Source organism: Campylobacter sp. MIT 12-5580, from assembly GCF_005406235.1.
Classification (GTDB): domain Bacteria; phylum Campylobacterota; class Campylobacteria; order Campylobacterales; family Campylobacteraceae; genus Campylobacter_D.
Genome location: NZ_NXLK01000003.1, coordinates 230,090 through 287,760, shown reverse-complemented (window position 1 = coordinate 287,760; position 57,671 = coordinate 230,090). Strand labels below are relative to the sequence as shown.

Annotated in this window: 55 protein-coding genes, 1 tRNA gene and 1 pseudogene (2 of these 57 running past the window's edge); 16 read left to right on the top strand and 41 right to left on the bottom strand. The window is 35.3% G+C overall.

Annotated features, from left to right (window positions below):
* Positions 1-63: the 3' portion of a hypothetical protein gene (locus CQA38_RS04980; protein ID WP_137632883.1), read on the top strand. The gene continues 144 nt to the left of window position 1, outside the view; the window shows 63 of its 207 coding nt (coding positions 145-207); its start codon lies off the left edge, out of view; it ends in the stop codon at positions 61-63.
* Between the two features lie 59 nt (positions 64-122).
* Here the strand turns inward: CQA38_RS04980 and CQA38_RS04975 are convergent, their stop codons facing one another.
* From CQA38_RS04975 to CQA38_RS04915, 13 genes are all read right to left on the bottom strand, one after another.
* Positions 123-2,147, bottom strand: a complete 2,025-nt coding sequence (locus CQA38_RS04975) for a conjugal transfer protein TraG N-terminal domain-containing protein (RefSeq protein ID WP_283202093.1) — start codon at positions 2,145-2,147, stop codon at positions 123-125.
* Positions 2,130-2,206, bottom strand: a tRNA-Arg gene (locus tag CQA38_RS04970). Before CQA38_RS04970 ends, CQA38_RS04975 begins: the two co-directional genes overlap by 18 nt.
* A gap of 77 nt (positions 2,207-2,283) precedes the next feature.
* Positions 2,284-4,359, bottom strand: a complete 2,076-nt coding sequence (fusA, locus tag CQA38_RS04965) for an elongation factor G (protein WP_137632881.1) — start codon at positions 4,357-4,359, stop codon at positions 2,284-2,286.
* Positions 4,360-4,372: 13 nt separating this feature from the next.
* Positions 4,373-4,843, bottom strand: coding sequence for a 30S ribosomal protein S7 (gene rpsG / locus CQA38_RS04960; RefSeq protein ID WP_137632880.1), 471 nt, complete (start codon positions 4,841-4,843; stop codon positions 4,373-4,375).
* Positions 4,844-4,925: 82 nt separating this feature from the next.
* Complete coding sequence (gene rpsL / locus CQA38_RS04955) at positions 4,926-5,315, bottom strand: 30S ribosomal protein S12 (RefSeq protein WP_137632879.1); 390 nt, start codon at positions 5,313-5,315, stop codon at positions 4,926-4,928.
* A gap of 97 nt (positions 5,316-5,412) precedes the next feature.
* A complete protein-coding gene (gene aldA, locus CQA38_RS04950) occupies positions 5,413-6,852 on the bottom strand; it encodes an aldehyde dehydrogenase (protein WP_137632878.1) in 1,440 nt (479 codons plus the stop codon).
* A 20-nt stretch (positions 6,853-6,872) separates the two neighbouring features.
* Positions 6,873-7,190 (bottom strand): L-rhamnose mutarotase, encoded by a 318-nt coding sequence (locus CQA38_RS04945; RefSeq protein ID WP_137632877.1) that lies wholly within the window; start codon positions 7,188-7,190, stop codon positions 6,873-6,875.
* Position 7,191: 1 nt separating this feature from the next.
* Positions 7,192-7,962: an amidohydrolase family protein gene (locus CQA38_RS04940; protein WP_137632876.1), complete on the bottom strand. Its 771-nt coding sequence runs from the start codon at positions 7,960-7,962 to the stop codon at positions 7,192-7,194.
* Between the two features lies 1 nt (position 7,963).
* Positions 7,964-9,208 carry an L-fucose:H+ symporter permease gene (gene fucP, locus CQA38_RS04935; protein ID WP_137632875.1) on the bottom strand — a complete coding sequence of 415 codons (1,245 nt, stop codon included), beginning with the start codon at positions 9,206-9,208 and terminating at the stop codon, positions 7,964-7,966.
* A gap of 11 nt (positions 9,209-9,219) precedes the next feature.
* Positions 9,220-10,005, bottom strand: a complete 786-nt coding sequence (locus CQA38_RS04930) for an SDR family oxidoreductase (protein WP_137632874.1) — start codon at positions 10,003-10,005, stop codon at positions 9,220-9,222.
* Positions 10,006-10,018: 13 nt separating this feature from the next.
* Positions 10,019-11,185, bottom strand: coding sequence for a UxaA family hydrolase (locus tag CQA38_RS04925; protein ID WP_137632873.1), 1,167 nt, complete (start codon positions 11,183-11,185; stop codon positions 10,019-10,021).
* A complete protein-coding gene (locus CQA38_RS04920) occupies positions 11,185-11,451 on the bottom strand; it encodes a UxaA family hydrolase (RefSeq protein ID WP_137632872.1) in 267 nt (88 codons plus the stop codon). Before CQA38_RS04920 ends, CQA38_RS04925 begins: the two co-directional genes overlap by 1 nt.
* Positions 11,448-12,356 (bottom strand): dihydrodipicolinate synthase family protein, encoded by a 909-nt coding sequence (locus CQA38_RS04915; RefSeq protein ID WP_137632871.1) that lies wholly within the window; start codon positions 12,354-12,356, stop codon positions 11,448-11,450. The genes CQA38_RS04920 and CQA38_RS04915 overlap by 4 nt, the downstream gene beginning before the upstream one ends.
* A gap of 240 nt (positions 12,357-12,596) precedes the next feature.
* Here CQA38_RS04915 and CQA38_RS04910 point away from each other — a divergent pair, with 240 nt between their 5' ends.
* Positions 12,597-13,361, top strand: coding sequence for an IclR family transcriptional regulator (locus tag CQA38_RS04910; protein WP_137632908.1), 765 nt, complete (start codon positions 12,597-12,599; stop codon positions 13,359-13,361).
* Between the two features lie 8 nt (positions 13,362-13,369).
* Here CQA38_RS04910 and hypF read toward each other — a convergent pair whose 3' ends face one another.
* From hypF to CQA38_RS04870, 8 genes are all read right to left on the bottom strand, one after another.
* Positions 13,370-15,574, bottom strand: coding sequence for a carbamoyltransferase HypF (gene hypF, locus CQA38_RS04905; protein ID WP_137632870.1), 2,205 nt, complete (start codon positions 15,572-15,574; stop codon positions 13,370-13,372).
* Positions 15,555-17,087, bottom strand: coding sequence for a hypothetical protein (locus CQA38_RS04900; RefSeq protein ID WP_137632869.1), 1,533 nt, complete (start codon positions 17,085-17,087; stop codon positions 15,555-15,557). The genes hypF and CQA38_RS04900 overlap by 20 nt, the downstream gene beginning before the upstream one ends.
* 68 nt (positions 17,088-17,155) lie before the next feature.
* Positions 17,156-17,839, bottom strand: coding sequence for a SprT family zinc-dependent metalloprotease (locus tag CQA38_RS04895; protein WP_170999472.1), 684 nt, complete (start codon positions 17,837-17,839; stop codon positions 17,156-17,158).
* Positions 17,836-19,152 carry an MATE family efflux transporter gene (locus CQA38_RS04890; RefSeq protein WP_137632867.1) on the bottom strand — a complete coding sequence of 439 codons (1,317 nt, stop codon included), beginning with the start codon at positions 19,150-19,152 and terminating at the stop codon, positions 17,836-17,838. Before CQA38_RS04890 ends, CQA38_RS04895 begins: the two co-directional genes overlap by 4 nt.
* Complete coding sequence (locus tag CQA38_RS04885; protein ID WP_137632866.1) at positions 19,152-20,405, bottom strand: RNA polymerase factor sigma-54; 1,254 nt, start codon at positions 20,403-20,405, stop codon at positions 19,152-19,154. Before CQA38_RS04885 ends, CQA38_RS04890 begins: the two co-directional genes overlap by 1 nt.
* Positions 20,405-21,133: an LPS export ABC transporter ATP-binding protein gene (lptB, locus tag CQA38_RS04880; RefSeq protein ID WP_137632865.1), complete on the bottom strand. Its 729-nt coding sequence runs from the start codon at positions 21,131-21,133 to the stop codon at positions 20,405-20,407. Before lptB ends, CQA38_RS04885 begins: the two co-directional genes overlap by 1 nt.
* Complete coding sequence (gene tsaE, locus CQA38_RS04875) at positions 21,126-21,533, bottom strand: tRNA (adenosine(37)-N6)-threonylcarbamoyltransferase complex ATPase subunit type 1 TsaE (protein WP_137632864.1); 408 nt, start codon at positions 21,531-21,533, stop codon at positions 21,126-21,128. Before tsaE ends, lptB begins: the two co-directional genes overlap by 8 nt.
* On the bottom strand, positions 21,530-21,775 hold the full coding sequence (locus tag CQA38_RS04870) for an RNA-binding S4 domain-containing protein (RefSeq protein ID WP_137632863.1): 246 nt from the start codon (positions 21,773-21,775) through the stop codon (positions 21,530-21,532). Before CQA38_RS04870 ends, tsaE begins: the two co-directional genes overlap by 4 nt.
* A gap of 284 nt (positions 21,776-22,059) precedes the next feature.
* On the opposite strand from CQA38_RS04870, the gene CQA38_RS09425 reads away from it, so the two are divergent.
* The 3 genes from CQA38_RS09425 to CQA38_RS04855 all read left to right on the top strand — a co-directional run bounded on the left by CQA38_RS09425 (position 22,060) and on the right by CQA38_RS04855 (position 27,813).
* Positions 22,060-24,159, top strand: coding sequence for a methyl-accepting chemotaxis protein (locus CQA38_RS09425; RefSeq protein ID WP_137632862.1), 2,100 nt, complete (start codon positions 22,060-22,062; stop codon positions 24,157-24,159).
* Positions 24,160-24,384: 225 nt separating this feature from the next.
* Entirely contained in the window at positions 24,385-26,502 is a 2,118-nt protein-coding gene (locus CQA38_RS04860) for a methyl-accepting chemotaxis protein (protein ID WP_137632861.1), read from the top strand.
* Positions 26,503-26,592: 90 nt separating this feature from the next.
* Positions 26,593-27,813, top strand: a complete 1,221-nt coding sequence (locus tag CQA38_RS04855) for an argininosuccinate synthase (RefSeq protein WP_137632860.1) — start codon at positions 26,593-26,595, stop codon at positions 27,811-27,813.
* 62 nt (positions 27,814-27,875) lie between these two features.
* Here CQA38_RS04855 and CQA38_RS04850 read toward each other — a convergent pair whose 3' ends face one another.
* Both CQA38_RS04850 and CQA38_RS04845 read right to left on the bottom strand, forming a co-directional pair.
* Positions 27,876-28,403, bottom strand: coding sequence for a hypothetical protein (locus tag CQA38_RS04850; protein WP_137632859.1), 528 nt, complete (start codon positions 28,401-28,403; stop codon positions 27,876-27,878).
* Positions 28,404-28,454: 51 nt separating this feature from the next.
* Positions 28,455-28,703 (bottom strand): hypothetical protein, encoded by a 249-nt coding sequence (locus tag CQA38_RS04845; protein ID WP_137632858.1) that lies wholly within the window; start codon positions 28,701-28,703, stop codon positions 28,455-28,457.
* A gap of 217 nt (positions 28,704-28,920) precedes the next feature.
* Between CQA38_RS04845 and rplI the strand changes: the two genes are divergently transcribed.
* From rplI to hslU, 3 genes are read left to right on the top strand one after another with little or no spacing between them, the layout of a single operon-like run.
* Positions 28,921-29,364, top strand: a complete 444-nt coding sequence (gene rplI / locus CQA38_RS04840) for a 50S ribosomal protein L9 (RefSeq protein ID WP_137632857.1) — start codon at positions 28,921-28,923, stop codon at positions 29,362-29,364.
* Complete coding sequence (hslV, locus tag CQA38_RS04835; RefSeq protein WP_137632856.1) at positions 29,364-29,909, top strand: ATP-dependent protease subunit HslV; 546 nt, start codon at positions 29,364-29,366, stop codon at positions 29,907-29,909. The genes rplI and hslV overlap by 1 nt, the downstream gene beginning before the upstream one ends.
* Positions 29,906-31,225, top strand: a complete 1,320-nt coding sequence (gene hslU / locus CQA38_RS04830; protein WP_137632855.1) for an ATP-dependent protease ATPase subunit HslU — start codon at positions 29,906-29,908, stop codon at positions 31,223-31,225. The genes hslV and hslU overlap by 4 nt, the downstream gene beginning before the upstream one ends.
* A gap of 89 nt (positions 31,226-31,314) precedes the next feature.
* Here the strand turns inward: hslU and CQA38_RS04825 are convergent, their stop codons facing one another.
* Positions 31,315-32,652, bottom strand: a complete 1,338-nt coding sequence (locus tag CQA38_RS04825; protein ID WP_137632854.1) for a hypothetical protein — start codon at positions 32,650-32,652, stop codon at positions 31,315-31,317.
* A gap of 203 nt (positions 32,653-32,855) precedes the next feature.
* On the opposite strand from CQA38_RS04825, the gene era reads away from it, so the two are divergent.
* Genes era through CQA38_RS04810 form a run of 3 tightly spaced genes read left to right on the top strand, consistent with a single transcriptional unit; the run spans position 32,856 to position 35,383 of the window.
* Positions 32,856-33,728, top strand: coding sequence for a GTPase Era (gene era / locus CQA38_RS04820; protein ID WP_137632853.1), 873 nt, complete (start codon positions 32,856-32,858; stop codon positions 33,726-33,728).
* On the top strand, positions 33,694-34,860 hold the full coding sequence (locus CQA38_RS04815; RefSeq protein ID WP_137632852.1) for a threonine/serine exporter family protein: 1,167 nt from the start codon (positions 33,694-33,696) through the stop codon (positions 34,858-34,860). The genes era and CQA38_RS04815 overlap by 35 nt, the downstream gene beginning before the upstream one ends.
* Positions 34,853-35,383, top strand: coding sequence for a hypothetical protein (locus CQA38_RS04810; RefSeq protein WP_137632851.1), 531 nt, complete (start codon positions 34,853-34,855; stop codon positions 35,381-35,383). The genes CQA38_RS04815 and CQA38_RS04810 overlap by 8 nt, the downstream gene beginning before the upstream one ends.
* On the opposite strand, the gene CQA38_RS04805 is transcribed toward CQA38_RS04810, so the two are convergent.
* The 5 genes and pseudogenes from CQA38_RS04805 to CQA38_RS04785 form a co-directional block, all read right to left on the bottom strand.
* Complete coding sequence (locus tag CQA38_RS04805) at positions 35,377-35,784, bottom strand: META domain-containing protein (protein ID WP_137632850.1); 408 nt, start codon at positions 35,782-35,784, stop codon at positions 35,377-35,379. The two genes, CQA38_RS04810 and CQA38_RS04805, sit on opposite strands and share 7 nt — an antisense overlap.
* A gap of 64 nt (positions 35,785-35,848) precedes the next feature.
* Positions 35,849-37,441, bottom strand: coding sequence for a methyl-accepting chemotaxis protein (locus CQA38_RS04800; RefSeq protein WP_137632849.1), 1,593 nt, complete (start codon positions 37,439-37,441; stop codon positions 35,849-35,851).
* 200 nt (positions 37,442-37,641) lie between these two features.
* Positions 37,642-38,298, bottom strand: a pseudogene (locus CQA38_RS04795) (methionine ABC transporter permease); the annotation flags it as partial.
* Positions 38,283-39,245 (bottom strand): methionine ABC transporter ATP-binding protein, encoded by a 963-nt coding sequence (locus tag CQA38_RS04790; RefSeq protein WP_137632847.1) that lies wholly within the window; start codon positions 39,243-39,245, stop codon positions 38,283-38,285. The gene CQA38_RS04790 and the pseudogene CQA38_RS04795, both read right to left, overlap by 16 nt.
* Positions 39,232-41,853, bottom strand: coding sequence for a valine--tRNA ligase (locus CQA38_RS04785; protein WP_137632846.1), 2,622 nt, complete (start codon positions 41,851-41,853; stop codon positions 39,232-39,234). Before CQA38_RS04785 ends, CQA38_RS04790 begins: the two co-directional genes overlap by 14 nt.
* A gap of 281 nt (positions 41,854-42,134) precedes the next feature.
* Between CQA38_RS04785 and CQA38_RS04780 the strand changes: the two genes are divergently transcribed.
* Positions 42,135-42,626 (top strand): PAS domain-containing protein, encoded by a 492-nt coding sequence (locus CQA38_RS04780; RefSeq protein ID WP_137632845.1) that lies wholly within the window; start codon positions 42,135-42,137, stop codon positions 42,624-42,626.
* 1 nt (position 42,627) lies between these two features.
* Positions 42,628-43,962 carry a methyl-accepting chemotaxis protein gene (locus tag CQA38_RS09420; RefSeq protein ID WP_137632844.1) on the top strand — a complete coding sequence of 445 codons (1,335 nt, stop codon included), beginning with the start codon at positions 42,628-42,630 and terminating at the stop codon, positions 43,960-43,962.
* 14 nt (positions 43,963-43,976) lie between these two features.
* Here CQA38_RS09420 and CQA38_RS04770 read toward each other — a convergent pair whose 3' ends face one another.
* The 10 genes from CQA38_RS04770 to rpmH form a co-directional block, all read right to left on the bottom strand.
* Positions 43,977-44,855 (bottom strand): OmpA family protein, encoded by an 879-nt coding sequence (locus CQA38_RS04770; RefSeq protein ID WP_170999471.1) that lies wholly within the window; start codon positions 44,853-44,855, stop codon positions 43,977-43,979.
* 214 nt (positions 44,856-45,069) lie between these two features.
* Complete coding sequence (purH, locus tag CQA38_RS04765; RefSeq protein ID WP_137632842.1) at positions 45,070-46,599, bottom strand: bifunctional phosphoribosylaminoimidazolecarboxamide formyltransferase/IMP cyclohydrolase; 1,530 nt, start codon at positions 46,597-46,599, stop codon at positions 45,070-45,072.
* A gap of 48 nt (positions 46,600-46,647) precedes the next feature.
* On the bottom strand, positions 46,648-47,424 hold the full coding sequence (locus tag CQA38_RS04760; RefSeq protein ID WP_137632841.1) for a DnaJ domain-containing protein: 777 nt from the start codon (positions 47,422-47,424) through the stop codon (positions 46,648-46,650).
* Positions 47,424-49,619 (bottom strand): phosphoribosylformylglycinamidine synthase subunit PurL, encoded by a 2,196-nt coding sequence (gene purL / locus CQA38_RS04755; protein WP_137632840.1) that lies wholly within the window; start codon positions 49,617-49,619, stop codon positions 47,424-47,426. The genes CQA38_RS04760 and purL overlap by 1 nt, the downstream gene beginning before the upstream one ends.
* Before the next feature lie 18 nt (positions 49,620-49,637).
* Positions 49,638-50,981 carry a tRNA uridine-5-carboxymethylaminomethyl(34) synthesis GTPase MnmE gene (gene mnmE, locus CQA38_RS04750; protein ID WP_137632907.1) on the bottom strand — a complete coding sequence of 448 codons (1,344 nt, stop codon included), beginning with the start codon at positions 50,979-50,981 and terminating at the stop codon, positions 49,638-49,640.
* The gene (locus CQA38_RS04745; RefSeq protein WP_137632839.1) at positions 50,974-51,879 is read right to left on the bottom strand and encodes a Jag N-terminal domain-containing protein; all 906 of its coding nucleotides are present in this window, start codon (positions 51,877-51,879) and stop codon (positions 50,974-50,976) included. The genes mnmE and CQA38_RS04745 overlap by 8 nt, the downstream gene beginning before the upstream one ends.
* Complete coding sequence (yidC, locus tag CQA38_RS04740) at positions 51,876-53,486, bottom strand: membrane protein insertase YidC (RefSeq protein WP_137632838.1); 1,611 nt, start codon at positions 53,484-53,486, stop codon at positions 51,876-51,878. Before yidC ends, CQA38_RS04745 begins: the two co-directional genes overlap by 4 nt.
* A gap of 6 nt (positions 53,487-53,492) precedes the next feature.
* Positions 53,493-53,813 carry a membrane protein insertion efficiency factor YidD gene (gene yidD / locus CQA38_RS04735; RefSeq protein ID WP_137632837.1) on the bottom strand — a complete coding sequence of 107 codons (321 nt, stop codon included), beginning with the start codon at positions 53,811-53,813 and terminating at the stop codon, positions 53,493-53,495.
* Entirely contained in the window at positions 53,801-54,124 is a 324-nt protein-coding gene (gene rnpA, locus CQA38_RS04730; RefSeq protein ID WP_170999470.1) for a ribonuclease P protein component, read from the bottom strand. The genes yidD and rnpA overlap by 13 nt, the downstream gene beginning before the upstream one ends.
* A complete protein-coding gene (gene rpmH / locus CQA38_RS04725; RefSeq protein ID WP_004277342.1) occupies positions 54,124-54,258 on the bottom strand; it encodes a 50S ribosomal protein L34 in 135 nt (44 codons plus the stop codon). The genes rnpA and rpmH overlap by 1 nt, the downstream gene beginning before the upstream one ends.
* A gap of 145 nt (positions 54,259-54,403) precedes the next feature.
* Here rpmH and CQA38_RS04720 point away from each other — a divergent pair, with 145 nt between their 5' ends.
* The 3 genes from CQA38_RS04720 to CQA38_RS04710 are packed head-to-tail and all read left to right on the top strand — an operon-like array spanning position 54,404 to position 56,569.
* Complete coding sequence (locus tag CQA38_RS04720) at positions 54,404-54,877, top strand: GNAT family N-acetyltransferase (RefSeq protein ID WP_137632836.1); 474 nt, start codon at positions 54,404-54,406, stop codon at positions 54,875-54,877.
* A 1-nt stretch (position 54,878) separates the two neighbouring features.
* Positions 54,879-55,493 carry a uracil-DNA glycosylase family protein gene (locus CQA38_RS04715; protein ID WP_137632835.1) on the top strand — a complete coding sequence of 205 codons (615 nt, stop codon included), beginning with the start codon at positions 54,879-54,881 and terminating at the stop codon, positions 55,491-55,493.
* 32 nt (positions 55,494-55,525) lie between these two features.
* Positions 55,526-56,569, top strand: a complete 1,044-nt coding sequence (locus CQA38_RS04710; RefSeq protein ID WP_137632834.1) for a hypothetical protein — start codon at positions 55,526-55,528, stop codon at positions 56,567-56,569.
* On the opposite strand, the gene CQA38_RS04705 is transcribed toward CQA38_RS04710, so the two are convergent.
* Positions 56,550-56,939, bottom strand: a complete 390-nt coding sequence (locus CQA38_RS04705) for a YbgC/FadM family acyl-CoA thioesterase (protein ID WP_137632833.1) — start codon at positions 56,937-56,939, stop codon at positions 56,550-56,552. The genes CQA38_RS04710 and CQA38_RS04705 overlap by 20 nt on opposite strands.
* 27 nt (positions 56,940-56,966) lie before the next feature.
* On the bottom strand, positions 56,967-57,671 hold the 3' portion of the coding sequence (locus CQA38_RS04700) for a 1-aminocyclopropane-1-carboxylate deaminase/D-cysteine desulfhydrase (protein ID WP_137632832.1). It continues 174 nt past the right edge of the window; only the last 705 of its 879 coding nucleotides appear in the window; its start codon lies off the right edge, out of view; its stop codon occupies positions 56,967-56,969.

Below are 57,671 nucleotides of genomic sequence, written 5' to 3'. Positions count from 1 at the left end.
GATGAATTTATATATGACCCAGCCTACAAAAGTCTTCCTTGCAATATTTATCACGAATTATAATACAATACAAACATAAAATTTCATATTGCCTTTGTTTTTAAGTGCAATATGAAGTCTTTTTACCTTTTGCCTAAATTTTTATACACGTCCGATATTTTTTCATCTCTTTCCTCAATAGCAGTGCCAGCCTTATGTTTAGTAGCTCCAGCAGCTCTTTGAGCTTCTCCAGCTATTCCATTACTACCCCAAGATGTTGGAGCAGTTCTTGAATTAGTCTTACTGTCAAAAGCTCCTAACATACTATCCATACCTTTATTAAATCCTACTTTGTGTTCCAAAGGACTATAGAAATCTTTTTTGCTTTGTTGTGTCAAATCTCCTTGATTGACATTGCTATCTACTTCAGCATATTTAGCCAAACCTTGTAAGTCTTTATTAGCTGCCATTTGTTCTAGCTTAGTCATTGCAGTAGCTACATTTTCTTTTGTCATAGCCCCACCAAGCTCTTCATTGATATAGTTTTTTACCATAGAAGCTCCACCATTGCCACTTATTGAATTGTTAATACTTGTAGCTTCTGTATAGCTGTTCATAGAATTTTGTATTTCAGCTGAGTTTTGGACAGCTCCTGTTTTAAATAGATTGTTAAAAGAGGTTGATACAGAACTATCTTTAGTAATTTGATTAGCCAAGCTTTCATTATAGGTTTTTTGAAATTCTTCTTTTTGAGCTGATGATAAACCTTGACTCCAGCTTTCAGATTCATTAGAACTAGTAGAAACAGAACCACTTACCGTGCCACCCATACCAAAAACCTTTAAACCACCACTAGCTTCAGCACTAAGTTTCATATTATCTATGTATGACTGATCTACCTTAACTCCTGTTGTTTTTTCATAAGCTTCAGCTAAAGCTGTTTGATGGGCTCTTGCAATATTACTACTATCGCTTTCTGAAATACCAAAACTATTTCCTTGTCCATTTGAGACTTCGTGTGCTCTCGTTGCCAAATTAGAATTTTGAATTGAGTGTGACAATGATTCTAAACTCGTTTTTACATTATTTGCTCCAAAACTTGAATTAAGTCCGTTGATATTTGTATAACCAATACTACCATCTGCATTTAAAGTAGCACTATTACCTGACATATTATCTTTAATGGTGCTTGTTCCTGTATTTAAATCTTTCATATCATTAAAGCTTCTTCCATCAGCTCCAAAAGTGCTTTGTGAAGTTGAAAATCCAGCACTTAAAGCATATACTTCCTCCCCTCTAGGAGTAGAAATTTCTGTCTTAGTAGAAAGTCCTTGCTGAGTAGAAAAGCTACTTGCTGATCTTGCACTACCTGCTAGTTGTTGGCTTAAGCCTGAAGCTAAGGACACAAAACCCATTTCAGAGCCTTTTGCTAGAGAAAAAGCTAATAAAGGAGTTAGCATTACAAGGTATTTAAGGTAACTTGAATGTGAAGTTACAGCTTGAAATACTTCTTGGTAATTTGCATAAGTAATAGCCCCTACTCCAGCATTGACAAAGGCGAAAGTATGTTGTAAGGTTAAGTCATTAAGATAGTTAATAATGCTTAATATTGGTGTCCAAAGCACTAAAGATAAACATAAAACAAAAAACATTTTTATATATTGATATGAGCCAAACATTATAGATAAAATCGCCATAAGCCAAGAAAGTCCTACAATAATAGCTGTAAGATAAGCTTTAGCTATAGGCAGATAGGTTTGAGCAAGTTTGCCTTGAGCTTGCATACCTGTAACATAACTTTGTTCTGCAACAGCTGCATTAGCCGCTAATGAATTTGGATCAATTCCTAAAACACTTGCTGTATTATTAATGCCATCATCAAGGGCATTAATAAGCATCATTTGTTGAATTTGCTCCCTTGCACCTTTTGCTTGTCCAAAATAAATTTGTGATACACCATTGAATTTATTTCTCCACTCAGTTACTGTGCCTACATTAGCAATATGAGCCTCAACTGCTTCTCTAGCTCCAGCAACTTGAGCTATGTCTCTTTTTAAATTTTGAGCTGATTCTCCACAAGAAATAAGACTATCATTCATTTGTCCATTATTGTTTTCATAATAAACTGTGAGTTTAGAATTTGTAGTAAGTGGTGTCCTCGGCGAGATTCGAACTCACGACCTCAAAATTAGGAATTTTGCGCTCTATCCTGCTGAGCTACGGGGACTTTTTAGATTTAAGGGATTGGAATTTGGATTTTGGATATCCTAGCTTGAAAAAACAAGCTAGGATTTAAAGGCTTATTTAGCCATTTCTTTTTTTGATAATCTCTTCAGAGACATTTTTTGGCACTTCATCATAATGATCAAATTCCATGCTATAAGTCGCACGTCCTTGGGTTTGAGAACGCAAGTCGGTTGAGTAGCCAAACATTTCAGCTAAAGGACAAAAGGCTGTGATGATTTTATTGCCACCTCTTTCATCCATTGAATTTACTTGTCCGCGTCTTTTGTTAAGATCGCCTATGACATCGCCCATATACTCTTCTGGAGTTTCCACTTCAACCTTCATCATAGGTTCAAGTATAACAGCACCTGCTTTTCTTGCCCCTTCTTTAAAGCCCATAGAGGCTGCAAGTTTAAATGCCATTTCTGAAGAATCCACTTCATGATAGCTTCCATCATACACAGTCACTTTAACATCTTCAACCGGATAGCCAGCTAAAACACCATTTTGTAAGGCTTCTTGTATGCCCTTATCAACAGCTGGGATATATTCTTTTGGTATCACACCACCTTTGATGTCATTGACAAATTCATATCCACTGCCAGGCTCCATTGGCTCAAGTCTTAAGAATACATGTCCGTATTGTCCGCGTCCGCCTGATTGCTTGGCGTATTTGTATTCTTGTTCTACGCTTTTTCTTATGGTTTCTCTGTAGGCAACTTGAGGTTGTCCTACTTCAGCTTCTACTTTAAATTCGCGTAGCATTCTATCTACGATGATTTCAAGGTGAAGTTCGCCCATACCTGAAATGATGGTTTGTCCGCTTTCTTCATCAGTATTTACCCTAAAGCTTGGATCTTCTTGGGCAAGTTTGCTAAGAGCTATAGACATTTTTTCTTGATCAGCCTTAGTTTTTGGCTCAACAGCTACTGAAATAACTGGATCTGGAAAGTCCATTCTCTCTAAGATAACCTTGTCTTTTTCACTAGCTAAAGTATCTCCTGTTAGGGTATCTTTAAGCCCTACTACAGCACCGATCTCGCCTGCGTAAAGCACTTTAATTTCTTCTCTTTTGTTTGAGTGCATTTTAAGCAAACGCCCTATTCTTTCTTTTTTATCCTTAGTGGAATTATACGCATAAGAGCCACTTTCTAGGCTTCCTCTATACACACGCACAAAGGTAAGCTGTCCCACAAAAGGATCAGTCATAATCTTAAAGGCAAGCCCTGCAAATTCGCCATCATCTGTGCTTTTTACTGAGGTTTCACTGCCATCTTCATACTCGCCCTTGATATTTGCGACTTCATCAGGAGCTGGCAAATAAGCCACTACAGCATCAAGTAAGGGTTGCACGCCTTTATTTTTAAAGGCTGTTCCACAAAGCATAGGCACAAGGCTAAGGCTTAAGCAACCTGCTTTGATACCAGCTTTAATTTCTTCTTCGCTTAATTCCTCTCCGCCTAAGTATTTTTCCATAAGCTCATCACTTGTTTCGCTGACTGCTTCTATCATCTTAGTGCGGTATTCTTCAGCCTTTTCTTTAAGCTCAGCTGGAATTTCTTTTTCTACATAATCAGTTGGCTTAGTATCATCTTCCCAAACTAAAGCTTTCATGGTAACTAAGTCAATAACGCCTTTGAAATCATCTTCAGCACCAATTGGAATTTGAATAGGCACAGGATTGGCTTTTAAGCGGTTTTTTACTTGATCTTCTACATTGTAAAAATTTGCCCCTATTCTGTCCATTTTATTGACAAAGATTATCCTTGGAACGCCATATTTGTTAGCTTGTCTCCAAACAGTTTCGCTTTGGGGTTGCACTCCACCTACTGAGCAAAATACTGCCACAGCACCATCTAAAACACGCATAGAACGTTCCACTTCTATGGTAAAATCAACGTGTCCTGGAGTGTCTATGAGATTGATTTGATAGCCGTCCCAAAAACAAGTCGTAGCCGCTGAAGTGATAGTAATACCTCTTTCTTTTTCCTGCTCCATCCAGTCCATAGTTGCAGCACCATCATGCACCTCGCCTATTTTATGGCTCATTCCAGTAAAGAAAAGTATCCTTTCACTTGTAGTGGTTTTACCTGCGTCTATATGAGCGGCTATTCCTATGTTTCGCACCTTTTTAAGTGGTGTAGATCGCGACATTTTTTATCCTTTCTTACCAGCGGTAGTGAGCAAATGCTTTATTTGCTTCAGCCATTTTATAAGTGTCTTCTTTTTTCTTAAATGAAGCACCCTTTGAGTTTGCAGCGTCAAGCAACTCACCTGCTAGCTTATCTATCATGGTTCTTTCACTTCTTTTTCTTGCAAAAGAAATGATCCAGCGTATAGCTAGGGCTTGTTGTCTAGCAGGGCGAACCTCAACAGGCACTTGATAAGTTGCCCCTCCAACACGACGTGATTTTACTTCTAAAATAGGCTTGATATTTTCAATAGCCTCATTAAAAATTTCAATGCCTTTTTTTTCTTGGTTTTTTTTATCAATGGCATCAATAGCACCATACATTATACTTGTAGCAGTGCTTTTTTTGCCATCATACATTAAAGAGTTAATGAATTTTGTAATTACTTTGTTTCCATAAATCGGATCAGGTAAGACTTCCCTTACCGGAGCTTTTCTTCTTCTCATTATTTTTCCTTCAAATATAAAATTTTACTCAAACAAAAGCAAAACAAGGCTTTGTCTGTGTTAGCTACTTTGTCTTTGGGTTTTAAGACTTTGCAGCACCAGCTTTAGGTTTTTTAGCCCCATATTTAGAACGAGAAACTGTTCTTTTAGCAACCCCTGCAGTATCAAGAGCACCACGTACTATGTGATACTTCACACCCGGTAAGTCCTTAACCCTACCACCACGCACTAGCACAATGCTGTGTTCTTGGAGATTGTGTCCTTCTCCACCGATGTAAGAGATGACTTCAAAACCACTTGTAAGCCTAACTTTGGCAACTTTTCTTAAAGCTGAGTTTGGTTTTTTAGGTGTTGTTGTATATACCCTAGTGCAAACTCCTCTTCTTTGCGGACAATTCTTTAACGCTGGAGATTTGGACTTTTCCAAAACTTTTTTGCGTTCTTTACGAACCAATTGATTTATGGTTGGCACTTGTAATTCCTTTCATTAAACTAAAATAAACTTTGGATAATAGCGAAGTTTTGCTTAGAATTAGGTTAAAGCCAAGTTTTTTCTTGGCTTTTTTGTGTTATTCTTTAGCTGTGTTGTATTCAAGATAGACTACATGAGTAGCGAGGTATTCTTCAAGTCCATGTTTGCCATCAGCCCCACCTATACCGCTTTTTCTAAAACCTGCGTGAAAGCCTTGCATGGCTTCAAAATTTTCTCTATTGATATAGGTTTCACCAAATTTAAGCTCCCTACTTGCCCTCATAGCATAGTCTAAATTTTGAGTATATATAGAGCTTGTAAGTCCATATTCACAATCATTTGCCATGTCTATAGCCTCGCTTAAACTATCAAATTTCACTATAGGTAAGATAGGAGCAAAAATTTCTTTTTGCATAATCTCATCTTCATGTTTTACCCCTGTTAAAACTGTAGCTGGGAAGAAATATCCGCTTGTATCAGTGATCTTGCCTCCACATTCTATACTTGCACCTTTTTTAACAGCTCTATCAAGCATAGCTAGAGCATTATCTACTCCTGCTTGATTGACAAGAGGTCCCATGTCAAAATCTCCCTTCATAGTATCGCCAACACTTACTTCACTCATGGCTTTTGTAAATTTATCCACAAACTCATCATATACATTTTTATGGATATAAGCTCTTTCAGCACAATTGCATACCTGTCCGTTATTGCAAATCCTACTTGCTTTTATGGCTTTTACAGCTAGATCAATATCAGCGTCTTTACATACTATAGCAGGGGCTTTTCCTCCAAGTTCTAAAGAAACTTTGATGATATTAGAAGCTGCAGCTTGCATGACTTTTACCCCAGCTTCAACGCTTCCTGTAAGGCTTACTAAACCTATGTTTTCATTACTTGAAAGCTCTGTGCCTACTATATTAGCCTTACCTGCTACAAGATTAAACACTCCCTTTGGTAAAGAACTTTGCGCTACTAGTTTGGCAAATTCAAAAGCATTATTTGGGGTTTGACTGCTGGGCTTAATGATGATGGTATTTCCTGTAAGTAAGGCTGGAGCCATTTTTCTTGCGATTAGAAAGAAAGGGAAATTCCAAGGTAAAATCCCACTTACTACCCCAATAGCACTTTTATAAAGATAGATATGCTCATTTGCCCTATCACTTTGTATGATCTCGCCCTCATAACGTCTTGCCCACTCAGCCATATAATCCATATAATCAGCCGTAAAATCAATCTCAATCCTTGCTAAAGCCCTAGTCTTTCCTTGCTCTTGCATTAATGCTTCACTTAAAAAGGCAGCATTTTTCCTAATAAGCCCTGCAATTTCTCTAAGATAGCCAGCCCTTTGTATAGCTGGCTTTGCTTCCCAAGATTTTTGAGCCTTTTTAGCTACCTCTATAGCTCTTTTTGTATCCTCAAGGCTGGCACTTGCTACTTCTGAGATAAGCTCTTTTGTAGCTGGGTTAAAAACCTTGATAAACTCGCCCTTATGAGGGATAAACTCCCCATCAATGAAATTTAAATACTGCTTCATATTTTCTCCTTTTAAAGTATTTAGTCCAAATGAAAAACTTCTTCCATATCAAGCCATTTTTCCCCAGCTTTGCCTAGAGAAATTTGACAAGGATCAGTAAGTTTCCACCATTGTTGTGTGTTGCTATCATTTGCCATTTTTTGCATATCAGCCTTAAAATCTTTACCCACATACTCAAAATACGCAAATAAAAACTCCCCAAAAAGATAAATAGAATAATTTTGTATATTACACGCCTTAATCATCTCACAAACTCCCTCACTAGGCTTTTCATGCAAGGCTTTATACAAGGCTATTTTGTCTTTTTTGATCTTAATGATTTGTCCATATCTTTGCATATCATTTTCCTTTATATATTCTTAAAGCATTTTTATAAAATAAGGCGTCTAAGTCCTTAAAAACCTTGCTTTGCTTAATCAAAGCTATCCATTCTTTAGGGCTTAACTTAGCCACTGGATAATTACTGCCATATATAAGCCTTTGCTCGCCAAAATACTTTTTTGCAAGATGAAAGAGCGTAAAGATAAAATCCTTTGGCGTATCTTGACAAAACCCATCTAGGGCTGAAATTTTTACATATACCTTAGAAAAGCTTGCTAGGGCTTTTAAATTTTCTTCATAGACTTTAAGATCGCTTAGTCCTAAGCTTCCTAGATGATTTAACACCACTTTAAGTTTAGGATTTTGCTTTAAAAACTCTACAAGCAAAGACAAATGCTCACTTTTTACACAGGCTTCAAAGGCTAAATCATGCTCAATAAGCTTTAAAGCTATGATCTTAAAATCCTCATCAAAAAGCCTTTTAGCCCCATTTTTGCTCGTATGCATAACCTCTCTAAAAGCACAAATTTGTTCTTTATGAAGCAAATCAGCCAAACAAAGCTCAAGCTTATAAAGTCTTTGAAGTTCAAGGGCAAATAAAGCTTCCTTAGCCTTATCATCGCTATTTACCTCAACATACAAGCCACCTAAAAAATCAAAATCCTGATACTGCTTTTGCAAGTCTTTAAATTCATAATCTTGCTTTAAGCTTTCATCATTTTCAAGCCAAGAAATATCAACTTTATTTAAATTCCAAAGATGAATATGAGCATCAAATATAGCTTGCATATCAAGCCCTTATCCTAGAGCCAAAAAAGCCATACCAAGCCACATATAAAAACAAAGGTGCAAGACTTAAAAAGCCAAGTCCTGTGCCAAAATGATCATTAATCAAGCCCACTATAATAGGCATAATCGCTCCTCCTACTATACTCATGACAAGCAAAGAGCCTCCAAGTTTGACTTGATTAAAAGGTAGGTTTTTAGTCGCCACTGCAAAGATGGTTGGAAAAGATATAGACATAAAGAAAAATAAAGCGATTAAAAGTACTATGCTAATAAAGCCAGAGCTTAAATACAAGGCTATACAAATAAATACATTGATTAAAGAATAAAGCCCTAATATACTCTCGCCTTTAAATTTTTTCATCAAAGGTGTAGTCAGTATCCTGCCAAGCATGAAAGCTACTAAGGCTATAGAGAAAAAATACGCTCCTTGTTCATCTTTTAAGCCTTGATTGTGTTCGCTAACATAGTTGATGAAAAAAGCTCCTGCTGTAACTTGACTTGCTATATATAAAAATTGAGCCAAAAGTCCTAGATTAAAATGTCTATGCCTAAACACTCCTATAGGCTTAGAATCATCTTTTTGCTCATAGTCCTTACTTACAGCTGATCCTTCTGGGAGCTTATTAAGCCAAAAAGCGATAAAAATCAAAATAACTATGCTGGCAATGCCAACATATACAAGCTGGACATTACCCATATTTGCAAGCAAGGCTGCTTCAATCTGTGCAGCACTTGCTCCCTCATCTTGCTTAGTGATAGACAAAAACAAAGCCCCACCTATAATAGGTCCTAAAAACTGCCCCAAGCCATTAAAACTTTGAGCAGCATTAATCCTAAAACTTGCATTTTTTTCATCTCCAAGCTTTGTCATATAAGGATTTGCACTTGTTTCTAAAGAACCTATACCACAAGCTAAAACAAAAAAGGCAAACAAAAACAAAGCAAAGCTTGCTGAATTTGTTGCTGGTATGATGAGTAAGCAACCTATGGCATAAAGAGCTAAGCCAAACATTATGCCTATCTTATAAGAAAAGCGACTGGCTATATATCCAGCTGGCAAAGCGATGATAAAATACGCTCCAAAATAAGCAAGCTGTAAAAAACCGCTTTCATGCTGAGTGATATGAAGGTGGTTTTGGAAATTTTTATTCATCACATCAACAAGTCCATAACTTACGCCCCATAAGAAAAATAGCGAAGTGACTAAGATGATGGCGATTTTGATATTTTTTGCATTTGTATTCATTTGTTCTCCTTTTAATCCCAATTTAAAGCCCTATCTAAATGCACATAACCTCCATCTACATTTAAAATTTGTCCTGTGGTATGTGAAGCAAGCGGGCTGAGTGTAAATACTGCTGTATAAGCAATTTCTTCTATAGTCGTAAAGCGATGTCCTAGTGGTATGAAGCTGGCTATTTTTTCATACTGAGCCTTTGGATCTTTGAAATTTTGTAGCCATTTTTCATATAAGGGCGTCATAACCTCAGCTGGACACAAAGCATTCACACGCACATTATCTTTAGCAAAGGCACAAGCCCATTCTCTAGTAAAGCCCATTTGTGCAGCCTTTGCTGAGGCATAAGCTGAGGTTCTGCCCTGCCCTGTAATGCCTGTTTTGCTGACTATGTTTAAGATAGAGCCTTGTTCTTTTTTGAGATAAGGCAAGGCTTCTTTACTCATAGCATAATAATGAAAAAGATTGTTTTCATAAGAGTTGATAAGCTCTTTAACGCTGGTGTTTTCAATGTGAAGATTGTCATTTGCCCCAGCATTATTAACTAGAGCATAAATAGAGCCAAATTTTGCAATGATTTTTTCTATCAAAGCAGGGATTTTTTCATATTCTTTCAAATCACACTCATAAAAAGCATAATTTTGAGATAAAGCCTTCATTTGCTCTTGTTTTTCTTTTTCTAGTTGTGATCTTGAGATAATCACGCTAATACCTCCCTCACTCGCCCAAAGCCTAGCTATACCATAACCTATGCCCTTAGCTCCTCCTGTGATGATACATACCTTATCTTTGATCTTTAAGTCCATTTTCCCCTCCTTTTTAGCAAGTTACAGCAAGCCTATATATAGAAAAGTCATTTTGCTCATTAAGCTCAGCCTTAACAAGCTCGCCTTGTGAAATTCTAATGATAAGCTCGATTAACTCATCTCTTAATTCTTCTTTGCTTTTAGCCTCATCTATCATCTTACCTGCGTTAATATCTATAACATCATTCATATTTTCAAAACAAAAAGTATTTGAACTCATCTTTATAGTTGGCACTATGGCTGAACCTGTTGGCGTGCCTCTACCTGTGGTAAAAACGCAGATATTTGCCCCACCAGCAACCATACCAGAAAGCTGTTCTATGTCATTGCCCGGTGTATCCATAAAAGTAAGCCCCTTAGAAAGCACAGGCATAGCATAATCAATCACTTCCATCAAAACTCTTGTGCCAGCCTTATACACACAGCCTAAGGATTTTTCCTCTATGGAGCTTAAACCTCCTGCTATATTGCCAGGGCTTGGATTTGCCCCTCTTATATCTGCGTTAAAAGACTTTACCTTTTCTTCATAACCTAAAATCTTTTCATATACTTTTTGAGCGACTTTTTCATCTTTTGCCCTCTTAGCTAAAAGGGCTTCACAGCCTATAAGTTCAGTAGTTTCAGCTAAAATCACGCTTCCGCCTTCATCGATGATAAAATCGCTTAAAGCACCCAAAGCCACATTAGCACTCAAACCACTATAACTATCACTGCCTCCACATTCTGTGCCAAGTATAAGATCTGAAAAATCCCCCTCACTCTTTGGCATTTTTAAGGCTTCATCAAGCATGGCTGAAACGATTTTTACGCCCTTTTCAACGCTTTTTTGCATACCCCCACTTTCTTGTATATTAAAATACTCCACTTCTTTATAAGGACATTCTTCTTTGATCTTATTTGCAACAGCCTTTGCTTGCACTACCTCACAGCCTAGTCCTACGATTAAAGCTGCAAAAACATTAGCATTTGTGCCATGCCCAATAAGCACTCTTGCGGTTTGCAAAGCGTCAAATTCAAGCTGAGAACAGCCATGCTGGTGGTTAATATACACAGCCCCAGGACATTTTTTAGCAATAAGCTCGCAAACCTTGTTCGCACAATGCACGCTTGGTATGATAATGACTTTATTTCTTAAGCCAAAACGTTTATCAGCCCTTCTATAACCTTGTATTTTTATCATCAATCCTCCTTTTGCACTCTTGCTCTAGTGCCTGTGGTATTGTGAATATGCACCCATGCCCCAGCCTTAATATCACAACTTGCCCTAGCAATAACTTCAGCATATTTCACAACAAACTCGCCTTCTTTAATGTCTTTAAGTGCAAATTTATGTCCGCTTTGAATATCATCTTGCAAAAGCACTCCTGCTAGGCTTTGTCCTTTTTTAAAATCATGCAAGGCTGTGGCGACATTGTCTTTTTCACTCACTATAATAAAGCTTTTCATAAGCTTATCCCACTTTCTTTTTCAAGGCTTTTTATCAAGCTTTTAGCCTCATCTAAGCCTTGTTCTAGGGCTTTTAAGCTTGAGGGTGAAAGAGGATGTAAGCTTTTATTTGCAAAGTTAAATCCTCTTGCTTTTAAAAGCAAGGCAAAACCCATAGGAAAAGTAAAGCTCATAGCAAAACGTATGCATTTTAAAATGCTTTTTTGAAGCTTCATCGCCTCTTTAAAATTTTCTTGCTTTGAAAGCTTGTAAATTGCACTCATAAGCTCAGGGAAAACACCAGCTATAGCTGTCATAGAGCCTTTTGCTCCAGCCATTAAAGCCCCAGCATAAAACTCCTCCCTACCTACAAAAATATCAAAATCCTGAGGCACAAGATCAAGCAAATGCGATAAATGTAAAGCATCTCCACTACTATCTTTTAAACCGACAACATTGTCAAGTTCAGCAAGCCTTTGAGTAAGTTTTAAACTTAGAGGCGGTGCAAAAAGAGGGATATTGTAAAGATACAAAGGAAGCTTAACTTTTGAGGCTATATTTTTAACATACTCAAAAAGCGTATCCTCATCAAATTTATAATAATAAGGCATGGCAAGTAAAAGAGCGTCAAGCCCTAGTTTATGAGCCTCATTAGCCAAAATAAATGTGTTTTCATAAATGGTTGAGCTAATGCCTGTAATCACTGGGGCATGATTTTTACTCACGCTTTTACAAAGCTTCATAAGTGTAATTTGCTCTTTAAGCCCTAAAGCTTGAGAATCCCCTGCAGAACCGTTGCAAAAAAGTCCATCTAAGCCCTTAGTAAGCCCAAATTCACAATAACGCATAAATTCTTTTTCATTGATACTTAAGTCCTCATTATAAGGCGTAAGCAAAGCTGGAAAAGTGCCTTTTAAAATACCCATGTTTGTCCTTTTGTAAAATTATTTTTTGTATATACAAAAATATTTTTATATACGAAACACTATAGCATAAAAAGTCTAATCTTCAAAATACCAATACAGCTCAAAACACCTATAAATTCACAAGCAAACACTTTAAAATAAGCTTTTAAAACAAAATAAGTTAAAAAACACATTTTTAAAATCTTGTTACAAAAGGTAAAAAATATGCTAAAATTTCAAAGCAAAAAAGGAGAAAATATGTTGCACCAGCCTACTCTTAGGGTGATTAAGGTATTAAATTTGCTTGCAAACTCGCCAGAAAAACTAAGCCTTAGTCTCATCTCTAAACAGCTTAATATCCCACCAAGCACGCTTTTTCCTATACTGCAAACCCTGCAAAATGAGCATTTTATACTTTGTGATAATGCAAATAAAAGCTATGATTTAGACTATAAAGTCTTAGAACTTGCTCAAAAGATAAAAAATGAAAATACAGCCTTAGAGCTTATCAAAAAATATATGAAAAACATTAGGGATTTAACGCAGCAAACCTGCCAACTTGGGATTTTAAAGGGTGGTGAGGTATTGTATCTTGAAAAATTTGATGCCTCAAGTGATGTGCAAATTAAATCCTTTGTAGGGGCTTCTTATCCAGCTTATGCAACAGCACTAGGCAAAGCCTTGCTTGAAAAAAAGAGCAAAAAAGAACTAGCACAAATTTATACTCAACCCTTTATCACAATGACGCAAAATACAACAAAAAACATAGATGATCTTTATACAAAAATCACTCAAATCAAAAAAGATAAAATCGCTATAGAAAGCGGTGAGCTCAATCCTCAAATAGAATGCATGGCTATAGGCATAGAATACAAAAAAGAAATTCTTGCTGCTATTAGCATAGCTTACCCTCTTTTTTACTCAAGTAAAGAATTTAAAGAAAAAAACAAAGCCATTTTACTCCAAGCAAAAGATCATATACAAAAAGCTCTTAAGCTTTATTTCCCAGAGCTTAAAGGTATTTAAAAGTGGAATTATTTTTTTAAATAATGCACCATTTGTCCAAGTGCTATAGAGCTGTCATTTACTGGAAATTTTAAGCCTGTTTTAAAATTTAAGCCCCTATTTTTAAGCAAAGTTAACAAAGTTGTATTTTGAAAAACGCCCCCACAAAGCAAAACTGGCAGTTTCTCATCTAAGTGTAGCTTTTTTTTATACAGCGTTGAAAGCTTGATAATGCAAGTTGCAAGCGCATTTAAAAAGCCTGTGCAAGCGTGTTTTTGATCATCTTTTAGGGCTTGTAAAAAGGCATTTTTAACACAAATTTGATTATTTTTAAGCTTAAAATTATAGCTATAATTTAAGCTAAAATCATAATATTTTTCCATTAAAAGCCCAATTTGTGCTTCATAATCAAGTCTTTCTTTATCAAAAATCACACTCCCAAAAGCATCAATAATCCTGCCTAAAGAGCTTGTATAAAGCTTGCTTTGGGTATAAATTTTTTTAAGATTTGTCCATTTTTTAGCGTCCATAGTAGCTAAAAAATCACAAGCTTCTTGCTCTAAATCATATTTTAAAATAAGACTTAAGGCTAAGTTTTGAATCTGTGTAATATCTGCATTGATAAGCTTAAACTCATCAAAATGAGCCACTCTTTCATACTCTTTTAAGCTCGCTTGAAAGACTTCTCCTCCCCAAATATAACCATCATCGCCATACCCAGTGCCATCAAAGGCAAAAACAAGCAATTTTTGCGTATAAAAACCATGCTCAAAAAGCACAGCACAAGCATGAGCGTAATGGTGCTGGAGCTTAAAAGCTTTTTTATAGTCTTGATTGAGGCTAAAATGTGGGTGCTTATCACTAATAACTTGCGTAAAATTTAAATCATAACTTTTGCGAAAAAAATCCAAAAGTGTTTCAAAACGTTCTTTAGTATCTAAGCTTTTTAAATCCCCTATATAAGGAGAAATCAAAAGCTTGTTATCAAAAGCGATCACGAATTGATTTTTAAGCTCAGCCCCTAAAGCAAGGGCGGTTTCATTTTTAAAATTCTCATCAAGCTCTATGTAAGTTGGATTTATCCCTCTTGAAGTGCGCAAAAACATACACTCATCATTTACTACACAAGCTATGCTATCATCACTTGCATTAACAATCTCTCTTTCATAATCAAGATAATAATCAAACACCCCATTAAGCTTTTCTAGCAAGGCTTTTTCTTTATAAATAATGCTTTCAGAGCTTATATTGGCACTTGTAGCCACTATTGGGTTTGAAAAATACTCAAAAAGCAAGAGATGAAAGGGTGTGTAAGCTAGCATAATACCTATTTTATCAGTATCAAAAGCAATTTGTGCTGGCATTTTTTTAGCCTTTAAAAGCACGATGGGCTTTAAGATAGAATTTAAAAGCTCTTCTTCTTTTGGCGTGATAAAGGCTAATTGTAAAGCCATTTGCATATCCTTACACATTAAGGCTAAAGGCTTAAAAGGGCGGTGTTTTCGCTCTCTTAAAAGCTTTACCGCCTTTTCGTTTAAGGCATCACACACCAAATGAAAACCACCCATTCCCTTAATAGCAAGCACTTTGCCTTGCTTTAAAAGCCTTGCACTTTCTTTAAAGGCTTTTTCATCACTTGCAAGAACCCTGCCCGCACTATCTTTTAAATGCACTTTGATGGCACACTCAGGGCAGCTTATAGGCTGGGCGTGAAAGCGTCGATTTTTTGGATCTTTAAATTCGCTTTGACAAAACTCACACATCTTAAACTCAGCCATGCTGGTATTTTGTCTATCATAAGGAAGCTTTTTGATGATAGAAAAACGCACCCCACAATGCGTGCAAGTAATGAAAGGATAATGATAGCGAGGATTTTTTGGATCATAAAATTCATTTTTACATGCCTCACAAAGTGCAAAATCACTTAATATAGCACTTGTTTTAAGGCTTTGTTTGGACTTTGTGATACTAAAATCAATATAAACTTGCCTTGCTTTTTGTGTGCTTATATGAATGTGAGCTATACGAGCAAGGGCTGGTAAATTTGCTTTTAAAGACTGCAAAAAAAGCTCAAGCTTAGCCTCATCACAGCTTAAAAAAATCACCACGCCCTTTGTATCATTAAAAACCTCGCCTTTAAGCTTTAATTCTTGAGCTAAATTAAACACCAAAGGACGAAAGCCTACCCCTTGCACAAGTCCTGAAATTTCAAGCTTATATATAAAGGGGTGCATGAGCTATCTTGCAGTTTTTAAGGTGTTTTAAGGCATTTTTAAGTAAGCTTTTATGCTCAAACAAAGAGCCTGAAAGGATAACAATTTGAGCTTGATTTTTCTCTCTTAGCTCATCATAAAAATCCCTTAAGAAAAATGCCAAGCTTTCAACTGCTCCATAAGCTATATTAGAAGCTTGAACACCAGCTAATAAAAAGCTCATTACTGAACGCAAAGTGCGTGTATAATCAAATTCTTTTGAGTGTTCTTTAAAGCGGTAATCAATCTTTACTCCACGAGGAATTTTACTCTCATCACTAAGCTCTAAAAGCTTTACAGCTGCTTTTTGAGGGCTATCATCAAGCTTTAAAATAAGCCCAACTAAGCCAAGCAGTGAAAAAAAGCTTTTCTCAAGCTCAAACTCACCTTGCAAAAGCTCAAATTGAAGGGCAAAATTATCATACAAACGTTTTCCAATAGCATCAGCACAAATATCCTCATACATTTGTTTTGCTGAGCTTGGCATTGTTAGTTCTAAAAGCCTAAGTTCCTTATTTAAAAGCACAATATCATCTTGAGTCTTACTCAAATCAAGCAATAAAGACTCTTGCTTAAAATCGCTCAGTATATAAGAAATACGTGCATAGTTTTTATCTTCTTTACTTAAAATCAGCTCTTTTGCTCTTTGGTTGATAAAATCAAGCCCACGCACGATCACAAGCTGGTTTTCAAACTCAAAAAGCTCAAGCTCGTCTTCAAAATGCTCAAGCTTAAAAAAGCTTAAAAACTTAAAACCTTCCTCAAAAAGCTTTAAACCCAGTGCAAATAAAAATAAATTATACGCCATTTTTACCTTAAATTCATGCTGTGGCGTGGAGTGATTTTTACGAAATATCGAGCTAAAACGAAGCTTCATTATAGGCTTTTCAAGACTTGCAAGAAGCTTTAAGTTTTCATTGCTACATACAAAGGCTGAGTTTAAAGCCTTTAAATCAGTAGGCATTAAAAAACTTGCCTTAAAATCATCATCAAAAAGCTTGATTTTATACACGCCAAAAGCATTTTTAAGCACTAAATGCTTGGCGTTTTTAAGCACATTTACGCTTTTATCAAGCAAGACATTAAAATTTTCTTGAGTGATAGGCTCAAATTCTTTTTCATCAAAACTTAGCATATCATCTACAAAACACGACCATTCATTTGTTTCAAGCTCGTTTTTCTCAATATAAGCATTTAAATTTTTTGAACTTAAAAAATCCCTTTTTGTAAAATCAGCCAAATTTTTTGGTTCTTCTTGTATAAAATACTCATCTTCTAAGGCTTTAACCTCAAAATGACGCAAAAAAACTGAATTAGCGATAAAATTCAAATGATTGCAAAAGTCAGTAAGTCCAGCCTCATCAGACTTCACATCAAAGATGATATGATCTTGAGTTTTACGCAAAGCAAAGGCAAAATCCCTTGCATAATAGCACAACAAAAACTCCAAAAAATCATTATCACTTATATAAGTAAAGTCAAATCTTAAAAACACTTATTATCCTTTTTAAAAAGCTATACTATAGCATTTTTTTAACAAAAGCTCGCTTAAATAAACATACTCTAAATTTGTTGTGTGAAATTTAAGCCTTTAAGCAACCTCTGTCTTTTCCTAAAATCTGGCATGATTTGCTCTATAAAATCATAAAATTCTTTTTGATGATGAGGGAATTTTAAGTGTGTTAATTCATGCAAAATCACATATTCAATAGCCTTTAAAGGCTTGTGAATGAGCCTTAAGTTTAAATTTATACGCGCAAAGCGATGATTGCAAGAACCCCATAAAGTCTTAGTTTTTTTAATGCTTATTTTACTTACTTTTCTTTCAAAATAAGGCTGATATTTTTGTATGTAAAAGTTAAAAATTCGCAAGGCGTGCTGTGTGAAAAAAAGCTCTAAATCTTTTTTATTTTTTGCTAAAAGTTCATTTTTGCAAAGTCTTGTTTTTGCAAAATTTTCATCAAAACGTAGTATATAAACCCTGCCAAGAAAGCTGATTGTATCTTTTTGCAAACTTGCCTTTGCATTTAAAAATCGCTTTAAATGCTTATCAATCCAAGCCTGATTTTTTTGCAAAAACATAAAGACTTCACTTTCGGTGCAAGAAAGTGGAATGCTAAGCTTGAATTCCCCATCATTATTTGCTTTAAGACGAAGGTATTTGATTTTTTTGTATTCAAATTTCAATTCAAGATTTTCAAAATGAAGCACGCCTTTTTTAAAAGCCTTTTTTATGCCATATTTCATACTACAGCTTTTCCCTGCCATTTTTTACTTTTCCAACGCCAAGCATTGCTTAAGCCCCTTAAAAACTCATCGCACAAAAAGCCTATCCAAACACCTAAAATTCCAAGCTGTGCATAAAAACAAAGTCCGTATGCCACCGGCAAAGAAACACCAAGCATAAAAATGCACGCCATGATAAAAGGAAAACGAGCGTCCCCGCTTGCACGCAAGGAATTAACCATAACGATATTAAAGGTTCTTGAAGGCTCTAAAAAAAGCGAAAGCAAGAAAAGTGGTTGCATTAAAGCTTTAAGCTCATCATTTAAACCAAGCTTTTGCATGATAAATCCTTGCAAAAAATAAAAAACCAACACCACACTTAAAGTCGCAATAATGCTGATATAAAAAGCTTTCCAAGTGTGTTTATATGCCACATTTAAAAAGTTTGCACCCACAAGCTTGCCGATGATAATCTCATTTGCCACACTTATAGCCTGTCCTGTTAGCATAACAAACATAGAAATTTGAAAATAAATCGTCTGCACGCTTAAATTTGATGCGCCTAAACTTGCCACAAAAGAAAAAGCAATGGTGTATTGCACGATCCAGATAAGATTTTCACCAGCACTAAAAAGCCCTATTTTTAAGATCTTTTTCAAAACACTAAAATCTAAAAAAATCATCGTTTTTATATTAAATTTAAAATTAATCTTAGAAAAAAACACAAAAGCAAGGATTATAATGACGAGCAAACGCCCAATTATCGTTGAAATCCCTACACCAAAAAGCTCTAAATTTGTATAATAAAGCACATAATAATTAATCCCTATAGTGCATACATTCATAATCAAAGTTGCATACATCACCCAATACGCTAGATTATACACACGGATAATAGCAGCTAAAACCGCAGCCAAAGCGTCAAAAAACAAGCAAATTCCAAGCAAATGCAAATAAATCCTACTTGGCGTTAAAAGCTCTTGTGGCACATTCATCAAATCAAGCAAAAAATCACCCTGCAAGAGTATAAAACTCGCACACACCACACCTAAAAGCGAGTTTAAAAACAAACTTTGATGAATGCTTTTGCTGACTAATTCATAATCTTTTGCCCCCAAAGCCTGAGCGATAACGACGCTACAACCTACACTTAAAAAGCTAAAGATAGTGATAAAAATGCTTAAAATTTGATTGCCAGCTCCAAGCGCGCCGATGAGATAGTTTGAATACTGCGTTACCATATAGGTATTGATAATGATCGTTAAATAACGCAAGAACATTTCAAGAAAAATCGGCACGGAAAGTTGTTTCAAAGAAAGTTGTTTTTTAGGCATTAGCTTAACTCATAAATTTTCTTTCTATCGCTTGAGCTAGCTATACCAAGCTGTTTACGGTATTTAGTAATTGCTCTGCGTCCTATTTGTATGCCTGAAAACTCATTTTGAGTAAGCTGGAGTATCTTTTCATCGCTGAGTGGTTTTTGTTGATTTTCATTTTTAATAAGCTCTTGAATATACTCTTTTATCGTTGTATTTGAGGTTTCGCCATCTTCATCAAGGGCTGTTGTGAAGAAGTATTTTAAAGGCACAAGTCCTCGCTCGCAGCCTAAGTATTTGTTTGCTATGGCTCTTGATATGGTTGAGGCATTGCGTTCTAAATCATCAGCTAAGTCTTTTAACTTCATCGGTTTAATCTCTTTGCCGATAAAAAAATCATACTGATGTTCGATAATCATCAAGCCCACCTTATAAAGCGTGGCTTTTCTCATAGCTAAAGCATCAACTAAATTTTTTGCGTCTTTGATGTATGAGCTTAAAAACTCATGCGTCATTCCATCAGTTTCAAGCGAAATTTCAGGATAATACTCATCATTGATCTTGACTTTTATCTCGCCATTTTCGCGGTAGATAAAGATATCTGGCACGATTTGCTGGCTATCCTCAAAATACTCTAAAAAAGGCGGAGTAGAGATATTTTTAAGCACTTTTAAGGCTTCTTTATAAAGTTTATCCTTGGCATAATCTTTGATATTTTCAAAATCCTTTATCAAAAAAATGCAAAATTCATACAACTCATCATCAAGTTCCAAACCATCAAGTGCAAATTGCAAAGCCTCTTTAAAATCCACAGCCCCAACCCCAGTCGGCTCAAGATACTTAAACCTCTGCCTTACTCGCTCAACCTCATCTTTACTATAATCTTTTAAATTTTCTGTATCATACTCAAAATAACCTTCGTTGTTAAGGCATTCTACTATTTTTAGGGCGATTTCTTGGCTTTTTTGAGTAGGAAAAAGTGGGGGCTGAATTTGCTCGTTTAAAAGCTCATAAACGCTTTTTTTAGCTATACTTAAAGCCTCAAGCGTATCGCTAACTGAGTTTTTATGCAAGCTTTCATAATAAGTTCTTTTAGAACCTTTATCATTTAAAGTAGGATTTTCTTTAACGCTGATGAAAGGATTTTCTTTTGCAAATTCATCTAAGCTTTCTTTTAAATCCTCGATATTAGCTTGCAAGATAGGAAGCCACGAGCGAAGTGTATTTGAAAGTTTAGTTTTTTGACTTTGGCTTTGTTTTTGTTTTAGCATTATTCAAGGAGTTTAAACTCCGCTCCTAAGTAGTATTTTCTTACATCTTTATTGTGTGAAATTTCATTTGCACTTCCACTTGCTAAAAGACTGCCTGAACGTATCACATAAGCTCTATCGCAAATGGCTAAAGTTTCACGCACATTATGATCTGTGATTAAAACCCCTATTCCTAAAGCTTTAAGTTCATTAATGAGCTTTTGAATTTCAGCTACAGCGATAGGATCAACCCCAGCAAAAGGCTCATCAAGAAGCAAAAATTTAGGCTCTATCATCAGCGATCTTGCGATCTCACAACGTCTTCTTTCCCCACCGCTTAAACTTAAACCTTTTCTTAAGCGGATAGGCTCAATGCTGAGTAAATCAAGCATTTTTTCAACTTTTTCTTGCAAAATTTGTTTATCTTTATAAATGATTTGCGCGGCTAAAAGTAAATTATCCTCTACGCTTAAATCCTTAAAAATACTACTTTCTTGAGGTAAATAGCCAATACCTTCTTTAGCGCGTTTGTTTAAAGGCTCTTGAGTGATATCCTTACCATCAAGCAACACCTTGCCAGCACTTGGCTTAATAAGCCCACAAATCATATAAAAAGTCGTTGTCTTGCCTGCTCCATTTGGTCCTAAAAGTCCTATAACTTCACCACTATTGACTTCTAAAGAAATGCCATGGATAATCTTTGTTTTTTTGATGATTTTTTCTAAATTTTCAACGCTTAACTTACTCATAAATCACATACTTTCTTTTTTCATCTATACTTGAAATTTTGATATTAAGCACCTTTAAACCCTGCTTTTTTAAAGCTTTTTCAAGGCTATCATCGCCCCACTCTACCAAATGCAAGCCCTCTTCAAAAAAATTCTCAAAAAGCCCGTTTTGCAAAATACCTTCAAAGCCTATTTGATAAAGATCATAATGAAAAATTTCTAAGTTTTTAAATTTATAATGTTGCATAAAAGAAAAAGTTGGCGAATTGACGCTTTCTTCATAGCCTTTAAATTTTAAAAAATGCTGCACTAAAGTTGTTTTTCCACTTGCTAAATCTCCCCTTAAAAGCACCACGCCCTGGGCTGGAAAAAGCGAGCAAATCATTTCAAGTTCATCTTCAGCAAGGACAAGTTCTTTCATAGCTTTTGCACAAACTCACTTTGCATAGTTTTTGGGATATTTTTAAGCACAGGCAAGGCTAAAACCTTGTAAGTATCGATCCTATCATTAAATTTCAAGCTGATTATATCTGCAACCTTAACATCTTTACTAGGCTTTACAACAATCCCATTGATACTGACTATACCGCTTTTACACATATCCTCAGCGATAGCCCTTCTTTTAGTGATATTGACTACATTTAAAAATTTATCTATTCTCATAAATAAAAGTTTAGCAGATTTTTTTGAATTTAGGGTTAAAATTTTAAAAGTTTGGAACAAAAAATGCTTACAAAACAACTTTCTTGATAAATACCTCATTTTTAAAATTTTGCACTTTTTTACACAATGCTTTCAAAACACTTAAAATAAGGCTTTCAAAGCTTTTATTTTTGAAAAAAACCAGCCCAAAAAATTCAAAAAAAAAAAAAAACGCTCAAAGCACTTGATTATTTATTTAAATTTTGATACTATCTATCGTTTAAACTTTTAAATGGAGTATAAAAATGAATTTATTTGATCGGCTTGGCTTAGGCTCAAAAGTAGTAGTGGCGCTTTCAGTGGTGCTTATCATATGTATGCTCGTTGTAACCATTTTGGTTGTTAATATAACGAGCAAAGTTCAAGGCGAGGAAGCAGACAAGCTACTGCAAAATGCAGCCGCACGCGAAGCAAATCTGGTAAAAGGCATTTTTGATGAAGTATATATAGATGTTGTAAGCTCTCACGAAGCTATAGAAGCACTCGTTCAAAATAGGAGTGAAAATTCTCAAAACCTCATCGAGAGAGACTTAATCAATATGCTTGATGTTACGATTTGGGCGCAATTTGCGTATGTATATATTAAAGATTCTTATTATTTTGGTGATAATATCATTAAAGCTAAACACAAGCTCAATAATGGCGAATTTATGGTGTTTGTTGATGATGACGATGTTAATGCAAGTGGTGGTGTAAAAGTCTTGCAAGCTGAAGAATCAATTGCCAATTTTAAAAGCGTGCAGCAAGCCTTGCAAAGTGGCAAACAAACCATAGGAAGCCCTTCTTGGCAAACGATAAATGGCAAAGAGTATTTTGGTGTAGGCATTAACCATCCTCTTTTAGACTCAAGAGGTAATGTTGTAGGCGTTTTGGGTATGTTTATCGACTTAGCTACCATTACTACTATGCTACAAGATCCAAATAAAGAGATTTTTAAAGGCGATTTTAAAGGTGTTTATGCGACTGATTCTACTATAGCAGCGCACGCAAGGAAAGAATTTCTAGGCAAATACTTAAGAGAAGTAAATACCAGCCCAACGATGAATGAGCTCAAACACGCCATAGAAAACCAAATCGAAGGCTTTTATGAATACACAAATTCTTTGGGCGAAGTCAGCCGCACCGCAGTGGCAAATATTGATATAGGACATGGCTTAACAACTTGGACTTTGATCGTTTCTGCACCGACAAGCTCGGTTTATGAATCTGTAGTTAAACTACGTTTTATTATGATTGCTGCAAACATCATCGTTATAATTGTCGTATGTCTTATTATGTTCTTTTTTGTTAGAAATCAAATTTCAAAACGACTTGGCAATGTATCTCATTTGCTTTTTGATTTTTTTGCTTACCTTAACCATGAAAGCAAAGCTCCACCAAAAATGGTGCAACCAAGATCAAAAGATGAGCTAGGACAAGTTGTCGCTGCTATCAACGAAAACATCAAACGAACAGGCAACAACATAGAAAAAGACGCTAAACTCGTTGAAGAAGCCCTAGTCGTTATCAATCACGCTAAAGATGGACGAGCTACAAAAAGAATCACACTTGAAGGTAGCAATCCTCAGCTTAACACACTGAAAAACTCAGTCAATGAACTTTTAAATTTACTCTCTACAGCTATAGGTAATGATTTAAAAGAACTCAATAGAGTTTTTGATTCATTTACCAAGCTTGATTTTAGCACTAAGGTAGCTAATGCTTCAGGTAGAGTTGAGGTTGTAACAAACACACTAGGCGATGAAATCGTAAAAATGCTTAAAACCTCATCTGACTTTGCTAACTCTTTAAGTGAAGAAAGTGGCAAACTTCAAGAAGCAGTAAATGCTCTTACTCAAAGTTCAAACTCACAAGCTCACTCTTTAGAAGAAACAGCAGCAGCTTTAGAACAAATCACTTCTTCTATGCAAAATGTCTCTACAAAAACAAGTGATGTCATCACTCAAAGTGAAGAGATTAAAAATGTCACAGGTATCATAGGAGATATAGCTGATCAAATCAATCTTTTAGCACTCAATGCAGCTATAGAAGCAGCAAGGGCTGGAGAACACGGAAGAGGTTTTGCTGTTGTGGCTGATGAAGTAAGAAAGTTAGCTGAGCGAACACAAAAGTCTTTAAGTGAGATAGAAGCAAATACTAACTTACTTGTGCAATCCATCAATGATATGGCTGAATCTATCAAAGAACAAACTGCAGGCATTACTCAAATCAATGAAAGTGTAGCTCATATAGAAAGTGTAACTCAAGATAATGTGAAGATTGCTAATGATAGTTCTGTGATTTCTGATACTGTTAATAGTATTGCAAAAAATATTCTTGAAGATGCTCGGAAGAAGAAGTTTTAATACTAAAGCATAAGTAATTTTTAAACTTTTAAATCAAACCTTAAACTTGAATTTGAGTTTAAGGTTTGGGTGTTTATTCTTCAGTCATTGCAAGCTTTTGTAAAAACAAAGCTCTATTAGCTTAAAGCTTTAATGTATAAAATACTGATTTTTCTTAAATAATTTAAGCTTTGATTTGCTACAATCTAAAAAAAACAAAAACTACAAATTTTAAAAAGGAACTTGATGTTTAAATCCCTTAACATAGCAATGAAGCTTGTCTTATCCGTTGCTTTAATCGTGATTATAGGAATGGCTTTACTGATCTTTATCATCTCAAATCAAGTTTCTTCTAGCATAGAATACGAAGCAAAATCAACCATCTCTCAAGCCTCACAAAGCTATGCAAACTATATGCAAGGCGTGCTTAATGAATCTGTAGCGCTAACCAAAGCGACTGCACATTCTATCAATCAAACTTTAAAAGAAAAAGATAAAGTGAATGTTTATGTGCTTGAAGCTTTGTTTAAAAACATTTTTGACTCAAATTCACACTCTTCTTATGCTTTTTTATACCTTGAGGATACTTCTATTTTGCTTGATGATTTAGAATTTATTGACAAGCGATATAAAAGTGCGGACAATAGCTTTGGTATAGTATATTTTGATGATGATCTTACTCAAGTTGGACATGTAAAATCCATGCAATTTAGCGAACGTTTTAAAAATCTTCCTGTTGTAGATAAGATCAAAAAAAGCGTCAAAGAAGCTAACCGCAATACTATTTATTTTGATATGCCAATGAAGCTGGATTTTGGAAGGGGTGAATTTTTAGGCATTAATATGGCTATGGCACTTTTTGACAAAAAAGGGAAATTTATAGGTGTTTTGGCTTATACTTTTGATTTTGCGGACTTTTCAAAGCTTTTGCTTGATCCTAAACTTGATCTTTATGAAGGAAATTTAAGGGTTTTATTTACTCAAGATGGAACCATAGCTATACACAAAAATGAGGATTTAATCCTGAAAAAATTCCTAGAAGTCAATACCTCACCACAAGCTGAAACGATCGCAAAGATAATCCAAGCAAATGAAAATGCCACTTTTGATAATTACCTAGCCACGACTTCAGAACTTAGCTATATCAGCGTCGCTTCTTTTTTTACCACTGAAAACTCAAGTCAATGGAGCTTGGTTGTTACAGCGCCTAAAAATGCTGTTTTAGCACCTTTGAAAAAATTAGAACTGACTATTTTTGCACTTTCTGCTTTATTTACTCTTATTATTTTGCTCATCGTGTATTATTCAGTCAATAAAATCATAGGCTCAAAAATTCCTCTAGTTGTCAAAGCCTTGCATAGCTTCTTTCGTTTTTTAAATCATGAAAAAGTAGAATTTCAAAAAATCAAAATCGATACAAATGACGAGCTTGGCAATATGGCAAAAATGCTTAATGAAAGCATTATCACCATTCAGCATAATCTCAAAGAAGATCAAGACGCTGTAAAACAATCTGTGCAAACCGTCCATGTGGTAGAAAATGGGGATTTAACCGCAAGGATTATGGCTAGCCCTAAAAACCCTCAACTTATCGAGCTTAAAAATATACTTAACAATCTTCTTAATGTGCTTGAAGAAAAAATAGGCTCTGATATGAATGAAATTCAAAGAGTGTTTAATAGCTACAAGGCTTTGGATTTCACAACTAATGTGGCAAATGCTAAAGGAAATGTTGAAATCACAATAAACGCACTTGGCTTAGAAATCATCAAAATGCTTAAACAAAGCTCAGAATTTGCAAATACTCTTAGCAATGAAAGCTCAAAACTTCGCCTTGCCGTGCAGTCTTTAGAGCAAAGCTCAAATTCTCAAGCACGAGCCCTTGAAGAAACAGCAAAGTCTTTAGAGCAAATCACTTCTTCTATGCAAAATGTCTCTAGCAAATCAAATGAAGTTCTTACTCAAAGCGAAGAGATCAAAAATATAAGCGCTATCATTAGAGATATATCCGATCAAATCAATCTCTTAGCCCTTAATGCAAACATAGAAGCAGCAAGAGCTGGCGAGCATGGAAGAGGTTTTGCAGTCGTTGCTGAAGAAGTAAAAGCACTTGCTGAAAAAACACAAAAATCTTTAGGCGAGATAGAAGCAAATGCAAATTTACTTACACAAAATATAAACGAAATGGCTGAGAGTATCAAAGAGCAAACCGATGATATCACGCAAATCAATGAAAGCGTAACCATGATCGAAAATATGACTCAAGAAAATGTAAAAATCGCTAATGATTCTTCAGTAATCTCTAAAAGCGTAGATGATATAGCAAGTAGCATACTCAAAGATGTGGAAGAGAAGAAATTTTAAGCATTAAATTTGACTTTTGTTTAATTTTCATATAAACATTTTTTCGTTAGAATACTTGCTTAAATACCACAAAAACCTTAAGGAAAAACGATGAAAAATGAGATCAAAAAAGTCGTTCTAGCTTACTCAGGCGGGCTAGATACGAGCATTATCTTAAAATGGCTTCAAGATGAGTATAAATGCGAGGTTGTAACCTTTACAGCTGACATAGGACAAGGCGAAGAACTAGAACCAGCTCGTCAAAAAGCCCTAGCTTTAGGCATAAAACCAGAAAATATCTTTATTAAAGACTTAAAAGATGAATTTGTGAAAGATTATGTTTTTCCTATGTTTAGGGCAAATGCCATTTATGAAGGCGAGTATTTGCTTGGCACAAGTATAGCGCGTCCTTTAATAGCTAAAACTCAAGCCTTAATAGCAGCTCAAACAGGAGCTGATGCGGTAAGTCATGGTGCTACAGGCAAGGGTAATGATCAGGTGCGTTTTGAGTTAGGATACTTAGCTATAAACTCAAATTTAAAAATCATCGCCCCTTGGAGAGAATGGGATTTAAACAGCCGCGAAAAACTCTTAGCCTATGCTCAAAAACATGGCATTGATATAAGCAAGAAAAAAGGCAAGTCTCCCTACTCAATGGACGCAAATTTACTTCATATCTCTTATGAGGGCTTAGAGCTTGAAAATCCAGCCATAGCTCCAAATGAAGATATGTGGCGATGGACAAAAAGTCCAAAAGATGCTCCAAATGAAAGCCAGATCATAGAGCTTGAGTTTGCAAAGGGTGATTTAGTGGCTATTGACGGACAGAAAATGAACCCTGCCGCACTTTTAGCAAAGCTTAATGAACTTGGGGCAAAACATGGGATAGGACGTCTTGATATCGTTGAAAACCGCTTTGTAGGTATGAAATCACGCGGTTGTTATGAAACGCCGGGCGGAACAATACTACTTAAAGCACACAGAGCTATTGAGAGCATTACTCTTGATAGAGAAGCAGCTCATCTTAAAGATGAACTTATGCCAAAATACGCTCATTTGATCTATAATGGCTTTTGGTTTAGCCCTGAAAGACTTATGCTTCAAGCTCTCATTGATGAAAGTCAAAAACACGCCAATGGACTTGTGCGCCTTGAGCTTTACAAAGGTAGTGTAATGGTAGTAGGTAGAGAAAGTGCAAATGATAGCCTCTTTAATGCAGCATACTGCACCTTTGAAGAAGATGAAGTGTATAACCAAAAAGATGCTGAAGGCTTCATCAAACTTAACGCTTTGCGTTTTATCATCGCTGGCAAAGCTGGAAGGAAATTTTAGTCTTACTTTGATCTAAACTCAAGCCTTAAAATGCGGGCTTGAGTTTAGATTTGATTACAAATTTACCAATCCACACTCCATTGATATATCACCTCAATATATTCTTTTTCTTGTTTATAAATACTAATGCTTCCGCTATCATAACCCATAGCAATCACCCAAAACCTTCCCTCTTTATCAAAGATATAATACAAGCCAACTTCATCTTCTTTATTGCTTTTGTCTTCTCCATAATCATATAAATTTATCTTTGGTAAAGTTTCAAGTTCATTAAAATCTCTAAAAAGAACAAAAGCTTCAGCTATGCTTTTTGTTTTAATGAAGTATTTTCTAATACCTACTTTTTCATCGTTTATCTCCCCGCAAGGAAATTCATATCCCTTTGTCTTGTATTTGCATAAGTCTATAAATTCAAGCTTTTTATCAAAATCTAACTCTATTTTAGCCTTATCATAAGGCACAGCTAAGCTTGGAGTAAAAAATCCTTGCCTTTGTTCTATAAGCTTATTTGCCTCATCTTCGCTTAACTCCACTATACCACTATAAAGACTGCTACACAATATACTGATAAAAATAATTAGTTTTTTCATATATTAATCCTTAAAGCCAAATCAGCAAATTCTTTTATACTATCTTTTATTTTAATTTTTATACAAAGCATTATTTTTATATATTTTTATTGCTATAAGCTCTTTTTTCTTTTCTTTAAATTCACCCAATTCTTTATACTCTACAAGGACTTTATCTCCTATGTTAAATTCTAAAGCCTCGCCTTTTAAATTTTTGTCGTATGAAATGATTTCAAAGACTTTATCAAAGAGTTTTCGCGCGTTAACTGGAACAAAGACTTCAATATCCTCATCTAACAATCTTACATAAATAGTTTGCATGCTTTACTATATTTTAAGTTTTTATCTAAAAATGCTCTTTTAATATCATTTAACTTTTAAACAAAGCTCTTTGTCTTGTGTGACAACAAGCAAAATCTTAAAAAATTAAAGTCAAATTTACAAAAAAAATATACGCAACTTTATTTAAATTTCAGCTTGTAAAACTAAGATTAAACATAAAATGTTACAATTGTCTTTTTTACAAAAAGGATAAAAAATGAAAGTATTATTAATCAAAGATGTTAAAGCTCTTGGCAAGGCTGGAGAGATCAAAGAAGTAAAAGATGGCTACGGACAAAATTTTTTAATCGCTAAAGGTTTAGCTAAGGCTGCTACAAATGAAGTTTTAAAGCAATTTGAAGCCGAGCAGAGAAAAAAGGCTGAGAATTTGCGTTTTGAGCTTGCAAATTTAGAAAAGCTTAAAGATGAATTAGCCAAAGTAAGTTTAGAGATCAAAAAGCCAGTAGGTGCTAATGGCTCGCTTTTTGGCGGGGTGACAAAAGATGAGATTGCTACAGCTTTAAAAGAGCAATGTGGCTTTGAGCTTGATAAAAAAAGCTTAGAATGTGATACTATAAAAACGCTTGGTTTGCATGAGATTAGCGTAAAGCTTGGACATGCTATACATGCAAGTTTTAAACTTAGTGTAAAGGCTGAGTAATGTTTCACGCAACGACAATTTTAGCTTATAAGGGCAAAAACAAATCCGTCATAGGTGGAGACGGACAGGTAAGCTTTGGTAACACTGTGCTTAAAGGCAATGCTGTAAAAATTCGCAAACTCAATAACGGCAAAGTTTTAGCCGGCTTTGCAGGAAGCACAGCTGATGCTTTTAACCTTTTTGATATGTTTGAAAATTTGCTTAGTGCTTCAAAGGGTGATTTGCTTAAGGCTGCGATTGATTTTAGCAAAGAATGGCGGAAAGATAAATACCTCAGAAAGCTTGAAGCTATGATGCTTGTGCTTGATAGAGAACATATCTTTTTGCTTTCTGGCACAGGTGATGTGGTTGAGCCAGAAGATGGACAAATCGCAGCCATAGGAAGTGGCGGAAATTTCGCCCTTAGCGCAGCTAGAGCCTTAGCCAAACACACCAAGCTAGATGAAGAAGTGCTGGTAAAAGATAGCTTGCAAATCGCAGGCGAGCTTTGCATATATACAAATACAAACATAAAAACTTATGTCATAGAGGATACAAAACAATGAATTTAACCCCAAAAGAAATAGTTGAGTTTTTAGATGATTATGTTATAGGACAAAAAAATGCCAAAAAAATCATAGCCATAGCCCTAAGAAATCGTTACCGCAGAATGCAGCTTTCTAAAGAGCTTCAAGATGATATTACCCCTAAAAATATCTTGATGATAGGCTCAACTGGGGTTGGAAAAACTGAAATTGCAAGAAGATTGGCTAAGATGATGGGCTTTCCTTTTGTCAAGGTTGAAGCAAGTAAGTACACTGAAGTTGGCTTTGTAGGACGCGATGTAGAAAGCATGGTAAGAGACTTAGCAAATGCTGCTTTAACTTTAGTAAAAAACGAACAAAGAGAGAAAAATCAAGAAAAAATCGATGAATTCATAGAAAATAAAATCCTTGAAAAACTCCTACCACCCCTACCAAAAGGCATAAGCGAGGAAAAGCAAAACGAATACGCAAACAGCCTTGAAAAAATGCGCGCAAAGCTTAAAGATGGCAAGCTTGATGAAAGCGTGATCGAGGTAGAAATTTCACAAAGTATGTTTGATACCAATCCAAATTTACCGCCTGAAATGGGAGCTATGCAAGATATAGTAAAAGTTATAGGCGTTGGAAGCAAAAAAGTCAAAAAAGAAATGAAAATAAAAGATGCCAAAAATGCCCTTCAAAGCGAGGCAAGTGAGAAAATTTTAGATATGGAAAGCATTAAAAGCGAGGCTTTAAAAAGGGCTGAAAATGAAGGCATTATCTTTATCGATGAGATTGATAAAGTCGCTGTTTCAAGTTCTAACTCAAGCAGGCAAGATCCAAGCAAAGAAGGCGTGCAAAGGGATTTACTGCCTATAGTAGAAGGCTCAAGCGTGCAAACTAAAATTGGCACCTTAAAAACCGATCATATACTTTTCATCGCAGCTGGAGCTTTTCATTTAAGTAAGCCAAGTGATTTAATCCCAGAGCTTCAAGGACGTTTTCCTTTAAGAGTAGAGCTTGACAGCCTTGATGATAAGGCACTTTATGCCATACTTACGCGCCCTAAAAACTCGCTTCTTAAACAATACGAACAGCTTTTAGCGACTGAAAAAGTAAGGCTTGAATTTAAAGATGAAGCCATTTTAAAAATCGCACAAATTGCAAGCAAAGCAAATGAACAAATGCAAGATATTGGAGCAAGAAGATTACACACTGTGATTGAAAAGCTTCTTGAGGATTTAAGCTTTGAGGCTGATTTGCACGCTGGCAAGGACTTTGTAATTGATGAGGCTATGGTTGAAGAAAAACTTGGCTCTATTATAGAAGATAAAGACTTGGCAAGATATATATTGTGAAGCTTTTTTAAATCGATAATTATCAGCGGAAAGATAAAAGAATACTTTTATATTCATTTTGTCTTTGCGCAAAAATAATCCTAGTTTAATCAATCTCTCAATTTTATCTTTTTAACAAAGTCTTTCACTGGCTTTTCTACTTCGTTTTTCATCGTGTCTATATCACATTCTCCACCAGTGCAAATAAAGCCTGTGTCTTCTTCATAATAATACCCATGCCCTGAAAAGCGTGAAAGATCACTTAAATATCCTAAAGTTTCAGTTATACCACTTAGCTTGTCTTTAAATTCTTTTGGGAAAAAGGTATCATAAAGCTCAAAGTTATGAAGGTATTTTATAGAAAAAATATCAAGGAAATAAGGCTCTGAATCTGAATATTCTCCTTTTAAATCCGCGCTATCTTGCAAGGTGTTTGTAGCAAGAAGCAAGATTCCCATAAGATAAACTCTTTGCACACAAGCTTGCTTTTGCTCTTGGGTGCTAAAACCATAACGCACTATGCTTAAATTTGCATACAAAGGCACTCCATTATCGCCTAGTATCTCATTTGTCTCTTGCACCTCTTTTTCGTTGTTATTATAATCCAGAAAAAAACAACGCATATTATCTCTATATTCCAAAAGGTTCTTATTAAATGTTTTTAAATTCGCTCTTGTAGTTTGCCCTAGCTTTGTGTCTTTTGGAATGCTATTAAGCATACCAAAATAAAGTTTTGAATAAAGTTTGTCTAAACTCGCTGTTTCTTTATTACTACAAATAAGCTTTTCAACCTCACTCTTTGCCTTTGTGCAATCAAAGCTAGGCTTGGCAAGCTCATTTGTAGAAACGATGAGTTTTCCAGTTTTATCTATGAGGTTGTCTTGGGCTGCTTTTTGAAGTATGTTTTTAAGTAAAAATTCACTATTGCTATTTGATTTCATAAACTCATAATACTCTTTAGGATTTGGTGTAAAAATTTCATCAAAGATATGTTTATACTTAGGATTTTCATAGATAAAATTACTCAGTTCATAAAAAGACTTACCATACTCATCTTGCATACAAGAAGTTAGTTCAAGATCTGGAATTATAGGATTAGCACCCTCTGGCAGGTCAATATTACTAGCCATTACTTCACATTCATCTTGTTTTGCAAGCATATTCTTAACCATATTGTTAATTTTATGCTTATCTTGCGTACTTATATGTTCTGCAAGTATTTTATAATAACTTGAATAAAAATGCCCCATTATCATGGTAAGCTTATCTTCATATGCATTCATAGCACCAGTAAGACTACACACACCTATTTTAATATCCTTAGCTAATGATACTTCACATTCTCCAGGGGTTATTTCATCGTATTCTTGGTGTATCATCTCATCAAGATCTAAAGCTTGAAGCCATGCAAAGCTTAAGATTAAAATCACAAGTAGATTTTTTTTCATTGTTCGTCCTTTGGTGTTAAAAGTTCTTATTCTTTAATAAGAGCATTGCTAAACTTTCTTTTGAAGCTTAAAAAGCGATATTATAACTTATTTTGTTTATATTGATGAGCTAAAATTTGTTTTTAAACTTAAATTTAGCTTGAAAATAAAAATTTATCTGCAAATTAGTGTAAAATATCATCATTACACTCAAAGGATTTTGTATGCAAAAAGCGGGCTTTATCTCTGTTATAGGGCGAACCAATGCTGGGAAAAGCTCGATGATTAATTCTTTGCTGGGTGAAAATCTTGCTATTATTTCTCACAAAAGAAATGCTACGCGTCGTAAAATCAATGCCATTGTTATGCACGAAAACAATCAACTCATTTTCATCGATACGCCAGGACTGCATAAAAGTCAAAAAGTTTTTAATCAAAAACTCGTAGAAATCGCTCTTAAAAGCATAGAAGGGGTTGATCTTGTGCTTTTTGTAGCAAGCATTAAAGATGATTTGAGTGAGTATAAAGACTTTTTAAGCTTAGCTTGCAAGGTTCCGCATATCGTGATTTTAAATAAAATTGATTTGGTGGATAATGCGTATTTGCTTGCTAAGATGAATGAGTATTCAAGCTTAAGCGAGCATTTTAAGGCTTTGCTTCCTTACTCAAGCAAACAAAAAAGTGCTAAAAAAGCCTTGCTTGATGCAGTTGTTAAACTCTTGCCTGAGCACCCACACTACTATGATAGCGAGCTTTTAAGCAGTGCAAAGGAAAAGGATATTTATAAGGATTTTATACTTGAAGCGATTTTTGAGAGTTTTAGTGAGGAGCTTCCTTATCAATGCGAGCTTGAAATTTCACGTTTTGAGGCAAAAGAACATATACTTTTCATTGACGCAAATATCATCACTTCAAGCCATAGCCACAAAGCTATGATTATCGGTAAAAATGCTGTAGCCTTAAAAAGACTTGGCAAAAACGCAAGGATAAGGATAGAAAAATTTGCTCAAAAAAAAGTTATGCTCAATCTTTTTGTGCAAGTGAAGAAAAACTGGGATAAAGATGAAGACTTTCTTAAACAAATTCTTGAACTTTAAACCCTTTAAAGCTCAAGACATAAAAATACAAATTATTGCATTTGAAGATATTTTATACACCAATTTCAAGCTTGATGAGCTTGAAAATATCGATGAAGAAAGCTTGTTTGAAAGAGCTTTGATAGAATTTGATATACAAGAAAGCCTAAGTTATGTGATGAGCTTTATCAAAAGCAAAGAAAGAGTGCATATCTTTTTAACTCTTTTTGAAAATTTACACATAAAAGATGATTTTGCCTTAAGCGAAGCTGTGATTTTAAGAAATTTGCAAAATCTGCATGCGGATTTAAGCCAAGCATTTGCAACGCTTGTTTTGCAAGATGAATATGCTTTTATCGCCTTTTTTAAGCAAGATGAGTTTTTGTATTGCAAAAATATCCCCAAACTTTGCCTTAATGCTTTTAAAAACAAAAGCATTCAAGAACAAGAAAAGTTTTGCATAGAAATTCTACTCACTCAAGCCAAGTGCGAGACGCTTTTAAAGCAGTATCAAAGCCAAACACTTTTGATTATCAACGATCATTTTAATCTTAGCAAAATGCTTCAAAATAAGCTTTTTATACAAATTCACAAAGAGCTAATAACACAAGATGAGCTTTACAAAAAGCTTGCAAAACTTGAGATAGAGCAAAATCAAACTCAAGCCAATTTTCTAAGAAACATAAAACAAAGCTCATTTAGCGCTTTAAAAGGCTTGATTTTGAGTTTTTTGTTTGCTTTTGTGCTAAGCTTTTGTGGTGGTCTAATCCACGCTTATCTTACGCATCACACCCTAAAAACAAACTTTCATAAACAAGCCAATCAGCTTTCATTAAACGAGCTTGAAGAGCTTACTCAAAGCACAAATTTAAAACTTGAGGAAAAGCAAATTTTAATCAAAAGCTTAGAATCAGAGCTTGCTGGCACGATCACAAACCCTCTTTATACTCTTGGCAAACTCTTTGCTTTTTTAGATGAAAATGGCATAAAAATCATAAGTTTAGAGCTTGAAAATGAAAATTTAGTCAAAATCATTACACAAGGTAATGAAAATAACTTCGAAAAACTTTATAACAATGATGATTTTATACTCAAACAAAAAATAAGCAAAGATGGTCTATATGAACTGCATTTAAGGATAAAAGATGAGTGAGAAGTTGAGCTTTTATCTTGATGGATTGAGTTTAAGAGAAAAAATTCTTCTTGGCGTTATAAGTTTGCTTTTGGGTGCGTTTTTGGGCTTAAAATTAGCTCAAATACTGAGTTTTTGGTATTATGATCCACAGAATTTAGAGCGCTTTTCAAACGAGCAAGGACAAATTCTAAAGCTTTCTTCGCTCAAAGAAGAACAAAAACTCAATCTCAATGAGCTTGAAAAAACACTTTTAAAATTTAAAATCCCCTATCAAAAGCAACTTGACGAGCTTTATAAACTTGCTAATGCCAAGCACATACATTTTCATTCTATCAAAGATAAAAAAATAGAAAAAGAGTATTTTATAAGTTATAAACTTGAGCTTGAATTTGAAGCTGAATTTATGAAAACTATGCAGTTTTTAAAGGCTTTAGAGCAAACAAATATCGGTTTGAAAGGTTTAAATCTTGTAAAAGATCAAGATAAAAAAGGACTTAAAGTCATGATTTATCTTGATTTGCTTGTTTTGAAAGCTTATTGAAGGTGAATTTGTAAAGCCGGTGATTCAAGCACAAAGCCATTTTCATTCTTTTTAAGCTCAAAATCCCCTTTAAAAGAAGCTAAAAGTGCGTCTTCAAATATCATTGCTTCTGGATCGCAAAGCATCTTTGTGGAGCCTGAATTTTCAGCAATACTAAGCTTGTTTTTATCTAAACTAAACTCGCCAAAAAAGCGGTTACAGCCCGCAAAGCCATTAAATTTACCTTTTGAGAAGTTAATATTTGGTCTTTCTTGAGCCTTGTACTCAAGCTCATTACCCAAAGATACGATTTTAATAATCGTAAAATCTTTGTCTTCAAAGCCTAAAGCTTGATCTTGAGTATTTGAGCCACAGCCGAGTAAAAAACCTGCAAGAAGGCTGGCTAAAACGATTTTTTTCATTGTGTTTCCTTTTTTCGTAAATACATCACAAAAGTGTAACGAACTTGCGTAAATCAAAGTTTATTTAAATTTGAAAATGGCTTAACTCTTCTTCTAAGCTTTTACATACCACTTTAAGCTCATCAGCCACTTGAAGCAAGGCTTGTGAAATGCTTTCATTTTTGTTACTGATGATAACATTTTCTTTAACGCTACTTAAAAGAATTTCAATATTATTTTGAGACTTTTTAATCCTCTCAACGCATTCAAACACAAGATTTTTAGACTCTTCATTGCACGATTTTACCTCTTTAGCGTCTTGAGTTAAGGCTCTTGTATTTTCATCAAGAGAGGCTATAAATACCCCATTTTCTTTAAGTTCAGCACTGACCTGAGCTATGCTTTCTAAAAGCTCTTTAATGATAGCTGAAATTTTATCCAAAAACTCCTCACTGCTTTGAGCTAAATTTCTAATATCTTCTGCGATCACTGAAAAACCTCTGCCATAGCCTCCAGCCCTCGCAGCTTCTATGCCAGCATTTAGGGAAAGTAAATTTGTTTTATCCGCCACCTCGCTCATCATTTGTATAGCTTCTTTGATATTGTTTGCTTGCCCTACCATGTTGCTTACTTTTTGACTAAGTTGTGTTTCATTTTGAGTAACTTGTGTTACCTTGCTTGCTATATCAAAAAGCGAACTTAACATTTGATCAAGCACTTTGTATGATTTGTCATTGGCGTTATTTGCCTCAGTAGAAAGGTTTGCTAATTCATTTAAATCCTGTCCGACTTGAGTGCTTAACTTAAAGCTTTCATCGATCTTTTCGTGGCTTTCTTTTGTGATTTGTGTTAGGTTGATGGCGTTTTCATTCAGTCTTGTGGATTGGTATTCGACATTTTTTGAACTTTGATTGGTTGATTGCACGGCTTTGTGAATTTTTTCTATAAATTCATTGATATAAGTGCAAGCCCTAGAAATTTCATCTTTACCTTTAATCTTAATACGCGCTTTTAAATTCCCACTTCCTTGTGCAAGCTCTCTTGCGTGATTTAAAAGCTCTAAAACAGGCTTTCCAACCACAAGTTTAAGCATAAAAAGCACCACAGCAACGGTTACAATAAGCGCTAAGGTAAAAATAACCATATAATTCTTACTCGTTTGTTGTAAATCTCTCTCAACGCCCTCAAGACTATGATAAACATCCATCACGCCGATAACTTCGCCAAGCTTAGCATTGGCGTGACAAGCCACGCAACTTTCATCAGCGATTAAAGGACGGATAAGTCTGAGGTAGTTTAGTCCTTGAATTTCTTGTTCTAAAGAAAGAAGTTTTGGGTTTTTAAACTGCTCTAAGATGAGCGTATCGCTTGAAATTTGGGGGTTTTTCATCTCAAAAAGCTCTATCGTCTCTTTAGAAGGATAAATACTCACATCACTCACACCTTCCATACTCTTAGCCTCGTGTATAGCTTCTTCAATCTTTTGCGAATCACCTAAATTCATCGCCATTTTAAGCGTTTGAAAAACAGAAGTGCTGATCGTATCTAAATTTTCTCTACTCATCTTTGAAAAAGTGTTTTTAAAATCCAAATACAAAATCACCTGAACGATAATAAAACTCACAAGTAGCACTATAAAGGTTACAGCAGATATTTTAAAGCCTATATTTTTAAACATTATCTTCCTTTTTTCAAGCAAAATATCTATATTTTAGTTTAAAGATAATTAAAAAATTATTAAATAAAAGCGTAATAAAAAAATCACACTACTTTCAAGAAGTATTTTGCATTGAAAAAAAGCAGCTTAGGCTGAGTTTAAGCGGATAAGTTTTATGTATCCGCTTAAATGAAAAATTATTTTTTAGTGATTTTATAGGCTAAATTTCCTAGAATTTGTATAACTTGCACCAAAACAAGCAAAACAATCACAGTTAAAATCATCACATCACTTTGAAAACGTTCATAACCATACCGAATAGCTACATCACCCAAGCCTCCGCCTCCAACCGTGCCAGCCATAGCTGAAAAGCCTACGACTACGATAAGGGTTAGGGTTGTAGCATTAATAAGGCTTGGTAAGCTTTCTACAAACATGACCTTAAAGATGATTTGGGCGTTGCTTGCTCCATAAGATTTTGCTGCTTCAATGATACTTTTATCAACTTCTTTTAAAGCACCTTCTATCATCTTGGCTAAATAAGGAGCTATGCCTAAAGTCAGTGGCACTATAGTTGCTGTTGTGCCTATACTTGTGCCTGTGATGATACGCGTTAGTGGCATCAAGACTATGATTAAGATGATAAAAGGAAAAGAACGCACAATATTGACAAAAAAATCAAGCACAGCATATAAGCTTTTATTTTCACTAAGTCCTCCTTTATCCCACACCGCAAGCAAAACGCCTGGGATTATAGCGAGCAAAAAGCCAGCAAAGGTTGAAACAAAAGTCATATATAAGGTTTCAAGTAAGGCCGGGCTTAAAATATCTATTAGTATCATTTCTAATCTTTGAATTTCCATTAGGCTACCTCCCATAAAACGCCACTTTTTTGGATAAAATCAAGCACTTTTTCTTTATCTTTTTCAGCCACATTAATCACTAAATTTCCTAAAGCGATGTCATTGAGCTTTTCTATCTTGCCCCAAACTATGTTAAAATCTATGTTTAATGCCCTTGCCATACTTGTAATGACGCTATGTTGTGCCACTTCTTTTGGGAAGAAAAGTTTGATATTTACTCCTGTTTGAGGTAAAAAGTCATTTTCGCCTAAAAACTCTTGCATTTTAGCATTTGGTTTTAAGAAAAGCTCGTGAATTTCCCCACTTCCTATGATATGTCCGTGATCAAGTAAAACAGCCTTGCTTGCGATTTCTTTCACCACTTCCATTTCATGAGTAACTAAAACTACGCTTATGCCAAGTTCTTTATTGATCTTTTTGATAAGTTCTAAAATGTTTTTCGTTGTATTTGGATCAAGTGCTGAAGTTGCCTCATCACTAAGAAGTATCTTAGGCTTTAAAGCCAAAGCTCTAGCTATAGCCACTCTTTGTTTTTGTCCTCCGCTTAGCTCGTTTGGATAAGACTTTGCTTTTTGCTCTAAGCCTACCATTTCAAGGAGCTCTTTTACTCTTTTGTCAATCTCATCCTTTTTAAAACCATGAATTTGCAAAGGCATAGCCACATTTTCAAAGACATTTTTTCTGCTCATCAAAGCAAAATGCTGAAAAATCATACCTATATCTTTACGCAAGTTTCTAAGTTCTCGAGCATTTTTTGCTACTTGTGAAATTTCTTTACCAAAGACTTTTAAAGAGCCATTTTGATAATCCTCCAAGGCATTAATGCACCTTAAAAGTGTGGATTTTCCAGCCCCACTATGCCCTACTATAGCAAAAATTTCTCCAGCCTTAACACTAAGGCTTACCTCATCGATGACGAGTTCTTTGCCGTAGTATTTTTTTAACTTGTTAATCTCTATCATTTTTACCCTTTAAATTTTCAAGTTCAAGTTCTATCTTTTCAAGCTGCGCTTGAAGTGCGTTTAAGGCTTCTTGATTTTGTGTGATGACTTCTTTTGGAGCCTTGCTTATGAATTTTTCATTTTTAAGCATATTTTCAAGCTTGCTTTGTTCTTTCTCAATTTTAAGCTTTTGATTTTCAAGCCTTTGTAAAACAGCACTTAGATCAACATTTTCAAGCGGTATAAATACACTTAAATTTTCACTCACATCAGCACTTGCATTGCTTATTTTTTCAGTGATAAACTCCACTTCCTCGCTCTTTGAAAGCAGGCTAATAAAATGCGTATAAGCTTTTAAAGCCTCATTTAAACTTGTATCATTAAGTTTGATAAAGGCTTTTTTGATCTTACTTTGATCAATCAAAGCTTTGGCACGACGTATGCTTACTATACTTTCTATGACGAGATTAAAAAGCTTTTCACTTTTTTCATTTTGTGCTTTAAAGCGTGGAAATTGCGTTATCATCAAAGAAGGCGAGTTGGCAAGCTCTGTATTACTAAGCTTATGATATAAATACTCACTGATAAAAGGCATAAAAGGATTTAAAAGCTTTAAAGCCTCTTTAAATATACTGCCAAGTTCTTTTACACTACTTTTTTCAGCCTTGCTTAGCTCTATGCCCCAGTCGCAAAACTCGTCCCAAAAGAAGCGATAAAGGGTGTTTGCAGCGTCATTAAAGCGGTATTGCTCTAAATTTGCCCTTAGCTCTTTTATGCAAGCTTCAAGCCTACTTTGCATGTATAGTCCAAGCTCGCTTTTTAGCTCTATCTTTTCTAGTTCAGCAAAGCTTTTTTCATTGAGAAGTAGATAATTTGTGGCATTATAAAGCTTGTTTGTAAAATTGCGAATTTGCATAAGCTTATCATTACTTAGCCTTATATCGCGTCCTTGCACGGCTGAGATAGCTAGAGTAAAACGCAAAATATCAGCGCTGTATTCTTTGATAAGCTCATTTGGATCGATGACATTGCCAAGTGATTTACTCATCTTTCGTCCAAGCTCATCTTTTACTAAAGCGTGCAGATACACTTGCTTAAAAGGAAGTTTGTGAAGGGCGTTTGTGCTTTGAAAAAGCATTCTTGCCACCCAAAAAAAGAGTATATCAAAGCCTGTTATAAGTAAAGAATTTGGATAAAAGTCCTTTAAATCTTCTTTTTGATAAAGTTTGCCTTCGCCCCAGCCTTCATTGCCCCAGCCCAAAGTACTCATCGCCCAAAGTCCTGAGCTAAACCAAGTATCAAGCACATCTTGATCTTGTTTAAAATTTACACCCTTGCATTTTGGGCATTCATGAGGTGTGTTTTGGCTTACAAACTCAGCCCCACATTCACAATAAAAAACCGGAATTTGATGTCCCCACCAAAGCTGACGCGAGATACACCAGTCTTTTAAATCCCTCATCCACGCATTAAAAGAATTGATCCAATGGCTTGGAAAAAAGCACATTTCTTTAGCATTTACCCTCTCAATGCTTTCCTTGGCTACTTTAGCACTGACAAACCATTGTTTTGAGATATAAGGCTCAACCACATTTTTACAACGATAACAAAGTCCTATTTGATTGTCATAATCTTCTATCTTTTCAACAAAGCCGTGTTTTTCAAGCTCACTGATGATAGGTGCTCTTGCTTTAAGCCTTTCAAGTCCCTTAAACTGCAAACAATGCTCGTTTAAAATACCTTTTTCATCAAAGATGGTGATAAATTCTAAATTATGCCTTAAGCCCACCTCATAGTCGTTGTGATCGTGAGCTGGTGTAACCTTAACCACTCCTGTTCCAAAGTCCATATCCACATGCTCATCAGCGATAATCTCAAGTTCTTTACCCACAAGAGGTAAGATGAGTTTTTTGCCAATTAGGTGCTTGTATCGCTCATCATTTGGATTAACCATCACTGCTGTATCGCCAAAATAAGTCTCTGGACGCGTAGTAGCTACGACAAGATAGTCCTTGCTTTCTTTTAAAAAATACCTTAGATGATAGAGTTTGCCTTTATTTTCTTTGTATTCTACTTCTATATCACTTAGCGCGCCGTCCTTGCAGCACCAATTAATCATTCTATCGCCTCTAAAGATCAAGCCTTGATCATAAAGCGAGATAAAAGCCTTTTTTACAGCGTTTGCAAGTCCTTGATCCATAGTAAAACGCAAACGGCTCCAAGCTGGGCTAATGCCAAGAGTTCTCATCTGTTCTACTATCTTACCACCGCTTTGTTCTTTCCACTGCCATACTTTTTTGATGAATTCTTCTCTGCCTATTTGCTCTTTTTTAATGCCTTGAGCTAAAAGCTGTTTTTCAACTACATTTTGAGTCGCAATGCCAGCATGATCAAGTCCGGGCTGATACAGCACCCTAAAGCCGTCCATTCTTTTATAACGCGTGATAATATCTTGCAAGCTAAAAGTAAGTGCATGTCCTATGTGAAGCACGCCTGTAACATTAGGCGGAGGCATCATAATGCAAAAATTTTTGCCCTCACTTTGCAAATGCAAATTCCCATCAACCTCAAAATACCCTCGCTCCTCACATATCTTATAATACTCTTGTTCAACGCTTTTATCATACATTTTAAAATAGCCCTTTTAAAAATAAAATAGCTAGATAATACCCAAATTTGCCTAAGTTTTTGTTGAAAAAGAGCCAAGAATAAACAAAAAAACGAAGTAAAAATTACAAATTAAAAAAATATGAGTAAAATATAAAGTAAATTCTTAAGAATTTAACAATTTTTACGAATTTTAACCACTTCAATCCGATAAAGCACACATTAAACAAAATATAAGATAACACATGTATAATAAAATATAAACAAAAAACATAAATAACACACTATTTTAAAGGAAATAAAATGAGTGGAGAAAAACTAGTTAAAGGATTTTTAGTCTCAAAAACTGATGTAAAGGGTAAGATTACATATTGCAATAGCGCCTTTATAGAAATTTCAGGATTTAATGAATCTGAGCTTCTTGGCAAACCCCATTCTATCGTTCGTCATCCAGATATGCCTCGTTCGATTTTTGCGTATCTTTGGGAAAATATCACTCAAGGCAAAGAAGTGAATGTATATGTTAAAAACCGCGCAAAAGATGGGGGATTTTACTGGGTATTTGCCAATGTTACGCCTTCATTTAATGTTAAAGGCGAGATTATAGGGTATTATTCTGTGCGTCGAGAACCGCGTCAAGAGGGCATAAAAACAGCCACAGAACTTTATGCACTTATACGCGAAAGTGAGAAAAAGGGTGGTGTGAAAGAAGGTTTGAATACCTTTAAAACTTATTTTGAAAATTTAAAGATGCCTTATGAAGATTATGTAATGCATCTACAAACAGGAGAATAAAATGTCAGCAATTGTATTAGCTTGTATAAGCGTAGTTCTTTTAGTAGTGGTAATCGCTCAACAAATAAAACTTAAAAAAATGCTTTCACATATCCATAAAATTTCACTTGTTGTTGATGAGATGAATTTGGGTAATTTTGAGCCAAGAATCACAAATTTAGGCAATACAAAACTTTGTAAAATCGCACTTGGTATTAATCAAACCCTTGATCAGCTTGAAACCTTTGTAAGAGAAGCCGCAACGGTATCAAATAGCGTAAGCACTGGAAATTTTCGTCCATTTTTAACAGCTGGACTACTTCCAAATTTAAGCAATGTTGGTATGCAAATTAATAAAAGCGTCAAAGCCATACAACATTCACTTTCCTTAAGCAAACACCAAAATCTCAACGCGGATTTAAGCAAAATCAATGCAAATCTAGCACAACAAGAATATATGCAAACAAGCTTTAAAACCTCGATTTTACATCTTAACAATATGAGTGAAATCGTCGATAAAACAGCAAAAGCAAGCGAGGAAAACTATCATAAAGTTTCAAAGTCTTTTGATGCTTTGGATCAAATTTCAGGACTGATTTCAACAAATTCATCGTATGCTGATACCATAGCCAAACGAAGTGAAGAAACTCGTTCTATCGTAAGCACCATTGATGATATATCAGATCAGATTAATTTGCTTGCCCTCAACGCAGCCATTGAAGCAGCAAGGGCTGGCGAACATGGACGAGGCTTTGCTGTTGTGGCTGATGAAGTAAGAAAGCTGGCTGAAAAAACGCAGAATGCAACAAAAGAAATTCAAGATCAAATCAATATATTTCAACAAGATATAACCATGATCCATGAAAACTCTCAATCCATAAACACCCAAATGCAAAGTTTTAATGCGATGATGAATGACTTTGAGCTTGTCCTTCAAGAAACCATGCAAAACTCAAATGCTATAGAAAGAGGTGCTCATGCTGTAACGGCTGGGATAAATGGTAATTCACTAATGCTAACCTATCTGATCTTTAAGTCAAATTCTTATATGAGAGTGCTTAATGCTCAAGATAGTAGCCAGCTTGGAGATATACTTGAAGCTGTATTTGCAACTTGGCTTGAAAATCGTGGTAAAAAGCTATATAATGGCACACCCGGACTAGAAAAAGTGATAAATTATCACAAACAAGTTATTTTAAGCGCTAAAGCAGGCGTGCAAAAAGCATATGAAAAAGCGGAAGAAAAAGATATTTTACACGAATTTAAGATTATGGAAGAAAGCTCAAAAAGCTTATTTGAAGAGATAGAAGGCTTGGCAAACAAACAGCGCGCCATAGAAGCTAAAGAGCTAGAATAAGCTCTTTATGCTTTTTACTCAAAAAGAGTCTCAACACGGCGATTGACATAACGTTTGCTTTCGTCCATATCGTGAGTAAGTTGTTTGTCTTTTCCAAAGCTTTGAATGATGATTTTACCACTTATCCTTAAAAACTCACTTGCTACAGCTGCACTTCTTTTAAGCCCAAGCATATAATTATACGCTGCATTTCCCACCTCATCGGTATGTCCGCTTAAAACAATGCTTTTAATCTTACTTTGTGGTTTAAGCGTGGCTTTAAGTTCGTTGATATAAAAGCTATTTTTAATGCTTTGCATTGAGCTTTGGTTGAATTTAAACCAAAGAGGTGGCAAGGGTTTAGGGCTTGCGATAAAGTTTGTTTCATCAAGTAAGCTTTTATTAAAAAGCGTGATTTTGATATTTTCTGTGTTTATTTTTTCAACAAATAAAGCGTATTCTAAAAAGCCACCTCTTCTTGAAAGCGTGGTGGTGATAGAATTGATCGTTTTTCTTTCATTTGCATGAAGTTTTTGTGAATCAACAATATACACATCATATCGTGGCTCACCAAGACTTCTATCATGCCTAGATCGCTTCAGCAAGGCTTCATACTCGCTTCTTAAACTTTGCATTGTGGGGGCTAAATTTGGCTTTGAAGCTCTTTGTGTATTTGCTGGTGTGCTTTGCTCAAGGGCTTTGTTTTGAGGAGGATTTTGAGCTGGCATGGTATTTTGTTGTGGTGGAAGTTGTTGAGGTTGAGCCTTACTTGTTTGAGTGCTTTGAGGGGAAGTTTGGGTTTTTGGCTCATAAAAACTGATATTTTTAGGATCTGAGCTCGTAAGCACATAATACCCAACAGCACACAAAATAAGCACCACAAGGATAAGTAAAATCATCAGCTTATTTTTCATCATTTTTCCTTACAATGTATAAATTGCAAAAAAGCTATTTAAAATGCTAAATTTTAAAGCATTTTGATTGATAGCTTCTTTTTTCATAACACTACCAAAAAAAGCCTTATTTGTCAAATTTACACGCAAAATCAACTCATTTCACATAATTTTTTTACAAAAAAATCAAACAAAGCTACTGAAAAAACCATAAAAAACTTTGTTTATCTCAACCTTAATGCAAAAAATGTCTCACACCAGTAAAATATAAAGCCATGCCATGCTCATTAGCTGCTTGTATAACCTCATCATCTCTTATACTGCCTCCTGGCTCTACTATGGCTTTGACCCCAACCTTACTTGCCTCATCTATACTATCTCTAAAAGGAAAAAAGGCTTCACTTGCTAAAACACAACCTTTTAAATCAAGCCCCAAGTCTTTAGCCTTAGCAATGGCTGCTTTTGCTGCGTCAATGCGGCTTGTCATACCCATGCCAATAGCTAGCATGGCTGAGTCTTTGACATATACTACATTATTTGACTTTGTTAAAGCGGCTATTTTAAGAGCGATTTCTAAGTCTTTAAATTCTTCTTTACTAGCTGCTCTTGTGCTTTTTAAAGTCGCCTCTTTAAGCTCGTTTAAACCTACCTTATCGCTGTTTTGATACACAAAGCCTCCGCTTATATGCTTAAAATCAAAAGCATCATGAGCAGGGCGTAAAAACTTGCTTTCTTGAGTGAAAATTTTTATACGCTTTTTGTTTTCAAACACTTCTAAAGCCTTTTTATCCACACTTGCAGCGATGATAACTTCAACATAAATTTCATTGATCTTTAAGGCTAAAGCCTCATCTAAAAGCCCATTTATCGCCACCACGCCTCCATAAGCACTTACTGGATCGCATTTTAAAGCTTCTATATAACTTTGCATTAAGTTTTCCTTTATGGCAAAACCACAAGGATTAGCATGCTTTATGATGGCTACGGCTGCTTCTTCATCAAAGCTTGAGGCTAAATTTAAGGCTGCATTAATATCAGTAAGATTATTAAAACTTGCCTCACCTTTTAGAGCTTTAAAATGGGTGCTAAAAAAATCTTCAAATTCATATAAAGCCCCTTGTTGGTGAGGATTTTCGCCATATTTAGTATCAATTACCTTGCGTCCTATGATAAATTTACTTGCTCCAAAGCCTTTGTTGAAGCGATCATTTAGATAATTTGCGATAAAACCATCATAATTTGCACTATGTTCATAAGCTTTTATCATCAATTTTAGCCTAAATTCTTCATCAGCCTTACCCTCTTTTAAGGCTTTTAAAACTTGGGCATAATCAGCCTTATCACAAAGCACCAAAACACTTTTATAGTTTTTTGCCGCTGCTCTTAGCATACAAGGACCGCCTATGTCTATATTTTCGACTATCTCATCAAAATCATCAGTTTTTTGAGTAGTTTGCTTAAAAGGATATAAATTCACACATACCAAATCAATAGCCTCAATGCCCTGCTCTTTAGCTTCTTGCTCGTGATCTTTTCTTTTATATAAAATGCCCCCATGAATTCTTGGGTGCAGGGTTTTAACGCGTCCTTCAAAAAGCTCATTTTGTCCTGTAAAATCGCTCACTTCTTGCACCTTTAAGCCCTCTTGCTTAAGTAAATTATAAGTGCCTCCAGTTGAAAGTAGTTCAAAACCTAAATTCACAAGCTCTTTAGCAAATTCCACCACACCTTCTTTATCGCTCACGCTAATGAGTGCTTTTTTCATGATTGTTCTCCTTTTTTTCTGCTGATAATTTTATATCAAATTTAAAACTTAATTCTCTAAATGCTTCTTAAGCTTTTCATAAGCTTCGTTAATCTCTTGAAATTTAGCCGCACCTTGCTTAAGTTCGGCTTCGCTGACATTATTTGCGTTTAAGATATCTGGATGGTATTTTTTAGCTAAGGCTCTGTATCTTTTCTTAAGTTCATTTATATCAGCATTTTTATCAAGCTCTAGCACCTTATAAGCTTCATCAAGGCTGAGTTCTTTGGAGTTTGAGCTATGTCTAAAACTTGCGATAAAACTTTCAAGCTCTAAAGTGCTTACACCAAAGGCTGAAGCGATGAGACTTAAAAGCTTGATCTTAGTATCATTCATCACTCCATCTATACTAGCAACATATACAAACATTCTTAAGACATTCAAACGTTCATTTTGAGGTAGTGGAACCTCACGCATAAACTCATACGCCACACTTTGCGTATCATTAAGCTCGTTTTTATGCTCGTTAAAACTTGCCTTTAAAAAAGCTCTTTCTTTCTCATCGCTTGCATTGGCATTTAAAATTTGAGTGATCATATCCGCTTCGCTTTGAGAAACTCTACCATCACTTTTTGCGATCTTAGCTAAAAGCGCAACGACATAATAATTCATCTTTCTTTTATACTCATCAAGCCTTTGCTCGTAAATTCCTTGAGCAAAGCTCTTGCCAAAACCTTTGCTTGCTCTTGTGAATTTTTGAAAAGTGCTTGATGATTGCCCTGCCATGTAGTTTTTATAATACCAAACAAAGGCAAAAATTGCCAAAAGCAAAAGTATAAAAGCCATTATAAAAGTTCCTTTTTAAAGCTTGAAAAATAAAGCTCATCAAGTTCTTGCTTGCTTAAAGTGAGAGTATTAAGCTTAAAAATTTGTTCTTTTGTGCTTACGCCAAGTTTGATATAATTTACCCCAAATTCTTTTGCAAGCGCTTCAAAAGCTGCCTCATCACTTACACCTACTACTGCTCTGCTTGCACTCTCATCAAAAAGCAAGGCTTCATCACTTATTTTTGGGTGTTTAAAATAAATTTCAGCTTTTATGCCAACTTCGCTAATAGCGCACATTTTTGCCAAGCATACAGCCAAACCTCCTACGCCAACGCTATTTGCACATTCTAAAAGCTTATTTTCATTTGCCCTTAAAAGCAAATCCCAAAGCTTAAGCTCTGCATTAAAATCAAGTTCATTTAACCTACCCTCGCATAACTTATCTTGCACCTTTGCCACAAGTGAGCCCGCAAACTCGCCTTTGGTATCGCCAAGCAGGTAAAGACTGATATTTTCTTTTTCAAGGCTTGATTTTAAGGAGTTTTGAGCGTTTTCATTTAAACCAACGCACACTATAGTCGGGCTTGGGTAAATGCTTACCCCATCAGTTTCATTATATAAGCTTACATTTCCACTCACAACAGGCGTATTTAAAGCCTTGCACGCTTCTTTTATGCCCTCGCAACCTTGAGCAAATTGCCACATCACCTCAGCATTTAAAGGACTACCATAATTTAAACAATCACTAATCGCCAAAGGCTTTGCCCCAGCACACGCTACCTTACGTCCAGCATTCATCACATTTAAAGCCGCACCTTTATACGGATCGATGAAATTAAGCCTTGAATTACACTCCACAGCCATAGCTAAGGCTGCGTTGTTTTCTTTGACGCGTATGACGCTTGCACCTAACTTACCATCAGCTTTAATGGTGTTTGTTTGTACGCTTGAGTCAAATTGATCGTAAATAAAAGCTTTATCAGCGATATTTTCATTACTTAAAAGTGTTTTAAGTGTATGAGTTGCTGAGTTTTTAAGCATAAAATCATACTCTTTCATAAGCTCTAAATACCTTGGCTTTTGCGTTTTTCTATCTAAAATAGGCGCTTTTTCGCTCAAAGGTGCGATTGGGATTTCTCCAACAAGCTCATTATGCCAAAAAAGCTCCATTTTGCCTGTATCACTTACTTCGCCAATCACTGCTGCATCAAGGGCGTATTTTTCAAAAATTTCAATCACTTCTTTTTCCTTGCCCTTTTTTGCGCAAATAAGCATTCTTTCTTGACTTTCGCTCAGCATTAATTCATAAGGACTCATACCCTCTTCTCTCATCGGCGTTTTATCAAGGTAAAGTTTCATGCCCGCACCACTTTTACCAGCCATTTCAAAAGAACTTGAAGTAAGCCCAGCCGCACCCATATCTTGAATGCCAATGATGAGGTCTTTCTTAAAAAGCTCTAAACAGCTTTCCATTAAGAGTTTTTCAGTGAATGGATCGCCAATTTGCACGGTTGGACGCAAGCTTTTGCTATTTTCACTAAAACTATCACTTGCCATAACAGCTCCACCAAGCCCATCTCTACCTGTTTTTGAGCCTACATAAATCACCGGATTTCCAACACCTTCAGCCTTAGCATAAAATAACTCTTCTTGCTTGCAAATGCCAAGCGCAAAGGCATTAACTAAGATATTGCCATTAAAGCATTCATCAAAACTACACTCTCCACCTATAGTAGGCACACCCATGCAGTTTCCATAATGAGCTATACCACTTACCACGCCTTTGACAAGGTATTTTTGGTGTTTAGCGATCTTAGCATCGTGTATATCGCCAAATTTTAAGGAATTTAAGCCAGCAACCACGCGCGCGCCCATAGTAAAAACATCACGCATGATCCCACCCACACCAGTAGCTGCTCCTGCAAAAGGCTCGATAAAGCTTGGGTGGTTATGACTTTCTACCTTAAACACAGCTGCCATGCCTCCGCCTATATCGATCACGCCAGCATTTTCTCCAGGTCCTTGTATCACCCAAGGTGCTTTTGTGGGAAAGCCATTAAGGTATTTTTTGCTTGACTTATACGAACAATGCTCGCTCCACATAGCTGAAAACACGCCAAGCTCAAGTAAATTTGGCTCTCTGCCTAGAATTTTAAGTATTTCTTTATACTCTTCATCGCTGATTTTATGTGCTTTTATAATGTCCTTATCCATACTCACTCCTTTTTAAATTTACTTACCCAAACAAAAATGGCTAAACATCGCATCAAGCACTTCGCCATGCTCTATCTTTTGCGTGTATTTAGCGATTTCATCTAAAGCTAAATGAAGCTCAAAAGCAAAAAGCTCAAGTGAATTTTCTTCAATTAAAACCTTAGCCCTTTGCAAAGCCTTGCTCGCCTCTTCAAAAGAATGCACTAGCTCTAAATTTGGCAAAACAAACTCCACACTTTCTAAAGAATTCAAGTATAACTTTAAAGCCTTTAAAAGCTCATCTAAAGGCTCTTTGGTGCAAAGTTTTATGAAAGATAAATCCTTTGGAAAATGAAATTTGGGCTTTAAATCGCTTTTATTCAGTAACAAAAAAACCTTTTTTTCACTTTTATCACCCAAAAAAGGCTTAACAAGCTCTAAAATCTCAGCATCTTCATCATCAAAAGCCCTTGAGTTATCAAACACAGCAAGGATAATATCAGCCTTTGCAATAGCTTCTTTACTCAGCTTTATACCCATTTGCTCTATAGTATCATTTGAGTTTCTAATGCCGGCTGTATCGATAATCTTTGCTAGATGAGAGCCTATTTTTAGGCTTTCTTCTATGGTATCTCTTGTGGTGCCAGCTGTATTTGAAACTATAGCTCTTTCATAGCTTAAAAGAGCATTTAAAAGCGAGGATTTGCCGACATTTGGCTTACCAATGATAGCGATTTTAAAGCCCTCGATAAGTCCTTTTTTTGTTTTTGAGATTGAAGTGATTTGCTCAAGCTTTTTGGCATTTTGCTCGCACATAGCTTGAATATCTTTGAGTAAATTTAAAGGCAGATCATCATCAGCATAATCAATGCTTGTTTCAACAAAAGCAAGGCTTTTAAGCAAATCATTTCTCATTTGTTCCAAAAGCGTTTGAAGCTTGCCTTCTAAATTTCTTGCGATAAGTTTTGCACCAAAGGCTGATTTGGCTTTGATAAGCTCGCTGATATGCAAGGCTTTTAAAAGACTCATTTTATCATTAAGATATGCTCTTTTGCTAAATTCACCAGCATTTGCCAAACGAACCCCATACCTTAAAAGTTCTTCAAGCAAGATAAAAGCAACGCTAAAGCCACCATGGCTTTGAAACTCAACCACATCTTCGCCCGTAAAGCTATGAGGAGCTTTAAAAAAAAGAAGGATAACTTCATCGATAAGTTCATTTTCTTGGGTGTAAATTTTGCTTAAATGGGCATAGCGGGGCTTTAAATGCGCTCTTTTACTCATTAAAAGTGCGATTTCATAAGCTTTTATTCCGCTTAATCTGACTATAGATATGGCAGCTTCGCCTTGAGGTGTTGCTATAGCAGCTATGGTTTCATTCATCTTTTTTGAAAAAGTCATTCACCACAACGAATTTTTGATCACCATTTTGTCTTATGCCTACATATTTGTTTGGAAAACGTTCTCTTAGCTTTTCAAGAGCGATTTTTACAAGCACTCCATCTAAATGCTTGGTTTGTGCGCGTCCCGTAGCCTCGACTTTTTCGATGATATTTTTAAGATAAAAATCCATACCTTGTTCTTGATTTTTTAAAAACTCAGCAATTTCAAGCCTCACTAAAAGCTTATATTTTGAATTGATCCAATTGTGAAGCAAATACGACAAAGCTTTATAACGATACCCTTCCTTACCTATCAAAAGTGCAGCGTCCTCGCCATCAAGCTTAATATAAATACTATCTTTGCTATATACTCTAAGCTCGCTAATAGCTATCTTAAAGCCTGAAATAGCCATTAGGTTTTTAAGCTGAGTTTTGATCTCCTCAAGATAAAACTCCGGATCTTTAAGCTCTTGCTCTTCTTTATGAAAACTTGCAAAAATACTTTCTTCTTTGATCGTGTATGATGGGGCTTTGAGCCTTTCTTTGCTTTTGTATTCTTGAGTTTGTTTTTCAAGCGTTTTTTCGGTATTTTTTTCATTTGCTCTTTCGTCTAATCGTTCATCATGAGCTTTGATATATGGCTTTTTCTCATAAGAAAAGTTTTTATCTTCAAAACTTCGGTGCGTTTTGTCAAATTCTCTTTTTTTGTTTTGCTTGTCTGCTTTGTGATAAGGCTTTTTCTTGTTTTTTGCTTCTATGATCGCATTTTTTTGAAAAAAGCCCAAAAAGCCTTTACTTGCTTGTTGGATAACTTCATATTCTAAATCCATAACAGAACAAGATAAGTTCTGCGCTGCCTGTGTTAAGGCACTTTGTAAATCTTTTGCTTCAACTCTCATTGTATTTGTTCCACTTCTTTATTTTTGTGATGTTCTTTTGCGAAAAGCTTATTTACAACCCATTGCTGTAAAAGCGAGCAAAGGTTGTTGGTGCACCAATACAGCGTAAGTCCAGCCGGAAAGGTAATGAAAAAGAAAGTAAAGATGATAGGCAAAAACTTCATAATCTTAGCCTGAGTTGGATCTTGTATAGCCATAGGTGTGATAAGCTGCTGTAAAAACATAGTCGCTCCCATAAAAATAGGCAAGATAAAATACGGATCCATCACAGACAAATCATGTATCCAAAGCGCCCAAGGAGCAGCTTTAAGCTCGATGGCATTTAAAAGCACGCGATAAATCGCAAAGAAAATTGGAATTTGCAAAAGTATAGGCAAACACCCAGCAAAAGGATTTGCTCCGTGCTTTTTGTATAGCTCCATCATATGCGTATTCATTTTTTGCGGATCACCTTTATATCGCTCGCGAATTTCTTTCATCTTTGGAGCTAAATCCTTGAGTTTATTCATAGAAATCATTGATTTGTAAGTCAATGGAAATAATACAAGGCGGATCACAAGCACAAGCACAACTATAGCCCAGCCCCAATTCCCAAGATAGCTATGTAAATAATTTAAAAACCAAAATACCGGCTTAGCGATAAAGGTAAACCAGCCGTATTCTATAGCATTAATCAGCCTTTTATCAATGCTTTCAAGTATGCTGTGTTCTTTTGCACCTATGTATGCTCCACTTTTAAATTCATTATTTGAACTCACAAAGATCAGCGAATTTCCTGCTTTATCCTTACTAATCACAGCATTTAAACCTTCATTAAAATTATAAAAAAGCGAGGTATAATAACGATCAAAACCAGAAGCAAGATACACCAAACCAACACTTTCATCTTCTTTCACATCGCCATCTTCAAAGGTATGAATCGTATCTTCTTTATCAAGGAACAAAGCTCCATGAACGGTATAAGAGTCAATAATCTCACTTGGGCGCGAGCCGGGTGTGATAAAGTATTGTGCGTTTTTGCTGAGTTTTACCTCTATAGTGTAATTACCCTTTGCGTAAAAAGTAAGGATTTTTTCAATGTTAAGCTCTCCTAAATTTTGAGTGAGCGTAAGCGTAGCAGGAGAGTTTTCACTTACAAGAATTTCATCTTTATCGCTTGTATAGCTGGTGCTAAAAGCAAGCGCATTGATACGAGCATCATTAAATCTTAGCTCTAAAGGCAAAACCTGAGCGTCTTTAGCGATAAGATCAATCGCTTCTTTTGCTTCATTTTGGTACTTGCTGTCTTTTAAGACAAAACTTGAGATACGTCCTAGCTCATCGATACTTGCTTTAAAATGCTCACTTTGGATATTAGCGATAGTTTTTTTACTCGCACTTTCTAAAGCACTTGCTGGACTTTGTGAATTTAAGCTTGCTTGAGTGTTTATGCTTGGCGCTTGATTTTGCGTCAAGATGAGACTTTCATTGGCTTCTTGGCTGATATTTTGCTCGACATGAGCTGGCTTGCTTACAAAAAATTCTCCATACACAATGAAAAATAAAAAAGATAGAACAACGGCAAGAATGACGCGTTTTTGCTGACTTGGATTAGATGAATTCACGATTTTCCTTTAAAAAACTTTTTTAACGATGTAAAATTTTTGATGTGCATAAGGGATATAAAAAAATTTAATCTTTATGCCTGCTTTGTATGAACTAGGTTTCAAATCAAGTTTAGCGATCTTTGGATAGTCAAATCCACCTTGAAAATAAGGATTGCACCTTAAAATTCGCCACAAACTTAAAACAAAAGCGACAAAAAAATTTCTTTTTTCAAACTGCCATTTAGCGTATTCAGAACAGCTTGGATAAAAGCGGCAAACTCTAGGTTTTAATGGGCTTAAAAAATGCTGATAAAAAGCTATAGTCTTAATGCAAATCATCTTAAACATTGCAGTTTCTTAAGCCCCCATTTGATATTTTTCTCAAGCTTGTGAAAGCTTAGCTCATTGATCTCATCTTTGGCAATAAATACATATTTGCCCTGTATGAGCTCTTTTTCCACCTTACGAAAAAGCTCCCTTAAAAGCCTTTTTGCTCGGTTTCTCAGCACTGCCTTGCCAACTTTTTTGCTTGCAACTACTGCCATTTTGTTGCAAAAATGAGCTTGATAGTAGATGATAAAGCCTTCGCAGTGCCACTTCTTCCCTTCTTTGTAAAGGCGTGAAAATTCCCCAGCATCATTTATGCTTGGTGTTTTCACTACACAGCCAATCTTTTTCTGCCCTTTGCTCTTCTTGCATTAATTACTTTGCGTCCGTTTTTTGTTTTCATACGCACTCTAAAGCCATGTGTGCGTTTTTTAGGCGTCTTGTGCGGTTGGTAAGTTCTTTTCATTTCTTATCCTTAAAAATATAAATTTAAAGCTTGCTATTATAATCAAATATTACTTAAATTTGCTTTTAATTCACATAATTTTTAAGAGTATTTTTTATAATAATTTGTTAAATTTCCATTTTCAAATCAAAAACAAGGAACTAAAATGTTTAGCATACAAGAAGCACGCAAAGAAGATTTAGATGAAATTTTAGAAATGGTAAAAGAACTTGCTGAGTATGAAAATATGCTTGATGAGCTTGTTTGCACCAAAAAAGACTATGAAGAAAGCTTTTTTAAGGACAATTACGCCAAAGCTCTTATCTTAAGAGAACAAGGCAAAGCAGTTGGCTACGCGATGTATTTTTATACCTTTTCAAGCTTTTTGGGTAGAGGTGGAATGTATCTTGAGGACTTGTATATCAAAAAAGAATTTCGCAAAAAAGGCTATGCAAAAGCTGTTTTTAACTATCTTGCGAATATATGCAAAGAAAAAGGCTTAAAACGTCTTGAATGGGTTTGTCTTCATGACAATGAACTTGGCATTAATTTTTACACACGCTTAAACGCTGAAAATATGTCACTTAAATGGCGAACCTACCGCCTAGCAGGCGATACACTCAGCAAGCTTTTTTCATAAGATGAAAAGTCTTCGCTCTTTGCACTATCTTAAAGCTTTTGGGTATGAGTTTATCGACAAAGAACTTGATTTTACGCCTCAAAGCAAAGATTATGAAGAGTTGCGTTTAAAGGTGCAAAACTGCCAACTTTGCCCGCTTTCAAAAAGAAGACGATTTTGCATTATGCAAAACACTTTTAAGCATTATGGCTTAATGGTTGTTGGTGATTTTTTATCGACAAGTGAAAATGACAGCAAAACACTTTTAAACTCTGCTGAAGGGATAAAGCTTAAGCTTTTGCTTAAAGAAAATTTAGGCTTAGAGCGAGAGGATTTTTATATGAGCTATATTTATAAATGTTATAGCCAAAACAAAGATGATGATTTTGCGCTCAAGCAATGTTTGCCTTATCTTTTTGATGAACTTTTTTTTATCAACCCAAAAATCATTCTTTGTCTTGGAAAGCAAAGTTTTTATCATCTTGGCTTTGAGGATTTTACGCGTTTAAGAGGTGAAATTTTACATTTTAAACAAAGCTTTATTATGCCGAGCTTTGATATAAAATTTATACTCAAAAATCCAAGTTTTGAACAAGAATTTATCAAAGATTTAACAAAACTCAAAGCATTTTTATGAAACAATAAGCTTTTAATACTCAAGGAGAAAAGATGAAAAGTATTTTTTATACTCTTGCAATAGTCGTTTTTTTCAGCGCTTGCACGCTTACTCAAGCTCCAAAAACGATCATTGTTGGCGAAAATAACACAAGCAAAAAAGATTTTTCTAAAGATTCTTTAAGTAAGCTTGCTATTATCATTCCAGAAAAGACGATAAAAAGCTACTCAAGCACCATTATCAACGCAAGCTTTGCTTATCTTTTAAGACAAAACGCAAAGATTGATACTAAGGTTTTTCTTATCGGCATTGAAGATGAAGCAAGGATTAATAGAGTTTTAGCAGAGCTTGAAGCTGAGAATTTCCGTTTTGTCATCGCTGGCTTTACCTTAAAGGGCGCAAATATACTTGCAAAACATTCAAATGATATGATGTTTTTTATCCCTACACTGCATAAAAAAAATACGAATATAGACGCAAAAAATATCTACTTTGGGCGAATCGATTATGACGCTCAAATAGATAAACTTTTAAGCGAAGTAAATTCAAACAATATCGCTAGTTTTTATGATAATTCTGTGCTTTCAAACACGCTTCATCAAAGCATACTGAAAAAAGTCCCAAATGCAAGAACTTATAAAATCGAGGGCGAAAAGATTAATTTTGCTTCTGTGCTAAAGTCTAAGGGTCCTTTGCGTGGATCAAGCATTTTTTTAAACACGCCTTTGGTTACAAGCGCGATCATAAGCTCGCAACTTAGAGTTAATGATATAGAAGTGCAAAATATACTTTCTACGCAGATTGGCTACAATCCTATGCTTTTAAGTCTTACACAAAAAGAAGATAGAGCAAAACTTATCATCGCAAATTCTATAGCCAACAAAGATAAAACTCTAGCCTATTTGAATGAAAATTTTTCTCAAAGCATAGAATACAACTGGCTTGCATACGCCACTAGTGTAGGACTTAACTTCTTTTATACTTCTTTTATGGATAAAAGAAGCTCTTCTTTGTTTAGCGAAAGCATAGAAGATACTCAAGTTGTTTATGATATAAAGCTAATGAAGGCTTTAGAATTTAACTTTGCTGAGTACTAAAAAGCCTTACAAATGTCTCTTTAAGCTCCTTGCTCATCACTTGGGGCTTACTTTCTTTGACATATACAAGCACAAATTCAGCACTAAAAATCTTCTCTTCGCCCCTAAACAACTCTTGTTTGAGTAAAACAGAAGCGTTTTTTACTTCTAAAAGTTCATTTTTAACTTCTAAAATATCGCCTAATTTTGCTGATTTCACAAAAGCACAATTTGCCTTTGCAAGCAAAAAATGTCCTGTTTTTGCTTCAAAAATACTTGGATAAAGCTCAAAAAACAGCTCGCTTCTTGCTCTTTCGCAAAATTTTAAATAATTACTATGATACACCACCCCGCCAGCATCAGTATCTTCATAATATACTCTAATTTTCATTGCCTTTCCTTTCTTTTATATTATATCCTAAAAAGAACCAAATTTGTGCTTATAACGCTCAAGCATGCTTTTATTTCCCAACAATCCACCCTGATGAATGTATAACACAGGCTTTGTAAAAGCTTTTTGATACGCTAAAAGCGTTAAAAGCGCCACACTATCATATAAAAGATCAAATTCGATTTTACATTGCTTTAAAGCCTTGTGATAGATACTTAAAAGCTCTTTTTGAGGCTTTGCAAAATGAAATTTCAAAGGTGGCTCTAAAAAAAATAAATTTGAAAAATCATAATGCGGAATAAGCTTTGTAATTTGAGCCTTCACATACGCCTTATCGCCCACACATGCACATGAAAAAACCTTAAAACAAGAATGCTTTGCTAAAAAAGCTGCACTTGTACCTGTGCCTGAGGGCAAAAAAAGATCAAATTCTAAACCCAAGCACTCACTTTGCCTTTTAAGTTCTTCAGCAAGCTTTTGAAGTCCTAGTTCAGCTTCTTTACATGCCACTCCACAAGGGATAAAAACATCATCTTTTTCAAGCAAACTTAAAGCCTTTTGCTCTAAACTTAAATTTGAGGTATTTTCGATGATACATGCTTGATTTTTAAGAGCATAGGCAAAATTACCTTGAGGATTTTCTTTTAAAAAATTTGAAATTTTGGGTGTGATAAAAAGAAGCTTGAAGTCATTTTGTTTTGCAAAATCACTCAAGGCAGCCAAAGCATTGCT

What these genes read in the sequence shown, in the direction of transcription:
- fusA (WP_137632881.1), bottom strand. Translation starts at nt 4,359, where the DNA reads ATGTCGCGATCTACACCACTTAAAAAGGTGCGAAACATAGGAATAGCC.
- rpsG (WP_137632880.1), bottom strand. Translation starts at nt 4,843, where the DNA reads ATGAGAAGAAGAAAAGCTCCGGTAAGGGAAGTCTTACCTGATCCGATT.
- aldA (WP_137632878.1), bottom strand. Translation starts at nt 6,852, where the DNA reads ATGAAGCAGTATTTAAATTTCATTGATGGGGAGTTTATCCCTCATAAG.
- CQA38_RS04945 (WP_137632877.1), bottom strand. Translation starts at nt 7,190, where the DNA reads ATGCAAAGATATGGACAAATCATTAAGATCAAAAAAGACAAAATAGCC.
- CQA38_RS04940 (WP_137632876.1), bottom strand. Translation starts at nt 7,962, where the DNA reads ATGCAAGCTATATTTGATGCTCATATTCATCTTTGGAATTTAAATAAA.
- fucP (WP_137632875.1), bottom strand. Translation starts at nt 9,208, where the DNA reads ATGAATACAAATGCAAAAAATATCAAAATCGCCATCATCTTAGTCACT.
- CQA38_RS04930 (WP_137632874.1), bottom strand. Translation starts at nt 10,005, where the DNA reads ATGGACTTAAAGATCAAAGATAAGGTATGTATCATCACAGGAGGAGCT.
- CQA38_RS04925 (WP_137632873.1), bottom strand. Translation starts at nt 11,185, where the DNA reads ATGATAAAAATACAAGGTTATAGAAGGGCTGATAAACGTTTTGGCTTA.
- CQA38_RS04920 (WP_137632872.1), bottom strand. Translation starts at nt 11,451, where the DNA reads ATGAAAAGCTTTATTATAGTGAGTGAAAAAGACAATGTCGCCACAGCC.
- CQA38_RS04915 (WP_137632871.1), bottom strand. Translation starts at nt 12,356, where the DNA reads ATGGGTATTTTAAAAGGCACTTTTCCAGCTTTGCTTACGCCTTATAAT.
- hypF (WP_137632870.1), bottom strand. Translation starts at nt 15,574, where the DNA reads ATGCACCCCTTTATATATAAGCTTGAAATTTCAGGACTTGTGCAAGGG.
- CQA38_RS04895 (WP_170999472.1), bottom strand. Translation starts at nt 17,839, where the DNA reads ATGAAATATGGCATAAAAAAGGCTTTTAAAAAAGGCGTGCTTCATTTT.
- CQA38_RS04890 (WP_137632867.1), bottom strand. Translation starts at nt 19,152, where the DNA reads ATGCCTAAAAAACAACTTTCTTTGAAACAACTTTCCGTGCCGATTTTT.
- CQA38_RS04885 (WP_137632866.1), bottom strand. Translation starts at nt 20,405, where the DNA reads ATGCTAAAACAAAAACAAAGCCAAAGTCAAAAAACTAAACTTTCAAAT.
- lptB (WP_137632865.1), bottom strand. Translation starts at nt 21,133, where the DNA reads ATGAGTAAGTTAAGCGTTGAAAATTTAGAAAAAATCATCAAAAAAACA.
- tsaE (WP_137632864.1), bottom strand. Translation starts at nt 21,533, where the DNA reads ATGAAAGAACTTGTCCTTGCTGAAGATGAACTTGAAATGATTTGCTCG.
- CQA38_RS04870 (WP_137632863.1), bottom strand. Translation starts at nt 21,775, where the DNA reads ATGAGAATAGATAAATTTTTAAATGTAGTCAATATCACTAAAAGAAGG.
- CQA38_RS09425 (WP_137632862.1), top strand. Translation starts at nt 22,060, where the DNA reads ATGAATTTATTTGATCGGCTTGGCTTAGGCTCAAAAGTAGTAGTGGCG.
- CQA38_RS04860 (WP_137632861.1), top strand. Translation starts at nt 24,385, where the DNA reads ATGTTTAAATCCCTTAACATAGCAATGAAGCTTGTCTTATCCGTTGCT.
- CQA38_RS04855 (WP_137632860.1), top strand. Translation starts at nt 26,593, where the DNA reads ATGAAAAATGAGATCAAAAAAGTCGTTCTAGCTTACTCAGGCGGGCTA.
- CQA38_RS04850 (WP_137632859.1), bottom strand. Translation starts at nt 28,403, where the DNA reads ATGAAAAAACTAATTATTTTTATCAGTATATTGTGTAGCAGTCTTTAT.
- CQA38_RS04845 (WP_137632858.1), bottom strand. Translation starts at nt 28,703, where the DNA reads ATGCAAACTATTTATGTAAGATTGTTAGATGAGGATATTGAAGTCTTT.
- rplI (WP_137632857.1), top strand. Translation starts at nt 28,921, where the DNA reads ATGAAAGTATTATTAATCAAAGATGTTAAAGCTCTTGGCAAGGCTGGA.
- hslV (WP_137632856.1), top strand. Translation starts at nt 29,364, where the DNA reads ATGTTTCACGCAACGACAATTTTAGCTTATAAGGGCAAAAACAAATCC.
- hslU (WP_137632855.1), top strand. Translation starts at nt 29,906, where the DNA reads ATGAATTTAACCCCAAAAGAAATAGTTGAGTTTTTAGATGATTATGTT.
- CQA38_RS04825 (WP_137632854.1), bottom strand. Translation starts at nt 32,652, where the DNA reads ATGAAAAAAAATCTACTTGTGATTTTAATCTTAAGCTTTGCATGGCTT.
- era (WP_137632853.1), top strand. Translation starts at nt 32,856, where the DNA reads ATGCAAAAAGCGGGCTTTATCTCTGTTATAGGGCGAACCAATGCTGGG.
- CQA38_RS04815 (WP_137632852.1), top strand. Translation starts at nt 33,694, where the DNA reads ATGAAGACTTTCTTAAACAAATTCTTGAACTTTAAACCCTTTAAAGCT.
- CQA38_RS04810 (WP_137632851.1), top strand. Translation starts at nt 34,853, where the DNA reads ATGAGTGAGAAGTTGAGCTTTTATCTTGATGGATTGAGTTTAAGAGAA.
- CQA38_RS04805 (WP_137632850.1), bottom strand. Translation starts at nt 35,784, where the DNA reads ATGAAAAAAATCGTTTTAGCCAGCCTTCTTGCAGGTTTTTTACTCGGC.
- CQA38_RS04800 (WP_137632849.1), bottom strand. Translation starts at nt 37,441, where the DNA reads ATGTTTAAAAATATAGGCTTTAAAATATCTGCTGTAACCTTTATAGTG.
- CQA38_RS04790 (WP_137632847.1), bottom strand. Translation starts at nt 39,245, where the DNA reads ATGATAGAGATTAACAAGTTAAAAAAATACTACGGCAAAGAACTCGTC.
- CQA38_RS04785 (WP_137632846.1), bottom strand. Translation starts at nt 41,853, where the DNA reads ATGTATGATAAAAGCGTTGAACAAGAGTATTATAAGATATGTGAGGAG.
- CQA38_RS04780 (WP_137632845.1), top strand. Translation starts at nt 42,135, where the DNA reads ATGAGTGGAGAAAAACTAGTTAAAGGATTTTTAGTCTCAAAAACTGAT.
- CQA38_RS09420 (WP_137632844.1), top strand. Translation starts at nt 42,628, where the DNA reads ATGTCAGCAATTGTATTAGCTTGTATAAGCGTAGTTCTTTTAGTAGTG.
- CQA38_RS04770 (WP_170999471.1), bottom strand. Translation starts at nt 44,855, where the DNA reads ATGAAAAATAAGCTGATGATTTTACTTATCCTTGTGGTGCTTATTTTG.
- purH (WP_137632842.1), bottom strand. Translation starts at nt 46,599, where the DNA reads ATGAAAAAAGCACTCATTAGCGTGAGCGATAAAGAAGGTGTGGTGGAA.
- CQA38_RS04760 (WP_137632841.1), bottom strand. Translation starts at nt 47,424, where the DNA reads ATGGCTTTTATACTTTTGCTTTTGGCAATTTTTGCCTTTGTTTGGTAT.
- purL (WP_137632840.1), bottom strand. Translation starts at nt 49,619, where the DNA reads ATGGATAAGGACATTATAAAAGCACATAAAATCAGCGATGAAGAGTAT.
- mnmE (WP_137632907.1), bottom strand. Translation starts at nt 50,981, where the DNA reads ATGAATGAAACCATAGCTGCTATAGCAACACCTCAAGGCGAAGCTGCC.
- CQA38_RS04745 (WP_137632839.1), bottom strand. Translation starts at nt 51,879, where the DNA reads ATGAGAGTTGAAGCAAAAGATTTACAAAGTGCCTTAACACAGGCAGCG.
- yidD (WP_137632837.1), bottom strand. Translation starts at nt 53,813, where the DNA reads ATGTTTAAGATGATTTGCATTAAGACTATAGCTTTTTATCAGCATTTT.
- rpmH (WP_004277342.1), bottom strand. Translation starts at nt 54,258, where the DNA reads ATGAAAAGAACTTACCAACCGCACAAGACGCCTAAAAAACGCACACAT.
- CQA38_RS04720 (WP_137632836.1), top strand. Translation starts at nt 54,404, where the DNA reads ATGTTTAGCATACAAGAAGCACGCAAAGAAGATTTAGATGAAATTTTA.
- CQA38_RS04715 (WP_137632835.1), top strand. Translation starts at nt 54,879, where the DNA reads ATGAAAAGTCTTCGCTCTTTGCACTATCTTAAAGCTTTTGGGTATGAG.
- CQA38_RS04710 (WP_137632834.1), top strand. Translation starts at nt 55,526, where the DNA reads ATGAAAAGTATTTTTTATACTCTTGCAATAGTCGTTTTTTTCAGCGCT.
- CQA38_RS04705 (WP_137632833.1), bottom strand. Translation starts at nt 56,939, where the DNA reads ATGAAAATTAGAGTATATTATGAAGATACTGATGCTGGCGGGGTGGTG.